Here is a 56,277-nt window from a genome sequence, read left to right on the forward strand (position 1 = left end):
GCTCAATTTGAAGGCATTTCCCATTTCCTTGAGAGTGGTTATCAAGGCTTCTAATTTCTGATTGCCAGAAAGCAGTTCCTTGATATTACGGACCAGATCTTCTATTTCCTGTTCTCTCTGTTTGTAGGCATCGGTTCTGATAAAAATGTCGAAGCTGTTGCTGACTAGTTCTTCCGGCTTGAAAACAAACTGACTGACATACTCCTCATTGAAGCTCATGATGGTTTTGAGCGACTCTACTCCCCTGACTTCTGGTTGCCTGTTCTCTGGATTCTCTTTTCTGAGTTTGAACGGCATGAGTTCTCTCAGCGGGTTTTGATCCTCCTTCGCACCGAGCAGCATCGCCCTTGCAATCGTGCTTTTGCCAGTTCCATTGGGCGCAAATTTGATATTTAATTTCTGCTTTTCCAAAGAAATGACAGCCGAATCTAGGTTGTTGCAGTTTTTAATCTCTATTTGAATTGAGCTCATGCTTCCAGCATTTCTCGCTTTTCGCGGTTCAATTCTTCTTTGTTGTCTGTTTCAGCTGTATTTAATTCAACTGGCAGAGGCACCCGGAATAAATCCAGCCTCCCCTTAAACGCCTTCTGGCTCATTGCGCCGTACAGCATTCCAGATTAGTCAGGGCGCGCTGGTAGCGGGACCTGTGCCTCTTGACCATTTCTTCGACAGCACAATTTTATCATCCTCAGAAGTGACAATTTAAGTCGAATGGCGTTTATTTCCTATTTGCTCTTGCCTTTCCTAAGATTCAGAAGTTCCGTATTCAAAAACTTTGACTCTTGGTGTCACCCAACCCCTCAAAAAAAGTACAGTTTCGCGAAAGGCGAAAGCTGTTCCCGATTTGTTGTTTAGGATGGATTGTTACGGTTCTGCTGCTTTAAGGAGTTGAAGATGGATCTTGACGGCCAATGTCGGGAATGACTCCAGTGAGGAAAGGTAGCCGCCGATCACTATTTGGGCAGGTGTAGTTTGGCGGCGGCTTTTTGCAATGGGATATCAGCGGTCCACAAGGTACAGCCCGTGAGCTGGGCTGCGGCGAGTAAGTTCATGTCGACCCACCCTAACCCCATTCCATAGAGTTTATGGGTTTCAAGAAGGTGCAAGACTTCATGATGTTCCGGAATCTGCGTTTCGGGAAGAGCTTGGAGTAAGGCGAGTATTTCTTCTCGGTTTTTGATTTCCCCGCAAGCCAATTCACCGATGATCCATGGATGAATGAGTACTCGTGTGTCCTGGAGCAATGATTCTAGGCGAGGGTTCCCGGTCCGAAGGTGATTGACCCAGATTGAGGTGTCAACCAGCGTCATCGTTTTGGAGTAGAGCGTCGTCTCGCGGGCAACTTGAGATGTTTTTCTGATCCTCCGAGTTGCGCTAGCCGCAGTGCCGCGTTTTTCGAAATCAAGGCTTCAAGGCCTAACCGTACTAACGAGGTTTTTTCTGAAACCCCTGTGAGTTGCGCGGCTTTTTCGAGAAGATCGTCATCAATGTTTAATGTCGTCCTCATATGTATGAATATGCATCAAATATACATATGTGTCAATGTCTTGTGCTCAGCATTTCCTCAACTCGTCAATACAAGTACAGTTTCGTGAAGCCAGAGAGAGTCATCCCAATCGTATCCATACGAGTGCGCTGTCGTACTCCTTAGCCAAGTAATTTTTTGTACGGCGAAACTTTCTTTAGGCATTGCGGATGGAGTGGGAAGGTTAGATTCAACGTCTTGTGATTCTTTCCTTTCTAGAAAGAAACGGGCAGTGATTTTCAGAAACTGACTACGTCAAATTGCCTTGCGCGTCTTTTAGCGCAATCATCAAGTCCAATGGGTCAGTGGAGGATGATTGAAAGCCAAACTGTTCATAGAATTGTTTCGCGTCTTCCGAGAGAGCATGAACGACGAGCGCGCGGATTCCAGCAATGTCTGCCGCTTGTAGTGTGCGCTTGACCGCATCAGCCAGAAGATCCCCGCCAAGCCCTTTCTTTTGCCAGTCCAGATGAACAGCCAGGCGTCCCACAATCATGACGGGGATAGGGTCCGGCATGTTGCGGCGGATTCGTCCCGGGGCCTGTCTGCAAGCCACTGCACCAGTGGCCAAGGAGTAAAAGGCGATCACATGGTTCTGGTGGCTGACCACGTAGGTTCGAGATGCACCTGAAGTCTCATTTTTCATGGCCCGATGCCTCAGCCATTGATTGAGTGTATCGTTTCCACAATCAAAACTATCAAGAATGTGATAATTATTCAGGGCTTCGGGCGGGCGTGGCGTTAAGGGCCGGGCTGTATCGGGTTTTATTTTTCCCAAAGCGGCTTCCGGCGTAGCAAGGCTTTCAGTTTAGGATTTGGTTTTGTTGGGGCGTCAAGCGCCCTGATAAATGCCTGATACGCTTTTTCGTCAAGGTCAAACAGTCGTCGATCAAGAAGCATGTTCTCGGCTTCGCGGCACGCTGCATCGAGCACAAACTCTGTGACTGTCTTGTCAGTAATGGCGCATGCACGATCGATTAATGAGCGCGCATGGGGTTTGACCCGAAGATTGATATTCTTTGCGTAAGTTTTGGGCCGTGTTTTGATTGATTGATTGTTCATGAACGCTCCCTGCCTGTACATTGATTATCGGGCAATGTGCGCACAATGTCAATACGATAGTTCCAGAAGGACTTGCCCTGCGTATGGATACGGCATAAGTGCGGAGGAGATGTTGGCTTTCTGAAAGGGGGAAAGTCTTGCCGATCTGCATCCGGCTTGTTGTGGGTCCGGGACCTTTTTGCACCCGTCTGTAATAAAACACTGGCCTCTGAAGCATGTGCTTCAGAGGCCGAATTGGTGGAGGTGGCGGGAATCGAACCCGCGTCCGAAGACATTTAGCGCAACGGCCCTACGTGTGTAGTCGATGATTTGGTATTCGCATTCGCCCACGCCCACCAACCGGCTTAGAACGTCTGCTAGCCCAGAAAGTTCTTATCCGCCGCCGCTGAGCACCGGCCTTGGACCAGCCTGCAAAGTGACGTCTCTTCCCAGCCCGCAGGCAAAGATGAGAGAGACGTCGCGGTCAATTAAGCCGCGAGAGCCAATGGTTCGTTGGCACTTAATGGTTTCCCGAAGGTTTAACGAGACTCCGAGAGCTCGACACGCTCCGTTGACCTCCTGATCCCCGTCGAAGCCAGTCACCCCCTTTGTGCGATGGCCGCTCCACAATCCTCCCGACGCATTCATCTATGCCCGCGCAGTGTTCGTGGTGCGGTTCGGCCGTTCCTGACGTTGGGTTTCACCATGGTTGGCAAATGGATTAGGTTCTCTTTACTATAGCGCACTCATCTTGCTTTAGCGAATGTGGATTTGGACATATTCGCTGTCATCCCAGTGTAACCATGATGTTTGTCTAATCAAGACGAGGAGCGCAGATATGGCCTGGCTTTATTTGTTCGTCGCGGGATTGTTTGAAATCGTGTGGGCCGTGAGTCTGAAGTTTACGGATGGGTTTACGCGATTGTGGCCGAGTGTCGGGACGGTGGTTGCGATGGGGATCAGTATGGTGTGCATTTCGTTTGCGTTGCGGAGTATCCCGATGGGCACGGCGTATGCGGTCTGGACGGGCATTGGAGCGGCGGGAACGGCTCTTCTGGGGATTCTCTATTTTGGAGAAGCTGGAGGGGCGGTGCGCATCGGCTGTATCGTCCTGATCGTGATAGGGATTGCGGGGTTAAAATTGACTACCACTGCATGACAAACCCCTTAAAGGGGGATGGGAGGCGAGGGAAGTTGCCTAAAATGCCCAGCCGACAAACGTGTAACGCTGGCCTTTGGTGACTTCTTTGACTTCATGCGGATACATGAAGTTTGAGGGAAACACCATGATATCTCCCGCCTTCAGCGGAACCTCATGTGTGTCGGAAAAGTAAAACGCTCCCCCTTCGTAATCGTCGTTCAACGCTCCCAGTATGGTTAAGATTGGGATACCTTTGCGTTGGCCATCGAAGATGGAGTGAATATGATCATAATGTTTTCTCATCATCGTCCCGGTGCGATAACGGTTGAATCGAATCGGGGTGAACGTTTTGATAAATCCTCGTATCCGTTCATCTTTTTGGTCGGCATATTTGAGCATGTATTCTTGAACGGCACGCATGATATACGGGGCGATGCCATCTTGTAGTTCTTGGGTCGTGCTGAGAACGTCAAGTTCTTTCTCGGGCTCACTGCCATAATCATCGACATTGTAGTTGTACCACGAATGTTGCCGCCATTCCTGTGGCGCAATTTCTTTGATGATGGCCTCGCACACATGTGGAGGAATCACGTTTGTCGTGTAGATAAAGTCGCTGACTTTTTCTCTCGTTTCAGCCACGGTCTTTTCCCTGGTTAGGCTGACCTAGCGTCTGAGTTCCTGTCGAGTGAGTTCATCCCGATATACGATCAAATAGAAAACTGAAAGACCGGTTGTGAGCCAACGGCTTCGGCAAGAATGCCTTTTTCTTTCAGCTTGTCGATGATCTGCCGGCTTCGCTCATCAAAATCTTCTGGCCCTGAGAACGTCAGTGTGGCGTCAGGCAAGAGGCTTTCTCGTTCCTTCGACATGTAAATGGTGATGACAGGTGTCGGATTGACGAGGGTTTGGATCGCTTGCGCCACGGCTCCGGCAGGAAGGGAAAAGGGGTTGGTGGTCGACAACACGATGAGTCCCGTGTCCGTGAGAAGCCTGGCGACTTCGCCATAGCGGCGGACGGCTTCATTGGGGTTGGTTTCCCCAATGTCGGCGTCCAACCCGCGACGAAGGTTTGCCGCATCGAGCAAGTAGGCATGCCGACCTTCGGCGACCAGGACCGATTCGAGTTTCCGGGCCAAAAAGGCCTTTGAGGTGACGTCGGGACCCGTAAACAGGACCACGGCGGCTCTATGGCCAAAGTGTTGCGCGCGTTCTTCTGGGCCGATGTCTCCTTTGACCCATGCTGAATCTCGCTCTCGGGCTTCGGTACGGAGTCCTTCCTGTTCGTCCCGCACCATTTCTGTGATGATTCCCCCGCCGGATACATCGTATTCGTCCACCAATACAAAACGTCCGGTGTCCTCGAATGACGTATAGGCGTCAAAGGCGAGCGGGGCTTTGGTGCGAAGGGTCAGGTCGGCCACTTCATTCCGTTGTACGGAAGTCGAGGTTTGCCGATCATCCAGATCATTGGCGTTGACGATGCGGTGAATCGTCACGATTTCGCAGGGGACTTCCCTGGTGGCGAGCCGTAAGATATAGGTTCGGTGCATTTCGAGGGGGCGTCGGCCAAGCCAGAAGACGTTCGCTCGAAAGCTGGTTGAGACGAAGGGCCCTTCCCCTTCATGAGCGGCGATTTGTCCCCGTTCGACGAAAATTTGCTCATCCAGCGTAATGCCGATCGATTGTCCGGACGAGGCGTGAATCGGCGGCGGATCGATGTTAAACGCTTCGATGGTCTGGATAGCGGCTGATTTGTTCGAAGGTGCAAACACCAAGCGGTCGCCGATCTTGAGTCGTCCGGCGGTGATTCGTCCGACGAGAATCCGGCGCGCATCGAACTTATAGACATCTTGGATCGGTAAGCGCAGCGGCTTTTCAGTTTCCGTGGTCTCGAGGGTGAAGTGCGAGAGCGAGTCCAAGACCGTCGGGCCGGTATACCACGAGGTTTCCGATGCGTTCGTTGTGATGTTGATGCCCTGTTTCGCGCTTGCCGGGATCACGTATTGAGGGGTGACGTTTAATTGAGCGAGGAATTCTCGATACTCTTTTTCGATGCCCCGAAACACATCCTCGCGATAGCCGACCAGGTCCATCTTATTCACGACCACGGTCACCTGTTTCACGCCGAGCATCGAGAGTAACAGCCCATGTCGTTTGGATTGATCTCTCACCCCTTCCAGGGCGTCGATGATCAACAAGGCCGCTTCGGCCCGGGCGGCCCCGGACACCATATTTTTGAGGAATTCCTTATGCCCCGGCGCGTCGATGATGATGTATTGCCGGTCACCCCACGTAAAAAAGGTTCGAGCCGTGTCGATGGTGATGCCTTGTTGTTGTTCTTCTAGGAACGCATCAAAGAGAAACGCGTACTCGAATTCTTTACCTTGCTGTTTGCAAATGGCTTGGATTTTTTCAATTTTCCCGACCGGGAGCGTGCCGGTATCGGCATACAGCCGTCCGAGCAGCGTGGATTTGCCGTGATCCACGTGTCCGACGATCACGATGTTCATGGTTTCTTTGACCGGGGTATCGCGTGAACGGTCGGAAGATTTGGCAGTAGATGAGGCGTGGGTCGCGTCGTTCATCGTCACATGTATCCTTCTTTTCGCAACTGTTCCATCCCGCGGCCTTCGTCTTGCGCCCGACCGGCGCGTTCGGCGACTTTGCTGTTCCGAAGTTCGATGATGACCTCGTCCACCGTTTTCGAGGTGGATTTCATCGGGAAGGTACAGGGTTCGCATCCCAGACTGCGGTAACGCTGCCCTGTGCCTTGATCCAGGTATAGATTGTCAAGGAACGGAATGTTTTCAAGTTTGATATATTCCCAAATATTGATTTCGGTCCAGTCCAAGAGGGGATGAATCCGAATATGAGTGCCGGGCGGGAAGGAGATTTTATATTGATCCCACAGCTCCGGCGGCTGATCGCGAAAATCCCATTCATTGTTCTTATCGCGTGGGGAGAAGTATCGTTCTTTGGCCCGTGTGCTATCTTCGTCCGAACGGACGCCCAGGATAATCCCGGTATACCCCTTTTCTTCGAGTAGGAGTCTCAAGCCTTCCGTCTTCAATGCGGTGCAGCATTCCACGCGTCCTTTCGTATGATTCATCCCTTGGGCCAGGGCTTTTTTATTTTGGCCCACAACAAGGTTGAGCCGCCATTCACGCGCGAGCCGGTCTCGGTATTCGATCATTTCCGGTATTTTAAAACTCGTGTCCACATGGAGCAGTGGAAACGGGACATGGCCGAAAAACGCTTTTCGCGCGAGCCACAAGAGGACTGTCGAGTCTTTTCCCATGGACCAGAGCATGCCAAGGTTGTCGAAGTTTTTATAGGCTTCTCGCAGGATAAACACGCTTTGATCTTCGAGTTGTCTGAGATGGTTCATGCTGTCACCGTTTGTGTTGGAAACTCAATGGATGTGGTATCGGGGGGCAAGGGAGTTGCGAGCGCGTTCAACTTTTTCCAGGCGAGCCCTGATTCCAGCGCCTTCTCGGCGAGCGGGGTCGCTTGGGCAAGAGAGGCCGCCTTGCCGGCGGCATAGAGTAAAAGCGCCGCATTGAGAATGACCCATGTTCGATAGTCCCCTTTAACGGTATTTTGCAAGAATCGAACGACGAGATCGGCTTCGCGTTCAGGTATCGAGTCTCCAGCGGGCAAAGCCGAATGCCCCATGGACTGAAAGGCTCCGAATGACAATCCGATATCCTGAGGCCGAATCATCAGTCTTGTGATGTGGTTATTCCTGAGTTCGCGTGCTGGCGTGGCTGTGGAGACTGACAGCTCTGGTAGTCCTTCGACACCTTGGAGAATCATGACTCGAGAGGTTCCGATCATATGCAGAGCTTCAACCATCTTGTCTAAATAGGGTGGATGCGCGATGCCGATGACTTGCGAAGAAGTCCGTCCGGGGTTCAACATTCTGGCGACTTGATGCGCCAGGTTTTGCACGCCGAATTCGTGCCGAAGGTCGAGCAACGCCGCCAAAGGAGGATGATAGGCTTCAAGGTCCACGTATCCGAATTGATGCTGTTGTAGCAGATGGAGTGGCGCATCCGTTGGAATCGCCAAATGTCTCAGGATGTCGGATACCGTCGATGAGGCCGCGCGGTTACTGGATCCATGGAGGAGGATGGTTGCCCCAGCGGCCGACGCAAGCAGCGCCGCTGCGACGATCGCATGAGAGGTATCATGTTTTTCTCCATAAATCGGCAGGTCTACGGTTTCGTGAGGAGACGGCACGGCAAGAGGCTCAACGTATTCCCTGGCCGCGACCGTAAATGACGCGAGTTCGGCGATGGATTCTGTCTTGATGCGCATCGCCATTAAAAAAGCTCCGACTTGTCCTGGGGTCGACTCCGACTCAATGATCGCACGCATCGCGGTCTTGGCTTCATCCCACGTTAAATCCTTTGCGCGCTTGGTCCCTTTTCCTATTTTGGCGATAAACGATTGCATGTCAGTAAGGCTTCGTTAAGGGTTTCAGGTTTCAGGAGTTATGGTTCAAACTGTATACTGAGAATTTGGAGTTTGAAACTATCCGTCATGTTTTCGGCGGATGCAATCCGCATTCTGTCTTGGCAAAATTTTTCCAGCGTCCGGAACGAGGGTCTTCTCCAGGCATGACTGGGGCTGTGCAATGGGTGCAGCCTATGCTGGGGTAGTTCTGTTCATGGAGTCTGTTGTACGGGACATCGTTCGCATGAATGTATGTCCAGACCTGCTCCCATGACCAGGCCGCAAGCGGGTTAACTTTCACGAGGTGAAATGTCTCATCCCATTCCAGGAGCCCTGCGTTCGCTCGAGTTGGCGACTGCTCGCGACGGATTCCTGTGATCCATGCAGCGTACTGACTGAGTATTCGCCCCAATGGTTCAATTTTCCGATGATGGCAACACTGATCGGGTTGTTTCGTCCATAACGCTTCCCCGTATGTCGCCGATTGTTCATCGGGTGTGAGCAACGATTTCATCTGGATGACCTGTTCGGGTTTTAGCTGATAGCGCTCGACGATGCGATCGCGGACTTCAAGAGTTTCAGGAAATAAAAAGTCCGTGTCGAGGTAAAACAGCGTCGCGTCTGGGTGATGTCGGAACATCATGTCGGCCAACACGACGTCTTCGGCGCCAAAGCTACAAGCAAGAATAATCTTCGGCGAATATTCGTTGAAGGCGTACGCCAAGATTTCTTCGGGTGTGCGTCCCTCAAACTCTTCATTGAGGCGAGTGAACGATTCCGCATCTGGTGGAGTTTCAGTTGAATGAGGCATGCGGTCCGTTACGCCTCCACTTTTTCCACCAACACTTTATAGTGTTGCGCTGTGCTATCAAATGCCTCTTCGGCCAAGACTTTGTGTCCATCATTTCGAAGACTCATTGGCACGTTCTTGATGGGGTCGCCGGCGTCCAGCCACACTTCCAGTTTTTCACCTTCATCCATCATTTCGAGCTTCAGCTTGGTTTTCACATAATTCATGGGACAGGCCACACCGCGCAAGTCGTACACAGTCGCCTCGGACGCTGACGCCTCGACTGGATTCTCCTCTGGCTGCGTGGCGCTCGAGGCCTGCTCGGTTCCCATTTCGACCGGGGCGAGCTTAAGGTCTTGCCCGATTTCATCAGTCGCAAGGCGGCAGGCGCCCACGAAATCCCGGGCGAAGGCCAGTTTGTTCTGAAGAAATTCAGTGGACGCGTCTTTTGACCCTATGTCGTCCATTTGGGCGGTAAGATTGCGATAGGCTTCAGGAAGCAAACCCTTGGCGGCGACGAGTTGATCGAATTCCGCCAACGTATCGGCGTCGGTGTTCGGGTCGGTTCCTTCGGTGACAAGAATGGCTTTGGCTCCTGCAATCACGGCCCGATAGGCCTTATTGATCGCGATGCCATATTGATGTTTTTCCGACAAAATTCTCGCATGGTAGAGCTCTTGTTCGGCTTCGAGTATTCGATTGTCGATCATTTCCAGGGCGCCGCCGGCGCATTCTCCAGGCCCTAAATCTTCGACGGAGAACTCTTGATCGGCTTCCCAGTCGATATAATACTCCGGGCTTTCTTCATAGGCAGGCAGCAACGTGTGCGGGATCAGTTCTTCCTTTAACTTGAGTTTGCCGACTCGGGTGATGAAGGCGTGCAGGCTTTCGCCGTCCTTCCGTTCTTGACGATAAAAGTCCAAGATGTGCTGGATGGCCGCTGGCACGTTCTTCGCCGGAACTTTGACGATTAATTGTCCGATTTTGGCGGTGCCGTTCACTTGTCCGCCAAGATGCAGTTCGTACACGGGCGCGATGTGGTCTCCAATGCGTTTTCCAACTCCATGGAGTCCGATGGTCGCGATATGATGCTGGGCGCAAGAGTTGTGGCATCCACTGATTTTGATATCGACGCCTTCGAGATCTTTCGGTGTTTTCCCTGCCGGAAAGACTTCAGCCAGCGCACGGGCAAGGCCCTTTGATGAGGTAATGCCCAACCCACATGTGTCGGTGCCGGGGCATGCGACGATGTCTTCCACGTCTTCGGCTCCCGGCGCATGGAGGTTGTGTTCTGTCAGCGACTGGTAGAGCTCATGGATACGAAGCTCGGGAATCCATCGAATAATCATGTTTTGATTGATCGTGGTGCGAATATTTCCGTTGGCATACGTCTCTGCAAAATCAGCCAGTGTGTACATTTGTTCGGTGGTCATATCTCCCCAAGGCAATTTAATGACAGCCGCCAGGAATCCGGATTGCCGTTGGGTGATCACATTGGTCTTTTTCCAGAGATCAAAATCCGACGAAGCGCCATTCGATCCGTTGGCGCCTTGACCTGTGTGGTGGCCGTTTGATGATGCTCCATTGCCATTTTTGGTCGGCATGATGAGAGGCGCTTCATCCTGGTACGGCAAGATGGTGAGCGTTGATGTCGTCCCTCCTGACTTCAGGAGGAGGTCGTAGGCTTCCCGCCACTGCCGCTTGAATTCATCGAATCCGAGCTTGTCAATCACGAATTTCATGCGCGCTTTGCTTCGATTTTTGCGATTGCCGAGATTGTCGAATACCTTGATGCAGGCTTCGATTGACGGGATCAATTCCTCCATGGGAACAAATTCGCGCAGTAGTTTGGCCATCCGAGGCGTCGATCCGAGCCCGCCTCCGACGACCATTCGAAACCCGATCGTGCCTTCGGCATTGCGGGTGGCGAGTAGTCCAACATCATGAATGGGGGTTAAGGCGCAGTCCGATTGGCAGCCGGAAAACGCGATTTTAAACTTGCGTGGAAGACTCTGCGTCAACGGATTCCGCAGTAAATGTTGAGCGACCGTATTGGCATACGGCGTGACATCAAACACTTCTCCCGGGCAAATGCCGGCTAATGCGCAAGCCGTGACATTGCGGACTGTATTCGCGCAGGCTTCGCGGGTCGTAAGGCCGACTTCCGCCAGCTTTCTCATGATGGTGACGACTTGCGGCAGCGGAACAAAGTGCAATTGAATGTCTTGTCGCGTCGTGACATGCCCCACGCCCGTCGCGTACGTGTCGGCAAGCTCGGCGACGCGGCGAAGCTGGTTTGCCGTCAGGCCGCCAAAGGGAATTTTGATCCGGACCATCTGTACGTCCGCTTGACGTTGGCCGTAGATTCCAAACTGCAGCCGGAAAGGTTTAAACACCTCGACGGGTGTTTCGCCATTTTGAAGCCGGGTCACTTCATCTTCGAACGTCTCGATTTCTTCGAGAATTTCCTGAGGAATCGGCATCGTCTGTATTGCAGGTCGGGTCGCTGGTGCAGAACTCATCGTAAACCTCCGGGGACTGGATATAGCTCTAGGCTATGCGTATATCGTGGGTTAGGCAAGCTGTTGAATGTCATGAGCATGTTCCGAATGTTTAGCTGAAAATGGATCAAATGTGGTACATCAACGCCCGTTTATCTTCAAGGTCTTGGTATTGATCGACTAAACTTTGTAACGAGATCGAGCGAAGAATTGCAAGTTCAGCATGATGCAATCGATCGAAGATGTCCGATAAAAGCTCTTCGTGCGCATTTTTCGGATGGCCATTGATTGAACCATTGAGAGTTTGGCGGGTCGTCCCATTCATGGCCTTCACGATTTCCGCTAAAGAAATCTCGCCTGGCTCCTTACTAAGGATGTACCCGCCTTGAGCTCCACGCTGGCTAGTCACGAGTCCCGCCTGTTTGAGTCCGCTGAGCACATGTTCGATAAAGCGGGCCGGGATGGCCTGGCTCTGCGCGATAGACTTGGCCTGAACCGGTGAAGTGCTGTGTCGAAGTCCCAGTTCCACGGTAGTCATCACGGCATATCGTACTTTTTGAGAAAATTGTGACATTTACTAAAATTTATTATTCATACTATTCCGATCGGAATTAAGTTTAATTGTATGATGTGATACAGAGAGCTGTCAATGGCCATGGTCAGAATGGGGCTGTTGAAAAAAGCCGCCAGCGGCGTTCTCGCCATGTTGCCGTGCTCACGTAATGCCAGTACGCTCCGCGCGTCAACATGCCTGTGGCCTTGCTGCTTGGCTCGCATTGCTCATGATCATTGCCAATGGCCCCTTCCCTCGCATGATGAAGTGTTCAACAGGACTGAAACACGGAAGATGAGCCAAGACTTTTTTGAACCGCCCCGACCCTGCTGGATTACAACGTTTTTCTGGCAGAATATGGCTCTTGATAACTTCATTATTCAACACACCCAGAATAGAAAAAATTGAAGCTAAATCCCCACTATGACTTGGCCGATAACGAAACGAGAGGACGTGAGAGCTCTTATGTTGCAATAAAACCCAATTTCAGAGGTGAACATGTTAGAGGAAGAGAAAATCGTTCAGGCAACCATCGAGGGGCAGGACATGATACTGAAGAAGCGAGGAAAAGAGATTTTTTTTCGGCCAGCCAATACATACGGAGAATGGCAACCCGGAATCCCACAAGGAACTGTGTGGTCCGATGTGCAAGCAATGTTTGAGGATGCGTCGTATTAATACAAACGATCCAACCTAATAATTTCTACCTCTACTTTCCCTTCGTCATTGCAAATTCCTTATTCTCATAGGGGATGTTCTGCGCTTTTGCCAAACCCATGTTTGGCATGTTCACGTGTATCTTTCCGTGTGCGAAATTGAATGTCCCCTTTTGTCGTGCCTTTATCTCGTCTTAAAGCCTGTGGTATCTCTCCATGGACTGGAGATCTAGCCGATCTGGAAGGGAGGCACCTGTCATGAACGATAGCGAAAAGCATGTGTTGGTGTTGGCGACGGCGCTCGCGCACCAGGAAAACGAGATCCAATACCTCAAAGCCTTGCTGCTGGAGAAAACAGGGATGAAGTTTGAAGAGTTTCAGCGGGAGCAGAATGCGTTTTGGGAAAAAAGCAAGCACTATCGTATCTATGAAACGCTCAAAAATTTACAAGCCCTGCAAGCCGACATGGCAAAAATCCCGGAAGATATGGACCTTGATAAATACATGGATCACCTGCGTTGGCCCAGTGATCCACCAGACGAGAAGCCTTAGAGCAATTACTGAATGGGATTGATGGCGAGATAGTCGCAGATAAAGGCGAACACGAGCTCGTCCAAGTGTTTCACGATCGTATCGAATTTCCCCACGGTCAAGACCCCTTGTTCCCACGTGATCGCATGGCCGCCTTGTGAGTCATGAGCCGTTGCCACATGTTGGTGAACTTCCAAATCAATACGGCACGCGAAACGATTGCGTTCCAGGGGTAATGCCGCAAGGTTCACGTAGAGATAGGGTTCTCCAGGAAGCTTGGCCGCCTCTTTTTCTTTCAGGATTCGGATGCCAGCCGTTCGGAGTTGGGCTTCGACCCGAAACCGTATATCTCGCCGAGTGACTGTCCCCTTTAATTCTGACCCTAGGTCTTCTACGACGACGTAAATGCCTTTCATCCCTTTTAACGATTTTCGTCTGATCATGATGCGTTAGGTCTCTCCTCTTCTCGTAAGCCTGCATTTCCCCATGTGTATCTCTGGTCGGTTCGGTTGAGTCTGCAACGTTATCACAATTGGGGTGTTTCTTTCCGCACTGAATCTTATGGGACTTGGGCTGTGGCCCCAAAGATAATCAACCACATCTGTTGAGGAAACTGATAGTCTTCACCGCGACGAAACGACTCCAGAAAGTTTCTCATGATGCGATTATTCTGACAATTATTCGATGCCTTTTCATCGAGGACGCATTGGTTGACGTAGTTGCTCAACACTTCTGGCTCGCTGACCCTGATGGTGTGGGAGAAATGGAATTTCTTGACTTCATGACGGATGTTCAGATTCTCAAGCGTTCTTGTGATGTTTTCCGCGGTAATATATGGCAGACGACTATGAGGATAAAACTGTTGGTTATAGAGATGAAAGAGGCGGTGATACCATGCGTCGGCGGATGCCAGGTAGATCAGCGCACGGCCGTTGTCCGGGTTCAGAAGAGCGAAGAGCTTTTCTGCAATGTCTTGAAGGGCTTCACGTGGCATGCAGTACAGCGATTGAAGGCACCAGATCAGATGGTAGCCCTGCGGTGGACAATCTGATCGCTCGAGCGCTTCGAACGTCGTGTGATAGGCCGTTCGCGGTGTGAATGGAGAGACGAGTGCTTTTTGTAATTCATTCAAGCTATGGGTAGACGGGTCAAGATAATCATATTCGATGTGATGACTCGGCGAAAGGTGCGCGCTCAGCATCGAAGGAAACTTTCCGGTTCCGCAGCCGACATCAAGCAGTTCAACCGGAGAGTGGTCACGAGAGAGGAGTTCAGAAAAATTGAAGGCCTCGATGAGTTCAGTGTAATCACGGTTCGCAACTCGAAACCAGAGGTCTTTGTTGAACCGGTCCTGTTGATAGTACTCCGTGGAAAGTCTCTCATTGGAATGCCATGTGTTTGCATCATCCATGCAGAAATCCTAACTCTGCCAACGCCGGAACCAGAATTTTTTTGTCATCCGGCAGATAAACCGTCGTGCCATGAAATTCTCGACGAACGGGATAGTGCTTGCGAAGATTGTCGAAGAGCCTGGTTCTTTCTTCTCGTGGCGCAGATGCGACGGTCTTCATACGTTGATAGTCCGCTTCCACATCATACACTTTCGTGACAATCGACTTGAGCACTTCTTCATCAGACCGTGACGAAGGACTTACGGTGAATGAAGGCACGGTCGGTGACGGCAAAGATTGTGAGGGATTCCATCCTGGAGCTATGTCAAAGTGCTTGCAAAGTGCGGAATAAATCATAGAGGTTCCGGCTGCTTTGCCGTCGAGCGAATGACCAGCAATATGGGGAGTGCCGATTGAGACTGCTTCGAAAAGCTCCCAACTGATATGGGGTTCATGCTCCCACACGTCGAGCACGGTGGGGCCGATACGTGCTTGTTGAATGGCCTCGAGCAACGCCTGTGTGTCGACGACTTCGCCCCGCGAGGCATTGATAAAAATCGTTGAGGGTTTGACATAGGTGAGTGAGCGCCGGTTGATGAGGTGAAAGGTCGGGAATGGCCCGTCAACAGTGATTGGGACGTGCAGGGTGACGACATCACAGCCGAGAACTTCTTCAAGCGGGCGGTGTTCAATCTCTCCAGATTGAGCCAGAAACGGGTCGTTCAACAACGGTTTCATGCCCAAGGCTTCGCTCTTGCGTTTAACGAGTTTTCCAATGTGGCCGACGCCGACAATGCCGATCGTTTTACCGGAAAGCTTCCAGTGTTGTTGATGCGCCAAGGTGAGAAGCGCGGCGATGACGTACTCGGCGACCGAGTTCGCGTTAGAGCCTGGCGAGGAGGCGAAGCCAAGCTTTCTCGCATTGAGGTAGTCAAAGTCTACGTGATCGACCCCGGCTGAAGCCGAGCCGACAAATTTAACCGCTGTGTCATCTAACAAGGCACCATTGATTTTCGTGATCGAACGAACGAGCAAGGCGTCGGTCTTTTGTAAATCTTCGGATCGGATGTCCCGTCCGGGAAGCATCGTCAGCGTTCCCAATGGTGAAAAGGCCTCCTGGACGTATGGGATGCTTTCTCCGGCGACGATGTTGAGCGATGGGTTCATCGTATAAAAGCGATGGGTATTTGAGAAGCGACGGTCTTTATGATATGTCAAATCCTACGGAGTGGCCAATCCGACGATAGGCCCCGCATTGTAGCAGCTCGTTTTCATAATTTCTTATCAAGGAGCTTTCGATGAAAAAAAGGACCCCGGCATCACGTCCGCAAGCGAAAAAGGCTACCACAAAGGCGAAAACCGCTAAACCTTCCTCTCAGCCTACAAAGACCGCCGAGGTCGCCAAGCCTCAAGCCAAATCAGTGGCCACATCGGTCTTAAAGGTTGGCCAGAAAGCTCCGGCCTTTTCCTTGCTGAATGACAAGGGAGAAAAGGTCACCTTGACGGTTCTGAAGGGGAAAAAAGTTGTCCTCTATTTCTATCCCAAAGACGACACATCGGGATGCACAAAAGAAGCCTGTGCTTTTCGAGACGGCATTTCAGCCCTGACGCGCGCCGGAGCCGTTGTGTTGGGTGTGAGTCCTGATTCCGTGGAATCGCATGTGAAGTTTTCCAAGAAGTATGATCTAAACTTTCGGCTGTTGAGCGATGTAGAGAAAACGATGCTGACGAAGTACGGGGTCTGGAAAGAGAAGTCCATGTATGGACGAAAATACATGGGGGTCGAACGGACGACGTTTATCATCGATGCTCAGGGAAAGATTGCCGCGATTTTCCCCAAAGTGAAAGTCGACCAGCATTACGAGGAAGTTCTGACTACCCTCCAGGGTTTGTCCTAGTCATGCGGCGTGGGGTGCTTCGACTGATGTTTCGGCCGTGGTTCGAGACGGGGGTCAGGTTGTAGACTGTACTGTATCCGAAGGGGAAAGGCTGTGAAAGGCCGTCCACCGGTTACGTCCTCCGGATTTAGAGGCATACAACGCCTTGTCGGCAGCACGGATCATCTCATGGAAGTGCTGAAAGCCTTTTCCTTTTTCGAGAGTGGCAATTCCTAATGAGACGGTCACGATCAGAGATTGGTCGGGCCCAACGTCATGCGTCGTCCGACGAAATTCATTCAGGATTCGTTCGCAGACCATTGCACCCATTGAGGTATTCACTCCCGGCATGATGATGAAGAACTCTTCTCCTCCGTAACGCCCCACAAAGTCCGTGTTTCGTGTTTGACTTTTCAGGGTTTTCCCCACGGCCATGAGGATCGAGTCACCTGTTTGATGACCATACGTATCGTTGAGTTTTTTGAAGTTGTCCAGGTCCACGAATAAAAAACTCAAGGAAGTCGCGTTCGTTATGGCCGATTGAAATGTTGCCTCAATTACGTCATCTAAGAAAGACCGGTTGTATGCGCCCGTCAACGAATCTAATCGACTTGTTTCCTCCAGGTTTTGATACCGGGATTCCAGCATGATGGTATGGTATTGGAGGTTCTCGACCTGTTGAATCGCCTGCATATTTCGGACTAACAAGGTTTCTTTAGCCGTTTCGAGAAGCAACTCGGCGGTTTGCTCATCATGAATGTGGCAGTCAAACAGTTTTTCGGACTCGGCAATCGCGTCCTCGAGCTTTTCAAGGATTCCAGTAAACGCTTCCGCGGTCATGCCCAACCACTCATTCGCTTGATTCGCAACTTTCATCACCCGTTCTTTCTTGGCTTTCGTCAGATACAGTTCTGCGATCAATCCAGAAAGTGTGACGCACCGCGAGAATTCTAGGCGGTCATCGGTTTGAGCCAAACGGTCTGGCGCGTCGCTTGTGCTGACAGCCATCTGCAATCGTTCAGGGAAGTTCCACCTAGATAGGAGCCAACATCCGACCGAACCATGAGAGGCTCCGATCGATTGTTGTTCGTGTGAGACGACACGTGAATGCCAGGCTTGGTCGAGCGTGGAATCAGCATACAACTGTGGATAGGCTCGATCTAATGCCAGCATGCCGATGTCCTGGATCAAGGTAGCCATGAACAATTCCTCGAGACAGATGAGCGCACAAGATTCGCCGATAGCACGAGAAATCGACGCTGAAATCATCGCACGTTTCCAGAACAGCGGATAATCAAGCCCCGCAGTTTTTTCTGAACGAAATGATTTGACTAACGAGAACGAGAGAGCCAACGCGAGGATACCATTCAATCCGATGGTTAACGTAGCTTGGTCTAATGTCGCAATCTTTCGTTGATTGGCGTACATCGGTGAATTGGCCACACGCAAAATTTTCAAGGAAAGCGCGGGGTCTTTTTGAAGAATCTTGACGACATCCTGAATCTCCGTATCTGGTACGTTCGCCAGTTCAATGAGTTCAGAGGCGACCTGCGGGGGAGAGGGTAGTGTCGAACAACGACTCAGCTTGTTTTCGAGTTCCGGTGTCATGCCAATCATAGGATGTATTGAGCGGCTTGGGGCCCAGGTGTTGTTCGCCGCAGCCGTAGGAAATCGAGAACCCCATAGAGGCTCTCCTTCTTCCTTCGGTTGTTCCCGATAAAAAGTTAAAGAGGTCGGGTTTTCACGCCTGTTGTCAGAGCGCTTTCTGAGTCATGGCGGGAAACACCCAGGAACTGAAAGGTTTCGCTAGTTGAGGAGGATATCGGTCGTCTGCCGGTGTGTTGGTGATTGCATGCGATCAAGGTCGAGTCGAACGAACCCCAATCCCGCGACACAGAGCTCAAAATTCGTGGAGAGGGTTTGGAAGAGGGCCGGGGAGTCTTTATCTTCGGGTTTTTGATGCGAGGCCACAATGCTGTACGAGCGTTTTCCTGCTTTGACATAGTCGACGAGAAAGTCTTTGTGATGAATGAGACCGGAACATTTCATGCGGGCAAGGTATTCGGGATAGAGCCCGGCCATAAACAGTGTGAGATCACCGATATGGCGATGAACATCTCGTTCCTTGTCCACATCAGAATCTTGCGTGTGCAATTCGGCTTCGTAGAGGAGCTCCACGACTGTTTCCACGGATTGTCCTTCCTGATTTTTGATCTGGGTCAGATGGTCAACATGCGCAAACTCAACCAGCAGGTTGGAGACGTACCCCGTCACTTGGAAGTCTGGCCACCCTAATGCTTCAGTAAAGGTTCGTTCGGTGAGCGCTCCGAAGAGCTGACGAAGGGAATGCTGTTCGGGGACGACGGTTTCCATGACGGGCCTCCCTCTTACACGAATGACGGCAAGAAGATCATTGCCATGATCGATTCCATCTGTACCTTCTTCATCGGTAGAAGGTTGAAGACTCTTAAGATTTAATGTACCTCTTTCTCCTCAGAAGTATCCAGGACGAGCGTAACGGGTCCGTCATTTTCTAGAGAGACCACCATCGTCGCACCGAATATACCGGTCTCGACATGAAGGTTCAGGGAACGGAGATGCTGGATGAACGATTCGTACAGCATGCGGGCTTCATCCGGAGAGGCCGCGGATTCAAAACTGGGGCGACGTCCGCGACGGGTATTGGCTAACAGGGTGAATTGGGAAATGACTAACACCGATCCGTTCACGTCCTGTAGCGATTGATTCATCCTTCCCGCTGCGTCGGAGAAAATCCGCAGGCATTGGATTTTCTCCGCAAGAGAATGAGCAAGAAGCATAGTGTCTCCCCGTGCGATGCCCAGAAGGATGACGAGCCCCTGTTCTATGTTCCCAACGAGTTCGCCCTGCACCTCGACTGAAGCCCGTCGGACACGTTGAAGGACGGCTTTCATGTCATGTCGATCCACATGGTTTCTCCCTTATCCTCGACGCAATTTTTTTCTGAGTATGCTCAAGATGTCGTCGAGTTCTTTGGAGTGGAGCAGCCGGTGAACGCCGAAGTACGCCGCCACACTCGCCATGATGCCGAGAGTGAGGACCCCTACTTTTGAGGTAAACATGTCTGGGTGCCGCCACAAGTCGTTCTGAGCCACCCACATGCAGATGAGGGACAGTGGGATGAGTGCCACGATGGTTCGTCCTATCGATTGAGCCAGGCGTGGCCAATGGAGCCCTCCGATACGGCGGTTGAGGATGATTATGAGAATCGTGGCATTGACCATTGAAGCGCAGGCGGTGGCTAATGCGAGGCCGACATATTCAAGCGTCTGCATGAGAATCAGGGCTAGCGCCATGTTAGCGCACATGCCTGCCACGGCCGCCATTGCCGGAGTTTTGGTGTCTTGAAGAGAATAAAAGGCCGTAGCCAGGATTCGATAGCTGGCAAATGACCAAAGACCGATGGAAAACGCCATGAGAGCGTTCGCGGTTCCGGTCGTGTCCTCGGAGGTAAAGGCCCCATGTTCGAAAAAAATGTGGATGATCGGCTCCCCTAGGAGTATCAAGCCAAGCATGGCTGGTAAGATGATGAATAGAATCATACGAATCCCAAAATTGACGGTGTCCCGCAGATCGTCGATGGCACCGCTTGCCGCTTGTCTGGAAAGCGTCGGGAGGATCGCGGTCGCCAAGGCTACCCCAAAGATCCCGAGGGGAAATTGAATCAATCGCATCCCATAAAACAGGTACGTGGGGCCTCCTTCGAAGTAGGAGGATAAAATCGTACTCACGGTTAAATTGACCTGTGTGACGGAGAGACCGAGCAGTGTGGGCAGGATCAATCGCCCCATTTGTTTGACCCCGGGGTGTCCTGGCTGGAATCGCCAGGATGGAAGAAGCCCGCGTCGTTGAATGGCGGGTAATTGCATGGCGAATTGAGCCAGGCCGCCGGCCACGATGCCGATGCCAACGGCCAGGATCGGTTGCTCGAAGAACGGGGTTACGAACAAGGCGAACGCGATCACGACGATGTTGAAAAAAACGGGAGCCAGTGCGGGCACCGCGAAGGCTTTCAAAGAATTGAGAATTCCCATGGCCAATGCGGCTAGACTCACGAAGAGCAGGTAGGGAAACATCACTTGTGTCAGTAATGTCGCTCGGGCGAGTTGGGCGGCTTCTTCATGGAACCCTGGAGCCAAAAGCCAGACAAGGCTGGGGGCGGCGATGATCCCGATTATGGTGACGACCGTCACGATCGTCAGGAGCGTCGTAAAAGCCGCACTGGCGAGTTCCCAGGTCTCGTGTTTAGACCGAAGGGTGTGATATTCCGTAAAGACTGGGATGAAGGCCGAAGACATCGAGCCTTCTGCGAAGAGTTCTCTCAGGAGATTGGGAATTCGGTACGCGACATAAAACGCATCGGCGGCTGCGCTGGCTCCGAAGAGCTGAGCCAGTACGACATCCCGAATAAAGCCAAGTATCCGACTGCTAAAGGTTGCCGCTCCGATTAATCCAGCAGCACTAGTGATGGAATGGGTGTCGACCTGGCGAGGAGCGTTATCCGGTTGGGTCTGGGGCTCAGACATTCGTCGAAATTCTACCTCAAGTCTTCGCCGGAATCTACGTACGCGAATTGACACCCCATCATCGTTGATTTAGCATCCAGTCCTTTTGTCGAATATTGTCGATAAGCCATGACGACTTCATTAAATAGCCGGCGTTCTCCTTCTCGTGTGTGGTATTTCAGTACGGCCTTCATGACCGGTGCGGTTGTGATGGCCCTTGAAATCCTTGGCAGTCGCTTGTTGGCGCCCGTCTTTGGCAGCTCGCTGTACGTGTGGGGCGCGCTCATTGGTGTCGTCCTGGCGGCGATGAGCAGTGGCTATGCGGCTGGAGGGTGGTTGGCCGATCGTCGATCGCCCATGGTGGTCCTGACTTTCCTTCTTTTGGCATCGGGGGCCTGGACACTTCTTCTGGCCTGGGCAGGGCAGCCCGTTGTGTTTACCGTTTCACAGTGGCTTCAAGATCCTCGATGGGGGCCTTGTCTTGCCGCGGGCGTGCTATTAGCTGTTCCCGCCTTTTGCTTAAGCGGCGTTCTTCCCGCCCTGTTGCGACTGGCTATCGCTGATATGGGACATCTCGGTCGGCACACCGGCAGCATGATTGCTGTCTCGACGATCGGGAGTCTGTTCGGAACCTGGGGCACGTCCTTTTATTTGCTGACGTGGCTTGGCAGCATCACGCTGGTTGCGTACTTAGGGATGCTTCAGCTCATTTTGGGAATCCTTTGGAGCTGGTGGGCATGGGGATGGCAACATGGCCGTATGGCACTTTTGCTTATTCTATCCAGTGCATTGACCTGGAATGGTTTTCACCCCATTTCGGTCGTACCCCCGGCTCTATACCAGGCGGACAGCCCGTACCAACAGGTCAGGGTGCGGGATAATGACCTCTTTCGGTTCCTGATCCTGAATAATACCTTCCATGCTGTGATGTGGAGAGTCGCGCCCACATACTTAGCGCTGCCGTATAGTCAAGTCATGATGGGGCATCTTCCTCTGGTCGATCGGCCTAAGCGGGGATTAATTCTTGGACATGGCGGGGGATCGTTGGCGAAGTGGCTGGCGCAGGCATGGCCGGATTTGGAGTTGGATGTGGTCGAGATGGATCCTTCAGTCGTCATGGCGGCTGAGAAGTTTTTTGAGTATCAACCGCCGGCCAATCATCATGTGTTCGTGCAAGATGCCAGGACTTTCTTAAACTCGACACCCGTGCAATACGACATTATTTGGGTAGATGTCTTTGCTCGGCATCTGATTCCCTTCCATGTCGTCACTCAGGAATTCTTCTCGGAGCTTCGAGCTCATTTGACGGCGGACGGCGTCGTCGCGATCAATCTGGCCTCCTCCGATTCGCCAACGGATGTGCGCCGGGCTGAAGCTGTTCTGATGACTATGAAGACCGCTTTCCCTGAGGTCGAAACCTATAGTGTGGCCGGACCGACGTGGCTGACCACGAGTTCCGGCTCCGTGAATCTGATCTTTTTTGCTGGCGCTCCTGTGACCCGTATGAGAGACGATTCATTCGAAGATTCCTTGGTTTCCTTCGTAAACCAGAATCGACTGCCCCCAGAAACCCTCACGTTTTTCCAATCGACTCGCCCTGTCCGACTTCAACGAGGCATCACGTTAACCGATGATTATTCACCCATGGATATCCTGCAGGGACAGGGATAATGAGAGGGCCCGATCGATAAAGATCATGGGCATTTGAGCCGACACGACTCAGAGAGTCTGTTCTCTATATAGTATAATCATACTAACGTCTACATGTTTCAGTCTTAACTCTTAATCGTCCGGGAGTTGCAATACGATGTGGCCACGCATTCTGCCGTTTGCCGTGTACATGGGATTTATCGCCGTCAGCTCCTTAATGGCATTGCTGTTGCCGGTGGAGGGGTACGCGCAGGATCTAGAGCTATGGACGTATCCCGTGAAGATCCTGATTGTGGGAGGACTGTTGATTTTTTTCTGGTCGCATTTCGACGAATTGAAAAGTCCCATGGTGATGAGTTGGGGGGAAGGCCTCTCCGTCGTGGGTATCGGATTACTCGTGTATGTTTTGTGGGTACGCATGGATTGGTCGTGGGCCATGCAAGGGGAGATGACGGGATACGATCCGTTCCAACATGGAGCTGGGCTCGGCATGGTTTTAGCCGGGATTCGACTGTTTGGAGCATCGGTGGTGGTTCCGGTCATGGAAGAATTGTTCTGGCGGTCATTTCTGATCCGTTGGGTCATCGATAATCGTTTTCATATCGTGCCACTCGGAACCTTCACCATCGGGTCGTTTGCGGCGACGGTTGTTTTATTTGGGTTGGAACATAACCTTTGGTTGGCGGGCATGATGGCTGGGGCGTTGTACAATGCCTTGCTCTACCACACCAAGCGCCTTTGGCCATGCGTCCTTGCACATGGTCTGACGAACTTTGTGCTAGGTCTGCATGTTTTGGTGACCGAGGAGTGGCAGTGGTGGTAGAAAGAACGTGGAGAAAGACCGTTCAGCCTTTCTCCCGCTCTCGCATTACGATGCAGAGGATGTTGCGATTTCTTCCTGGGTAGGCCAAAACTTGTACCGGATTTGCGGTAATTGCGCTCCGTCAAAATTCGGGATGTCATACAAGCAGCGGTCAATGAGCACGATCTCCTCTTTCGTAAACTCAAAAACTTTTCTGGATTTCCAGAAAGCATCAAGCGTGAAATAATCCCCAACCTTCGGCTTTTCAGCCAGGGCGTCCTGCATTTTCTTGAAACCTTCCGTGTCCGTGCCTGGTATCCGACCATTATTGCGATCGACACACCATTTTAGAATTTCAGCGACGCCATACATGCTGAGATCAATTTTTTTCTTTCCATTATTCCACATAAGGTCCTCCCTCTCAAGGTAAAGGTCATTCTATAGCATATTTTTTAGTCGGTCTCCAAGGGAGTAGGTCTAACGATATTGTAAGGGCCTATGCTTTCAGTCTATGCAGGTAAAATTTTATAGGTCTTGCGGGCAGTTATGGTTTTACAAGACCTAGGAAACTTCGTATACTGGCGTCTGAATCGTGTGTTGAAGATTTTGTTGTTTTTGGCTACTTCGACTTTCTCTTTAGTTTCTCAGCAGGAAGGATTGTTTGGTTTGTGAGATCTCCTCTCAGCAAAAACCGATCAGCCATTGATTATGCGATTTTCACTCCTCGTCCTGACGTGTCTGCTCTGTACTCTTGGGTGTCCTAAACAAGAAAATTATCTTCCTCCAGATTTGGTCTACCTGTATAAGACCTACCCGGTCGGAAAAAACCCGACATCGATTAAGGCTGGGGATTTCAATGGCGATGGATTTGCCGATCTGATTACGAGCAATATCCGCGGGAATTCCTTGTCGATTCTGATGGGGAATGGTGACGGGAGTTTTCAAAGTCACAGAAGAGTTCAGGCGTGTCAGGAGCCAAGAAACCTGGTCGTCGCCGATTTCAATCTTGACAAGTATGAAGACTTGGCCGTGGCTTGTTCGGGGAGCGGACAGGTCCTGATTTTTATCGGGCAAGGCAATGGGAATTTTACACGGGGAGCGCAATATCCCGTGCATCGAACGCCGGTGGACCTCGCGCAAGGAGATTACAACGAAGATATGCTGCCCGATCTGGTCGTGGCCTTACGCAATGACAAGATACAAGTTCTCTTGGGTATGGGAAATGGAAAATTTCGACTCGGTGCTCTGTATGAATATGGCGATACTCCGACCTCGGTAAGTGCAGCCGACTTTAATGGCGATGGGCATTTGGATTTGGCGGTGACGAATGGTGGGCCGATGAGTCATGCCGTATCCATCTGGAAAGGCAATGGCGATGGCACGTTTGAATCGCCGATCGATTATCGCACTGGCAAGCGTCCGTTGGGGGTCTCTTTTGCCGATTTTGATAGTGATCATATTCTTGATTTACTCGTGATCAATGGTGAGATGAACACGATTACCGTGTTCCTGGGAAATGGCGATGGTACATTTCAAGAGGGAAAAGATTCTGGTGGTGATGCCGGTCCCAACTACGGACTAGCCTATGATTTTGATGGCGACAAACATTCCGATGTCGCGGTCGTGAATATTCAATCAGGCAGCATGTCTTTACTGTTCGGAAAGGGTGACGGCACCTTTCGCTATCCGCCAAGACATTATCCCACCCCACACGGGCCGTTCGCGTTGACCTCTTTGGTCGTCGCAGCGGGACGAGACGAGCAGCCGGGCTTAGCCATCGCCAATAATGCAGCAAGTAGCGTATCAATCTTTCTCCATCATGGGCTGAAATCCCGGGGACATCTGACGACGGCGAAACAATCATGAGAGGACGGGACGATACGCCCCCGACAATTGACAGCTCTCAGGCCCTTCGTTACATTGACCGTATTCAATCTAACCTTAAACAACTCCTGTATTACTAACACGAAATCATACGTCGAAAAGGAGCCTGTGCGAACCTTCGTTTGGTGGTTTGGAATGGGTTCTCTCACGACCCTATCAGTGCTATTGGTACAGGGTGGAGTGCGAGACCTTGTCTACGGATCCCCATCTTCTACAACCATGGAAGGAATACTTTCCATGGGATTGACCATTTTAGGAGGAGGGCTCCTAGCAGGGTGTATTGCCGTGATCTTGAATCGCTTGCGATAGGGGAATGTTGAAAAAAGCCGCCTGCGGCGTTCTCGCCCTCCCGCCGCTTGAACCCCACCATGTGGTGAGCGAGAATGATTTCAGCGTAAGGACTAACACAAGAAGCAAGCCAGCGGGTGGCCGATTCGCGAGAGTTCCGTGCTCACGTCGAGAGCGCATCCCTGATAGACTTCCGTACGCAAGGGTACACTCTTTGCGAAGTACGACGATAACTCCTCGGTGAATCCTTGAATCGGCTCGAGCCAGTACGCTCTGCGCGCAAAAATGGCTGCGGCCTTGCCGAACGAACTTTTTTGACCATTCCCCGGCGTTTATAATGTTGGTCTCGTATGGGATGTTTATGGGTTATGGGAGAGAATCTTTCAACAGTTGCGATAGGGGAAAGAATAGAGTCAATGTGGATTTGCTGAGCGGGGTTGACGAACGCTACCTTTCCTGATGTAGGCTGAACATACACGATGTCCACATCGAAACGAAGGCCTTCACACATACGGAATTATGACCTGTCTCAAATGCCAAGGAACGATGTTAGTCGAACGGCACTATGCCACACTCGCTCAGCGTATTCATGCCCGCTGCATCAATTGTGGCTTCTGGTTCGATTTAGCTGACGTTCTTCGCTTCTTCAAAAAAGTCTTGGAAAGCGGGTATCGCGGATCGAAAGTTCGCGAAACGTTATAATACCGGATTTCCTGACGATTCTGTTTTCCCGGAAATATCCCCCTACCTTATTTACTCATGTTGGTACCGCTGGACGGATACGTGGAATACGAGCTGAAATCAAGCGATGAAGAGAGGCTCAAACGCAAGAAACCACCGGCAAGCAACCTGAGTCACGCCGTGAGCAAGAAAGAGCGAATGTGGTGATGGGATGATCGAGTGGGAGGCGCAGGAAGACGTTGCGATCAGCTTCGATCCGCTTAGAATGTATTTGGATTCGCCATAGTCAGAAATTCTTGAAAAACCTGAAGGACATGGCGACATTGTGCGCACCTGCGAGTTAAGGGAGTGTTGAAAGAAATCAGGGGAAATCTGAAGGAGTTGGAATGTCAGGCACGTGAAATCCAGAAGTAGAGGCATTGTCCCTATAAATCTGGGCTCTGGTAATACTTAATTGGGTGGCCAAAAGGCCCAATCAATTTTCCCTTCTATAATTGGTTTCAGGAATAGTTCAATTCGACGATTATGCTGACGTCCTTCTTTAGATTCATTTGAGAAAAGCGGAAAATCCTCCCCACGTCCTTCAACACGGAGTCGAGTATTATCCACTCCGTGACTGTTCAAGAAATCTGCAACAGCATTTGCCTGATGTTGAGAGAGGATTCTATTGTAATTCTCGGTGCCAGTGTTATCCGTGTGCACAATGATGTGAATGACGGTCTTATCGAATTTGCTAATAACCGATAACACTTTAGTTAAGCTTGATTGATAGTTCGCATGGATATTGGCGTTATATATATCGAAAAACTCCTGACTAGGTAGTGTAAGGTGAAGCGTGTGATCGTTAAGGAACTGGACGACAATTGAACGACTTTGAAGCCCCTCGGAGAGTTCTCGTTGCATTTCCTGTCGTTGTTGATTCATGTAATCCTTGACTCTATCACTTGCCAATGCAGTTGATGGGTCAATTTGAACTGGGGCATCATATCGACGATTATCTCTATCTCTGACCCGACTCGGACCAGATCCCTCAGAGGAACCAATGGTTGTGCCATTGTTGTGATGCTTGTAATCTTTGTCTATTCCGGCACAGCGAGCTAAGGCTATCACGATCAGAGGGATTATGCTTATAAGCCTTAGTGAATTGTTAAAGAATCTTGTTTTCATAGATGCCCTGGAAAAACCAAAATTTACGAAGTATTGGATTTCCCTGTTATTTGCTGGACGACAAGAGTTTCCATCTTAAGAGGAAATACTCAGGAGAGTAAAGAGGTCTTGTTGAACCCCATTTGTAGGCTGCACTTTGATCTTCCCATGGAATATCGGACACCGAGTTAAGAATTATATACTAATTCGCAACGAGGTGGTGAATGAAGCGATTACGCAGGTTTCACAGTCGAGAATTCAAGCAAGAAGCTGTGGCCTTGGTGGTGGAGCATGGCTACAGTTGTGCGGCCGCGGGGCGGAGTTTAGGCGTGAGTGGCGCATTGATTGGGCGGTGGAAGGATGAACTGGCCACTCACAAAGCGGATGCCTTTCCAGGACAAGGGAAACGCACCGCTGAGCAACAACGGATCTATGAGCTGGAAGTTGAGAACCGGCGCCTTCGGATGGAGCGCGACATCTTAAAAAAAGCCACGGCCTTCTTTGCCACGGAACCCACATGAGGTATCGATTCATCGAGAAACAGAAGAAGGCCTGGCCCGTCACCCTCATGTGCGGGGTTCTGAATGTCTCTCGCCGTGGCTATGATGACTGGGCCACACGTGGCCAGAGTCCGCGGGAGCACTCGACCCATCAACTCGATCGACGGATACGCGAAATCTTTACTGAGCACCGCCAACGGTATGGCGCGCCACGGATTACGAAGACGTTACACCATGAGGGCCTCACGTGTAGCGAGAATCGCGTGGCCCGACGAATGCACGCCCTGGGGCTCAAAGCGCTTCAGGCAAAGAAATTTAAAGCGACAACCGACTCGAAGCACTCCAACCCAGTCGCCCCCGATCTGCTGGAACAGGACTTTCGGGCTGAGGCCCCAAATCAGCAATGGACCAGTGATATCACCTATGTGTGGACGCACGAGGGGTGGCTCTATCTTGCAGTCGTGATGGATTTGTATGCACGAGCGATTGTGGGGTGGTCGATGAACCGCCGAATGACGCAACAACTGGTGTGTGATGCCCTACGCATGGCGTTGTTCCGTCGTGGCTTTCCCAAGGGCACCATTCTCCACTCAGACCGTGGAAGCCAGTATTGCTCAACACGATATCAACAATTGATTACGACCAGTCAGTTGCGTTGTAGCATGGGACGACGGGCGACTTGTTATGATAACGCCGTCACAGAAAGTTTTTTCCATACCCTGAAAGTCGAACTGATTCATCGAGTGCCGTACCCGACGCGACAGACGGCGAAGGTCAGTATTTTTGAGTACATTGAAACGTATGACAATCGCCGGAGAAGGCATTCAGCTATCGGACCTCAGATCCCGGTTGTCTTTGAACAGGCAGCTTAACGCAGTGTCCAATGTTATGGGGGAAGATCACTTGTCTTCTAGCTAAGATGGCATGTGGAATTAGATCAGAAAGCATCGTTAATTATCATTAAGTAGCTGTAAGACTGGAAAAAGATTCTTTATTCGATTTGTTGCCCAGCTTCTCATTTGGGCTGGTTTTCCCCAGATTTAGTGGCCGGGGTTAGTCAGGTTTTGGCTAGATGCTTAAGAGACTCACGAATGATGAGTTCGAGGTTGGCGGATTCCTCCAGTCTTTCGCGGCTCTGTTGGATGGCTTTTTGGACTTCGTTGGGGCGGTACCCGAGGTTAAGTAATGCCGACTCGGCATCGGCTTGCACGCTCTCTTGAAGAAGCGTAGGTCCGGTCGGCTGCGCGTCGCCGGCGATCAGTTTTCCCACTTTGTCTTTGAGTTCCAGTACGATACGGCTAGCGGATTTTTTGCCGATTCCCGGAGTGGATGAGAGTCGAACGACATCGTTGGCTTGTATCGCGGCATGTATTTCGTCGACCGTGAGCGTTGATAAGGCGCTGAGTGCTAATTTGGGTCCTATGCCGCTGATGCCCGTCAGTAAGACAAAAGTGTCTTTTTCGGCCGTGGTGAGAAATCCAAACAATTGAATGGTGTCGTTTCTGATGTGAGTCGAAACATTGAGTGTCAGACGTTCTTCAAGAGTCGGGAGGGCGAAGTAGGTACTCAGTGCGATGTCGATTTCATACCCCACACCTTGAACATCCAGGATGATCGTGGACGTGGTTTTAGCAATCAGACGACCGGTGAGCCGTGCAATCATGATTGGATAAGTATTTCAAAGGATTCGTCGAGCAGAAGACCGAAGCTTTAGCCTACCGCGATAAGTGTGGAAATTCATCGAGAACAGAAATGTCGGACAATATTCGGAATGCGACGGGAAATATGGAATGCGGAATGCCTCAATCGAATCATCCGACGGGTGCCAGTTTTTCCATGATCTCATCGGAGATATCGAAGTTCGCGTGAACCTTTTGGACATCATCATGATCGTCCATGATTTCAACAAGCTTTAAGGCTTGCTCTGCGGCTTTTTCATCGAGTTGAATGTGACTTTGGGGTAAGAACGTCACTTCGGCAAAAGTCGAGGGCACATTGGCTTCTGTTAAAGCAGCTTTCACGGCTTCAAAGTCGGTGGGAGAGGTGATGACTTCAAAGGATGATGAGCCTTGTTTGACATCCTCGGCACCGGCTTCCAGTGCGAGGTTGAACAGCCGATCTTCTTCCACTTTGTCCTGCTCAACGATCAGCAGGCCTTTTTTTTCAAATTGCCAGGCGACGGCGCCAGCTTCGGCCATGTTCCCGTTATTCTTGGTAAACATGCTGCGGATTTCCGCCACTGTACGGTTCCGGTTATCGGTCATAACCTCCAGTAAGATCGCTGTTCCTCCAGGCCCGTACCCCTCAAGCATAAATTCTTCCACTTCCATGCCAGGCAATTCGCCCGTTCCTCGCTGAATCGCACGCTTCACCGTATCGGCCGGCATATTGACTTCTTTGGCTCTGGCGATAGCCTGACGAAGCGCGGGATTCCCATCGGGGTCGCCGCCACTGCGAGCGGCGATCGATATTTCACGAATGACGCGGGTGAAGATCTTCCCACGTTTGGCGTCTTGTCCAGCTTTATGTCTTTTGATCGTCGACCAGTGACTATGCCCGCCCATGTCAGAATGTCCTTATTCGGTACGCTCAGAGAGATTGATGAAGAATGTTCGAGGGTGCCTAATTTCCGAGCAAATGGGATAGAACTAGGGGAAAACTTGTATCACAGGCAGAAAGAAGGAGTCAATGTGAATATTACGTGTTTATGCTTATGCAAAAATGGTGGAAGGAAGCGCGGTGAAAATTTTTTCGCCATTAAAAGCAGCGACGCGCGTGATAGAAAAGGTGCCTCTTCTTTGCCACGCAATACCCATTCATCTATGTAAAAAATCCCTCAGTTGGCGACTTCCTTCAACAGTGCGTCAGCAGCCAATTTCCCGAGGGCATTGGAAGCCAGGGGGCTGTCTCCGGTTAAAAGCTTACGGTCCTGATGAACCGCACCACTCATGTTGTCGTTCATCACTTCAACGCCAAGTTTTTGAAGACTCTCGGCCAACAGCCAGCGCAGGTGTCCTGGGATGTATCCAATTTCGATATTAGCGCCCTCATCGAGCACGTCAGGGAACACGCAAATTTTGTAGCCCCTGAATAGGTAATGCTCTTTGCTTTCACCGACCCCGGCCGCTAACAGGCAAGCCGGGCCATGGCACAATGTGATGATATGCTTATCATGGTCCATCGCCCATTTGAGGGTTGTCTTCATCTCCCGGCTATCCGGAATGCCGCCGGTCAGGGCGCCATGGCCGCCGGGCACAAGCACAGCGATGTATGGGGAATCCTCGCCAAGGTCTTGCTCGATAACAGTGGAAAGCCGTTTGGGCTCTTTGAATTGCGGGAGATATTTTTCATACGTTGACTGAACTGCGTGATCTTCGCGAGGCATCGCCCACATCTCAAACTTAACCGGATTACCAGACACGGTTGCCACATCGATTTCAAAGCCAGCTTTATCAATATGAAGCATCGGCACGAGCGTTTCAACCGGGTGGTTTCCGGTCGAGAACATCTTGCCATTCTTCATAAGCAAATAGCGCTCATCAGTGCCGATCATGAGCACTTTCCATTTCTTGCCCGAATAACGATTAGGATAATCTGCACCATCGTAGTCGGTCTTTGGGGCTGTATATTGCGACAAGGAATAGGGCGACGGGAAAAAAGCGTTGTGTTCCGTCTTATCAGGAGCGGGTTCTCTGCTTAAGTCGGGTTTTTTCGTGCTCATTTTTTCTCCTTGGTGCGCAGTCGCTTTTTATTATTTCATTCCTAAAATAACAGATTCGGGAGAAGCAAACGTCATGTTACCCTTTTTCCACTTTCCTCAATAACGGTTTATGTGTGGACAGCCCGGAGGGTACGCAGGTTTTTGAATCGATGCAACCAGGTCAAGTGCAGTCATGTGTCCGGCCTCTTGATGCGGTACGCATGACCGCGGACCTTGATGAATTTCGCCAAGGTTGGGTCCTACTCATCACGAGTGGGGATAACAGAAGATAAAGATATCCTCTTTTTTGATATACATTGATTGAAACGCCGTCTCCGACTGAATCGCTTGTCTTGTCCCGGCGACGGGGCTTTCCCTGCACTGTTCGTCATTGTCTTTGGGAAACAACGCCAGATCACCAGGCACAGCAATACTCGCGGGATGCGGAGTGAAATATTGCCGTGTCCGTTGATTCGAGTGAAAGGAACTGCTATAGGCGATTGCATCTGGGGTGTTTTCCCCAACCTTTTCTGAAGGGATAGTTGTTAAACTAGGGATAATTGCAATCTTACGGGACTTGCTGCTAGGAAACAGCCATGCGCGTGATTTTTATGGGAACTCCGGAATTTGCTGTGCCGACCTTAGCGGCGCTCCTCGATTCCGAGTACCCAGTTGTGGGAGTGGTGACCCAGCCAGATCGTCCGCGCGGCCGCGGGAAATCCGTGACGGCTTCGCCGGTTAAGGAACTGGCCCTGGCTCATCAGATTCCTCTTCTTCAGCCAGAAAAAATGAAGCAGCCTGAGTTCTTGTCGGCTCTTGAAGCGTGGCATGCCGATCTTATCGTGGTTGCCGCGTTTGGGCGAATCTTGCCCAAAGCTATCCTTGATCTGCCTCCACGCGGGTGTGTGAACGTGCATTCGTCGTTGTTGCCGAAGTATCGGGGAGCGGGACCCATTCAGTGGGCTATAATCAACGGTGAAACGGAGACAGGGATTACGACCATGTTAATGGATGAAGGCATGGATACCGGACCGATTTTGCTACAGGAAAAAGTGTCGATTAGGGAAGAGGACACTGCCAAAGAACTATCCGACCGATTGGCTCATGTCGGCGGACAGCTACTCGTCAGGACCTTACGGCTCTGGGAAGCAAAAGATATCGTTCCTCTGACGCAAGAGCATTCAGGAGCCACAATGGCGCCGATGCTCCGGAAGGAAGATGGAGTGATTTCCTGGGCCCAATCAGCCGAGACCATAGGCAATAGGATTCGAGGTCTCTCTCCATGGCCGGGGGCCTTTACGTTCTGTCGACAAGACCGTTTGATGATCTGGAAGGCGAGGCCCTATGAAGGTCAAACGGACTCTCTATCCAGTGGCGCGAGTCCTGGAACGATTGTCAAACTGGATAAACAGGGAATTTTTGTCCAGACGGGAGACGGAATATTGCACATTACCGAACTACAGATGGCGAATCGCAAGCGAATGACCGTTGGTCAGTTTTTGGCTGGATATTCGCTTGAGTGCGGGATGCAGTTGAGAAGTGAGCCGATGTAACAGCAGGAAGGGATTGGATCATGACGGAACATGAGCAAGCTGCCTTGGATTTTATTCATCTCAAGCTCAAAGAGTTGGAGCAGATTCATGCCAAGGCCTTGAATGCGTTGAATGCGGTGCAGGGACGTGATCAGGTGCACAACTGGAAGAGGGAAGCGATAGAAGCCTTGCGAGGAAAATTGAGCCCGGCACATGAACAGCAATTGACCAAGGATTGGATTGAGACCTCGTATATTGTCGGGGATTTATTCGATGAACTCTCGGATGATGTGGATATGTGCCGGCGTCATCTTAAAAAACTTATCAAAGAAATCGAGACGAATGGATTGCCAGACCCCGCGAGCCCGTCATAGTTCCGGGCGCATCCAATGGTTTGGGTTTCGCCGCACGCTCGATGTTCTTTCCTATCGCTAGAGCTTGATGAGATTTCCCCATCCCCGTAAACGTTTCGGCCAACATTTCCTCATCGATCACAATATCGTCAACAAAATCCTCATTCGCGCAGAGGTCCATCCCCACGAACATGTGTTGGAAATAGGCCCGGGTCGTGGGGCGTTGACGAAAAGACTGTGCCAGGTCGCTTCTCGGGTCTTGGCTATTGAAATCGACGTGGAGTTGTTTGCGTATCTTCAAACTGAGTTACAAGGATTCGAAAATGTAGAGGTGGTTCTGGGGGACGCCTTGGATTTTTCCTACACGAATCTTTCTCACAATATGGTGGTCGTGGCCAATTTGCCATATAACATTTCGACACCCTTGCTCTTCAAATTATTCGAAGCCCGAGCTTTGATAGACCGTATGATTCTGATGGTTCAACTTGAGGTGGCGAGACGAATAGTCGCGAACGCGGGAACACGGGAATATGGCGTGTTGTCGGTGCTATCTCAATACTTCGCTGATGTTGAGCTGGCGTTTAAAGTCCCGAGGACGTGTTTTTCTCCAAGGCCGGACGTGGAATCGGCAATCATCGAATTACGTCCCAAATCTTCGGAACAAATTGGTATCGAACAAGAATGTGAGGCATTCGTACGGGTCGTGAAGGCGGCCTTCAGTCACCGTCGAAAGACCTTATTCAATGCGATGCGGGATGCGGGTTTTCACGCGCATGTGCTTCAATCCGGGTTTGAGATGGCGACCATCGATGGCCGCTGTCGCGCGGAAACCTTGAACGTGAAGGATTTTCAGCGGTTGACGCAGGCCCTTCACCCGTCGTCCTAGATAGAGTCCGATGATGCATCGATTGTCCAGCGCGATGATCTCAAACACTTGTATTTCAAAGGGGATAGTATGCCTCATGACCTATGGTTTGTTTGCTAAAGAGAAACACCTATGTTAGGATTTCTCTTATGAGTATCTTCCCTAGTACGGCCCGGTCCGGAAAGAAAGGCCGGAAGTCGGAAAATTCTCCTTTAACTTCACAAGTTATAGGAATTTGTCTTATAACTTTCGGGGTCCTCTTATTCCTGAGCGTGGTCTCCTTTCATCCGCACGATCCGGTCTTGTTCGATCAGCCGGATATCTTCAGTAGTTCCACTGAGCCAGGGGGGCTGCATAATTGGGTCGGAAAAGTTGGGTCGACGTTAGGATTCGGGTTGCTCAGTGGCATCGGAGCCGCCGCGTATTTCGCTCCGCTTTTGGTGGTGATCTTCGGTACCTATGTCTGGGCTCGGGAGTCCATGGAGCTCAAAATCCAACATGCCGTAGGCGCTCTGCTGGCTATTCTTTCTCTCAGCGCGATCTCCCAATTCCAATTTTTTGCGATTCCCACGATTCATGAACAGGATGTCGGGTCGGGGATGGCTGGCGGATATAGCGGGTATTGGCTGGCCTGGATTCTGGAACAGAATTTTGCTTCCCTGGGCAGTCATATCCTCCTGGCCGCGTCCTTTATCGTCTCGCTCGTGCTGCTCTCTCCTTCTTTGATCCCAGGGACTGCGCGCCGGCTGTTTCAATGGAGCGGCGCAGCGAAAGAAGTTGTGCAGTCTCAGATAGCTCGTCACGTTGAGGCGCGGCAGTACAAGTCGATCAAGCCCAATAAGCCGGTCAAAATCAATCGTTCCATGCCTCTCCGCGGAGGTATTGGAGGGTTGCTCGGCTTCCGTGGTTCCGATAAATCATCTGCGGACGGATCGGAGCAGTCTTCCGAAGTGATTACAATAGAAGCCCATAAAGAAGATGAGCCAGAGTCTCCGGCCGCCGCTTCAAGTGAGTCCCCTCCTGTTTATGGATCGGTCTCCAAAACCTACCGTCCGCCTTCTCCCTCCCGGCTCTTAGTCGACGCCCCTGCGCGGTCTTCGCGTCAGACCGATCAAGTGCTGGAATCCCAATCCCAAGTCCTCACGAAGACACTCGAGGATTTTGGCATTGAAGGAAAGGTGACAGAGGTCCATCCAGGTCCGGTCATTACGATGTATGAATTTGCCCCTGGTCCGGGAATCAAGGTTTCCCGAATCGTCAATTTGGCCGATGATTTGGCGATGGCGTTGAAGGCGCTGAAGGTTCGAGTTGTTGCCCCGTTGCCCGGTAAATCCACCGTGGGGATTGAAGTCCCCAATCCGATCAGGGAGACCGTCTCTTTGAAGGATATGCTGACCAGTTCCGTCTTTCTGCGATCTCAAGCGAAACTCGCGCTGGCGCTAGGCAAAGATATTTACGGGCATCCCGTCGTCTCAGATCTCCGGACCATGCCGCATTTGCTGGTGGCCGGAGCCACGGGGGCCGGGAAGAGTGTGGGCCTCAATTGCATGCTGCTGAATATTTTGTTCACGGCGCACCCTGATGAGGTCAAATTGTTGTTGATCGACCCCAAAGTCTTAGAGCTCCAAGTCTATGATGGCATTCCTCACCTGATTCGTCCGGTGATCACGGATCCCAAGTCTGCCGCCCGAGGCTTAACCTGGGTCGTTCATGAAATGGAACGCCGGTACCGTTTGTTGGCTGAACATGGGGTGAGAAGTATCGATGCCTTTAATCGCAAGGCGTCGGAAGAACAACGGCAGGCTCGGTCCTTCAAGCCTTCCAAGAAAACCGCGAAAGACGCTGAGTCTACTATTGAAGGATCGAACACGGAGGATGCGCCGACTCCCCTGACGCCGCTTCCTTATATCGTAGTGGTCATCGATGAATTTGCAGACCTCATGATGGTGGCCCCAAAAGAGGTCGAAGACCGTATCGCGCGTTTAGCGCAAATGGCCAGAGCCTCCGGCATTCATTTGATCTTGGCGACTCAACGGCCTTCCGTTGACGTCGTGACCGGTCTTATCAAAGCCAATTTCCCGGTTCGAATCGCGTATCAGGTTTCTTCAAAAATCGATTCGCGGACCATTTTGGACACCAATGGAGCCGAAACGCTATTGGGGAAAGGTGATATGCTGTACATGGCTTCCGGTTCCGGACGGGTCACTCGATTGCACGGCCCATTCGTTTCGGATGATGAAGTGCGAGAAGTGGTAGAATGGGTGAAGCAGCAAGCTGCTCCTGTTTATGAAGACGAGGAGTTTTTCTCGACTCAGGAAACATCTCAAGAGGAAGACGCGCGGGATGAAACCTATGAACGTGCCAGGGAGTTGGTCATGGAAACCGGACAGGCGTCGGCTTCATTCATACAACGGCGACTGCGAGTGGGGTACCCAAGAGCGGCGCGCATGATCGAACAGATGGAAAGCGAGGGATTGGTCAGCGCGCCAGGAAGAGATGGACGGCGTGAGGTCCTGACGCGCCAGGCTTTGATGGGAGAAACAGGATGACCCGCATTATTGTTGTCCTGATTCTCAGCCTGCTGGTCGTGGGCCCTTCTCACGGTTTGGCGTCATTAACCGACGAAGTTAACGCGCTCGTGAAAAAGGTCGATGCACATTACCTGGAAACCCAGGACTTGGAAGCGGAATTTTCCCAGGAAACCCAAATCGAGGGTTTTGACAGTCGCCTGTCCTCCTCCGGCAGGGTGATTATCAAAAAGCCGGGATTGCTTCGATGGGATTATCGCCAGCCCAACGAGGAGCAGATCCTGGTTGAGGGGGATCAAGTCATGTGGTACGTGCCTCAGCATCATCAGGTCGTCAAAGGCAATCTCACACAGATGGCGGCCTCAAGAGCTCCCCTGACATTACTGCAAGGAGTGGGAAAGCTTGGCGAGCAATTTACGGTGGCAGCCGATTCAGAGAAAAAACGGGGAGATGGCGGTCTCCCCATTGTGGTGCTGACGCCGAAAGCCGAGGATCGGGCGACTTCGACCGTCACGCGAATCGAGCTGACGATCCATCCGAAGTCCTACCTGATTCGTCAGATCATGTTGTATGAAAAATCGGGGAATGTCTCGACTCTGCGGTTTTCAGAATTTCGCGTCAATCAGGGGATTGACGCAGAGGCTTTGCGATTAAACATGCCCGATGATGTGGTTGTTGTTGACGCGCCCATCATGTAACAGACTCAAGTTTTGAACGCCGGCCCTGTGCGGGGGGAGATCATGGATGATGGCTGAACGAGTCTTGATAGTTGATGACGATCGAGGTGTCCGGGAAGCGTTGGCGGAGTACCTCCAAACACTCGAGTATTCCGTGGTGACGGCCGATGATGGGCAAGATGCGCTGAACAAGTACCGGGAGGGTGAAGTTGATATTATTCTCGCGGATTTGATCATGCCCAATATGGACGGGATGGAACTGTTAAAGCGGATTCGGGAAGTGAATGACGACCTGATATTTTTGATGATTACAGGACACCCGTCAATTAGTACCGCAGTCGGATCAATCAGTCTTGGTGCTGATGACTATGTCACCAAGCCCTTTCATTTGGAAGAAGTGAAAGCCCGGGTGACCAAGGCGGTGGAAAAGCGGAAATTGAAAAGTCGATTGAAAACCTCACAAGGGCTTGTGTGGGGCCTGATGCTCTCCATTCCATTATGGCTTCTCCTCGGCATTATCCTGGTTATTCTCCTGAAAGGATAATGACTCGCCGGTTTTGTATGATTAGACAGCCTTGGCGTTGGTTCTTGTGATTTTCCATGAGACAGTTGTCGCGGTGGCTCCAGTTGGGTATGGTCGGGCTGATTGGCTTTGTCTGGCCCGTCATGGCCTCGGCCTTTTCTGGGGATATCAAGAACGATCCCAGTCAATTGGTGGAAAAGTATTTGTCACTGGATAAGCGAGGCGCACGGCTCGAGGTGAGCTCGCATGATGTGCTCACTCCGTTCGTCAGTTGGAATGAAGAGCCTGCCTGGGGAAGAATTGTGGTAATTTCCGACTTCCGTGTGATAGAGGATGTCACACAATGGGAGGTGTTGAGCAGTTCCGAAGTGCTGATTCCTGTGACGTTTACGGTGATTGGGACCGTGTATTGGGAAACCGCCACATTTTTGCCGGAATCGCAGATTTATCTCGAATTTTTTCACGTCAAAGCTATTCATGAACGATGGCGAATCGTCGCGCCGCAGCTTCCGCCTCATGTCGGAAAGAGCCGGTTGGTGAACTTTATTCGCCTGGCGCAATCGCAGGAAGTCGACGAGCGTCGAAAGAAGCGCCTTCAATCTCTGCAGGCGCAGGTGAAGCAGGCACAATGATGACATTACAAGGGGGGCAGGACGCCAAGGTCGAGCTTGTGCTGTTTGACCTTGATGGCACATTAATCGACTCGAAGGTGGATATCGCAAATTCGGTGAATTACACACTGAGAGATTTGGCGTTGCCGCAACGGTCTCTTGAGGAAATCTTCAGTTTCGTTGGCGATGGGGTGAAGCGGCTCTTGCGGCTGTCGGTCGGCGAGGACAATCTTGAGTTGTATGAACGGGCGCTTCGGATTTTTCGCGAACACTACCTCACGCATTGTCTCGATACGACAACGTTCTACCCGGAGATGGGAGAAATCCTTTCGCATCTCAACGGCCAAGGCCAATGTGCGATTGTGACGAACAAGACGATGGAGTATACGATGGAAATCGTCAAGGGTCTTGGTGCCATCGAAAGCTTTTCCGCGATTGAGAGCCCTCGAAATAGTTCAGACCTCAAGCCTGATCCTGGTATGCTGTTGCGCGTCTTGGAAAAGCTGGCCATTTCACCAGAACGGACCATAATGGTCGGCGACAGTACGAATGACGTGAGAGCCGCTCAGGCGATTGGAGTCAAGGTCTGCGCCGTCGGGTATGGTTACGGAAACCCGGAAAAAGTGAAGGCGTTGAAGCCAGATTTTTACTGCGAACAACCGACTGATTTGCGTCATTTGCTGGTCGGGTCCTGAAAACCTCCTCTCGAAATCCCTTCCGGTTCAGCGCAGGAAAGCCGGTAGCTTGCTCTGTATAAGATGAAATCGCCGGGTGAGGCCCAAAAGGGTTTCACTCGTATCGCCAGAAAGACAACACCCCCGATTGTCTCGCCGTCCTGTTTTGAGTATGATGAGCCAGATTTTGCAGTCCATTTCGTCTACAAAAACTAATCTCATATGATGGGGGAATCGTGGTACAGCCGGTCGTGACGTGTTTAGACATGGAAGGGGTTGTGGCCCCTGAGATCTGGTTGGCAGTCGCCGACCATTTTCAAGTTGAAGAACTGAAAATGACGACGCGTGATATTCCTGACTATGATGAATTGATGCAAAAACGGCTGTTGATCCTGAGAAAGCACGGGATTACTCTTCCAAAAATCCAAGCGATCATAGCCGGTCTTTCTCCATTAGAGGGGGCATCACGTTTTCTTTCATGGTTACGGGAACGCTGTCAGGTCATTATTCTTTCTGATACCTATTATGAGTTTGTCGCTTCACTGATGAAACAACTCCAGTATCCGACGATTTTTTGCCATTCGTTGGAGGTGGACAAAGATGGGTTTATCAGTCAGTATCATCTTCGGATGGCCGATCAGAAACGCCACGCGGTCTTAGCATTGAAGAAAATTGGTTTTCGGGTCATCGCCGCAGGCGACTCATACAACGATATTTCCATGTTGAAAGAAGCTGACGCAGGGATATTGTTCTGTCCACCGGAGAGCATCGTCGGAGAGTACCCGCAGTTTCCGGTCACTCGAACCTACGAAGAGTTTCAGGAGCATTTGGCCCGTGCTGGCGGGTTTGCCTGATAACGTTCCCTCAAGGTCTTTGATACGTTATACTCTTCGACAAGGGTGATAGGGGTAAGTCTGTCTCTTGACGTTTTATGAAATGGAATGACCGCGTGCGATGCAAGTCACCCTGTTGAATATGTCACCCTAACCCTTGTCCTTAGACTGCCTTTTGGGAGCATTTCTGAAAAATGACCGGCGCGTGACCTTATAGCCGTTTCAAATAATTTCCATATGGTTCAACGTCGTACCGCGCGGAGTTTGTCGTCTGTATTGATTGGAACGTATGTGGATTCGCTATAATCCTCAATGTTTGCGTATTGTCTGATCCCCTCATTTTTCCATCTATTATCAACAACTGAAGAGCCTATGATGAATGGGTAGAAGTCTAGTCTTACGCGGCGATGTCCTCGCCGGGTTCGTTTAGAAAGGAGTATGCGAATGAGATCGTCCCTGGCAAGATTGTTCTGTTGGCTTATCCTGATGACGATGAGTCTCGGTATGTTGTCTGGCTGTCTCGGAAACAGGAACTGGCAATATCCGCCCTCCTCAACCGATGCGTATCTCGATGTCAAAGCCCAAAAGGCGTTGCCCGCGAAAGCGGTGGTGTTGCCGTTTGAAGATTTACGCGGAAAAGATATGAAGGAAGAATATTGGAAAGCCGCGATTCCTCTCGTCCGTTATGGTTCGACAAAATATGACCGTCCGGAAGAGGCTGCGAACCCTGAGCAAGTTGATGTGGTGAACTTCGATCCGTCCAATGATTTTGCGAGCGCCACAGCCGCAGAACTACAAGAGGCTGGAATATTTTCCTCAGTCGCGTTTGCAAAAAATGGCGAGACTTCTGGAGCGGATCTTGTCTTTCGTGGAAAATTACGATCAACCGAGTGGGAACGACAAATCGATACGTATTATTTAGGACCTCTGGGGGTGATATTTTGGTTTTTAGGTATCCCGATGGGAGAAACTGAAACGGCGGTTGAGTTAGATTTGAAGCTCACCCCAGCCTCTGATCCATCCAGAGTATTATGGAGCATGGCGATGGAATATGAAGGCGAAAAACATGATAGCCCTTATTACAACCTCGAAGATGCGGTTCAGAGCTATCCGGGGGCACTTCAGGAGGCCTTGCGACCGGCAATTCTTGACCTGGTTCAACTTGCGGATGAGGATCCGGAGCGATTGGCCCCCTGAAAAATTGCCCAAATCCATTACCACCCTTCACGCATGAATAATTTAATGGTTCTCAATATAGGTAAATATATCTATTCTCGAGGGCAAGTGATTTGGCAGGGAAGAGGTTCGTTGAATGGCATAGACGGTAGCTGATGCCATTCTTCCTGGCTAGCAAAGTCAGCCTTTAGGAATTGAGGAAAACAACCGATAAACTCAAGGAAGGCCTATGCAGAGCGTTCTTGAGAGAGAATGGCTGCCTGTTTAGTATCAGGGCGACCGCTTCAATGGTGTATTAGGCCTTAAGTCAAAGTACAGGGTGGGGTAATGTCTCAGGAAATAGTAGTCTTGGTCACTGCTGGATCTGAGGACGAGGCAAGAAACATTGCGAAAATAATCGTTCAAAAAGGACTCGTGGCTTGTGTAAACATCATTCCGAAGATTCAGTCAGTTTTTACTTGGGATGGTGCGGTGACAGAGGAGCAGGAGTCTTTGCTGATTGCCAAGACAACGATGAAGGCGTTTGAAAAGCTGGAATCAGCTATTAAGACCCTTCATAGCTATAGTGTTCCGGAAATCATTGCCCTTCCGATTCATGCGGGGTCTCTTGAGTATTTGTCTTGGGTGCGAGAGACGGTCAATACAAAAGAGGCCTAAGGGGCTTCAGTCATTTAGGGCCTTGGGTGACTAGAAATTTAATGCATAAATTGCTAGTGTAGCGGTCGCTTGCAAAATCAAGTGTAGTTCAGAGATCGGCTCGACACAAAAGGGAAACGATGAAAGGTTCTGAAGAGAGTTATTCCATCATTGTTTTTCGTGGGGCACGTTCAAACCCCATACGCTTGAAATTAGGCAAGGCCACCGTTCGTTATTCGCTCATCGCGGGGCTCTGCCTGCTTGTTCTGCAGAGTGGAATTCTGGCGCATTATGTGTACCAACGAAGTCAATTGTCAGAATTAGCCGGGCTTCGTCAGGAGCTTGCGACATCGCGCGAGCGGACGAGTGTGTTTGGGACAGAAGTCGAGGGGATGAAAAAACGTATGGTCTCATTGGAGCATCTCAATCGAAAGCTTCAAACCATGTTTGGCCTGGATCCAGATGAAATCGAAGGTGTTCCGAACTCGGTCCCAGGTCAAGGTGGCGAAGAATTTCCCTATGAAGACAGTATTCTTTCCGCTGAAGGAAGGGCGCAGGTTGGCGAAGTGAAAGCCGTTACCGGAACAAAAAAGATACATGCGTCAACCATGCACGAGAAGATTCGAGAGATAGAAATGGGTCTTCGTTGGATAGATGCCCAGTCTCAAGTCGAAAAAAAGATCCTTGATACGTTGCTCAACACGGCCAATCTTCGAGCTGAACGTTGGGCAGCAACTCCGTCCATCTGGCCCGTCAAGGGTCCGATCACCTCAAAGTTTGGGCCTCGAGTATCGCCATTTACAGGGAAAAAAGCTTTACATGCCGGTATAGATATCGGCTCTCCTCGTGGAACAGAGGTGCGCGCGCCTTCTTCTGGCAAGGTCGTTATTGCTGCTTACGATGCCAGAATGGGCAAGTTCATTCGAATTGACCATGGCTTTGGGATTGAGACGACCTATGGCCACCTTTCCAAAATGCAGGTGAAGTATGGTCAGAAGGTCAAACGTGGGGATCTCATTGGTCTAGTTGGCAGTACCGGAAAATTTTCTACAGGGCCACACTTACACTATCAAGTTGCGGTAAATGATCGTGTCGTAGACCCTGTCCAGTATATCCTTGACTAATCTGTTTGAGCGCACGTCGCGCAATCCTTCCTTAAACTTCCACAGTTATTACTCCCCACGTGTTCTCAGGCATGCGATCTTGTCGTGTGGCCGTTCGGTTTCAATTTCCAAAAATTTTTACAAACTTACTCAACGACATCCCCAAAAGACCTAATGAACTCAATGCCGCGGTAGGCCTTCTTTTATCCATGGTGGGTCTTCTTTTGAGTTGAACAAGCAGGCGCTTCAGGTTTATGATTAGCGATTATCACGGAATAAAAAGTCTAAGATTGACAATCATTTGACAATATTTTGAGTCCTTTGTTAGGTTCTTATTCTTTATGAGGGAATATACCTATCTGTTCATTTAATTTTGAATTGATGAAGAATGAATTCCACACCTTCACATCATTTAGAAGAGGGAGGATGCTGATATGAGCCTCGATTACGTTAAGTTTACACCAGGGTTTGATCGATGGATGCCCAAAGAGTATCGCGATATGGTGGACCATGGTCCTTTCGGCAAGAAAACGACTGTGTCTCAGGTCGGAACCTTTAAAGAGATTCTCGAAGAACATCCAATGTGTGCCGGTTGTGCGATGACATTGTTTATTCGTTTGGCCATGATCGCTTTCCCGAACCCTGAGGATACCATCACGGTGGGGACCGCTGGTTGTGGACGTCTGGCCATTTCGCAAGCCGCTATCCCATTCGTGTATGGGAATTATGGCGATCAAAATGGCGTCGCCAGTGGGTTAACTCGAGGGCTCAAGTTACGGTTCGGTGATAAGCCGAAGGATGTGGTGGTAATGGCCGGTGATGGAGGAATGGCTGATATTGGGTTTGCGCAAACGTTGCACTCCTGGTTCCGCAAAGAAAAGTTTACGACGATTATGTTGGACAATGAAGTGTACGGAAATACTGGTGGTCAAGAGAGTGGGATGACGAATAAAAGCCAGGTGCTGAAGATGGCTCCACTCGGGAAGAAATTTGAAAAAATGGATATGCTGGGTATGGCCAAGGTGGCGGGTTGTGCGTACGTGGCCACCGTCGTTCCAAACAATCCAAGACGAGTTGAAAGTGTGATTAAAAAAGCCGTGTTGGTTGCTAGAGAAATCGGCCCTTCCTACATTCAGGCCTATACATCCTGCAACATTGAATATGCTATTCCAACTGATAAGGTAATGGAAGACGCAAAGGAAGTTGAAAATGACCGGTATAAATTTACCGAATACATCACGGACGAAGCGAAGGAGTATCTAGGCCAATTATACGGGTATAAAGAGTACTTACCGAAGCCTGCAAAGGCAGTGGCGAAGAGTTAAGAGGGTTTTGATAAATTTGAGGATGCGAAGAGCAAATGGGCAATACGTTTCTGGAATATAAGTTGATCTTTCATTAGGAGGCAAAATCATGGCTATTCGATACAACATTCGTATGGCTGGTGTCGGAGGACAGGGTGTGGTCACTGCCTCTCACATATTCAGTACGGCCGTTATCAACGCAGGGGGAGAAAGCACGATCGTTCCCTTCTATGGTTCTGAGAAACGTATGGCGCCAGTCGAGAGTTATGTCCGCGTTTCAGACGAGCCTATCTATGAAATCGGAGAAATTACTTTTCCACACATTATTATGATCTTCCACCCTCAGGTGATCACGCATGGAAAGAGCTATACCAATCCCTTCTATTTTGGGTTGAAGAAAAATGGGGTTGCCTTGATCAATCACGACACTCCGATGAAATTGGAACCTGACCAGGCTCGTGAGCTTAAAGAACTCAACGCCAAAATATATTACATTCCTGCGACTACATTATCGCTTGATGTCGCGGGTATAGACTTGGCTACAAATATGGCGATGTGTGGAGCGATTGGAGCAATTACCGGTTTGAGTAACATGGAAGCATTAGAGCAGGCTGTAAAGGATCGCTTTTTGGGTAAGGGATTTGTCGTTTCAGGAGGTACTGCCGCTTTGGACAGTGTCGTTGAAAGAAAGTTTAAGAAAAAACAAGAACTTATCGAAAAAAACCTGGCTGTTGTCAAGGCAGCGTGGGACTATGCTGTTGATCATGGATGGGAAGCGAAAAAAACTGAGGCCTCTACAGCTGCCATGGCTTAAACATTTATCTAAGAAGAATACGAGGATTCAATGTATTTAATAGCTCATATTGATACTGAGATCTGTGCTGCCACCAGTTGTAAATTATGTACTCAATATTGCCCTGAAGCCAATACGATTCTCTACAACACAGAGGCTGGCAAGGATAAAGGGTTTAAATATGGCGCCGCGTATGTTGCCGTCGATCGTTGCAAAGGATGCGCTCAATGCGTTTGGGTCTGTGATAATATGGCCAAGCATAATGCCATTAAAATGGAAATGATTGATCAAGTTGGCGAGGCAGCATTGACTGAAAATGTGACGTATGTTGAAAAAAATACTGTAGCCAAATTAGCGAATCCGGTTCGAGGTTGAGATGTGAGCAAGGTGAAAGAAGCTTTTGGACTAATCTAAACTTCATGGGGTGTTCAATTGGAAGCGACTCAAGATCAAGAAGAAAGAATTGTCGAACCGGGACCGGCTGGATTTCATCCACCTTCTGCGGCTGAGTTAGGCGTACTTCCTCCGAAGCCGGGGTACGGACTGAGGTTTGGAAATGTGGTTCAGGAAGAGATCGCTATGGAAGAAATGGCGAGAGCCATGCTCACGAGGAAAAATGCAACGATTTTTCCAGGCCCACTTGTCCTTTGGAACTGGAATGATCATGCGGCTGACAAGGCAAAAGCCGTATTGGAATTGGCCGCACAGCTGCCCGATGTCATGATTATACCGATGCCGGACTATCGTCCCAAATATCCTAAAATTGAGCCGGAAGAAGTCATTAACCCCAATCATCCTAATCTTACTATCTGGGGAAACAAGATCGAAGCCTGTATCTTTATTGGTGTCCATTGTCATTACGCGAATTTGACGCTGAAAATGATTCGAGCGGGGACGAATTGTTGGACATCCGCTATTTGTGCCGAACAGGGGCACGAAGACGCGATGTTCACGGTTCGTGATTCTGATGCAGCCAAAATTCGAAGGGTTACTCAAGTGTTCAAGCGTGTTCGGGAAGAAATGGGTATTAAGCTTCCAGAAAATGGAGAGAATGTTCGTTTCACTGGCCTGCAATCTCAGGTGCATAATGGGAAAAGTCATACAAATCCATTAGAAATCCCGCTTGGAGAATCAGGTGGAGCCAGCGCGGCTGCTTTCGGTCACCGACCGGAAGACATGCAGCGTGAAGGGTAGGTTGACTGGGGTTCGGATTGCCACGAAGCGCCCCAGGAAAAATTTTCATTTTACTTTCATGACTCTTGATTGAGCCATCAACACATACAATATAAAGGGGTGAAGCCATGAGTGAAGCATTGGAGTCAGACGTCAAAACGAATCCACAAGGCGATCCCATTACGGCCGCACCACCGCCTCCTTCATCACAAGCAGGGAAAAAGGACCCGCATGCTGAAGCGAAAAGACAGAAAGTTGTGACTCCGGAATATATGTTTTTTGAGGCTCCGCGGGAGCGGGAGTTCATTACAGGGAGTGAGGCTGCCAAAGAAGCCGTCCGTCGTTCGAACGTCGATCTATCCATTGCCTACCCGATCACACCTCAGAGTGAGACGATGCAGCTCATCGGAGTGCTCTACGGCGAAGGCTATGTCAAGGAATACTACCGTGGTGAAGAAGAATATGGTGTGATGTCGGCCATTGCGGGTGGATCAAGGGCTGGTGTCCGATGTTTTACCGCCACGGCTGGCCCCGGAACGCTCCGAGGGATTGAACCTATTGCATCGTGGCCTGGTCATCGGCTTCCGGCTGTCGCCATGTTTACCTGTCGGGTTGTCAATGCCCCGTTGGCCATTCAACCAGACAATATTGAAATTGCCTATTTGTTACATTGTGGAATGATCGTCTTCCATGCTGAAAATCAACAAGATCTCTTCGACTATATTATGAAGGGATTCATCATCAGCGAAAAGAACGATGTGACGCTCCCTGTCGGGGTCTGCTGCGATGGATTTTTTGTCACGCATGCTCGTGGCTACTGTTCAATGCAGGATAGAGGATTGAAGCTGCCAGAACGTGATGCGTGGCGCGGCGCGGTACCGGTGTTAGATGCCGAAAATCCTCCTGCCCGTCTCTCACGGGATGCTCCGGTTCAGAAGTCTAATTTTATGGCATACAATATTCATGCAGTCTGGCAGCAAGAAGTCTGGGCTGCCGTCGAACGTTCTCGTAAATATATTGATCTATACATGGATGGATTGATCGAGACTCAAAATGTTGAGAATGCAGATGTTCTGCTTATTGCTTCAGGAAGTGCTGCCGCTCAATGCCGTGAAGCCGTTCGTGAATGTACGGCGAAAGGCATTCAAGCTGGCTTGATTAAGATCAAGTCTCTACGCCCCTTCCCGACTGCTGAATTGCGAAAGCTCTGCGCCAATGCGAAGCTCATCGTGGTGCCAGAGTTTAATTTTGTCGGCTGGTTGGCCAAGGATATCGCGACAGCGATTTATGGTTATTCAAACGCCAAAATTGTCGGTGGTCCTCACGTGTATGGTGGAATGTCGATGCCAGTTGAAATGATTGTTGATGAAGTCATCTGTGGGCTTACAGGAAAGAAGTCCAATACCGTTCCGTCTTCTGCAATCATGGGTAAGGTTGATCAGGAGGCTGTCACGCATTTCATGCAAAATATTTAAACATCACATATTGTTTATTGAACAGATTTCACACCATTCGGAACACCAAAAGCCCGTCTCTTAAATGAGACGGGCTTTTTTGTGTTCATCTTCGTACGCAAAGGCTTTTTATCGTGCTTGAGGCTCCATCATCGCGATTCAAATATCATCCGGCAAGGCTGATGCGGAATCTCTATGACTGGGTGATTCATTGGGCCAGGACACCCCACGCCAGAGTCGCGTTGTTTCTTATCGCCTTCGCAGAGTCATCTTTTTTCCCTATTCCTCCAGATGTGCTTCTCATCGCCATGGGAGTAGGAAGCCCTGCTCACTCTCTGATGTTCGCCGCGATCTGCCTGATTGGGTCGGTTATGGGGGGAATGCTTGGGTATGCGATAGGGATGGGAATATGGGCGTCTATTTCAGGTTTGTTTTTTTCGTATATCCCGGGCTTTACTCCTGAAGTGTTCGAAAAAGTTTCAACCCTCTACCGGGATAATGCCTTTTGGGCCGTTTTTGCGGCTGGTTTTTCCCCGATTCCTTATAAGGTGTTTACGATTGCGGCAGGGGCAACGCAAATCAATTTCCTGACCTTCGTCGTGGCCTCACTCTTTAGTCGGGGACTTCGATTTTTTTTAATCGGAGGTGCATTAAAACTCTTTGGCCCATCAGTGAAACAGATACTGGAAAAATATTTCGATCTCTTCTCTATCGTATTTTTGGTACTCTTGATTGGGGGATTTATGCTAGTCAAGATTCTACTCTAACTGCTATACCTGCCACGGAAAAGGAGCGAACCATGACAAGAGTATGGACGTGCGGTTTTCAGCTTTCTCCAATATAGTAAAGACTGAACCTGTATATATGGTCTATCATCGTATGAAAATTTTTAATTCTCTGACAGGAAAAAAAGAAGAATTTACACCGCTTGAAGGCAACCATGTCCGGATGTATGTCTGTGGGGTTACGGTCTATGACGAGTGTCATCTAGGACATGCGCGAAGTGCTGTCGTCTTTGATTTGCTGTACCGGTATTTACGGTATATTGGGTACTTTGTCACGTACGTGAGAAACTTTACAGATGTAGATGACAAGATTCTCAAAAAGGCCAAGGATGAAGGAGTCGATTGGAAGCAAGTGGTCAGGAAGTATATCGATGCGTACTATCGGGACATGAACCGATTACGGATCTCGACTCCGGAGGTAGAGCCACGAGCGACTGAGCACATGCAAGAGATTATCGAGATGATTGCCCGGTTGATCGAGAAGGGGTACGCCTATCAAGTGGATTCAGACGTCTATTATGAAGTCAGCAAATATGACGAATATGGAAGGCTTTCGGGTCGCAAAAAAGAGGAAATGTTAGCAGGGGCCAGAGTAGAAGTGGACGAGCGAAAAAGGGACCCCATGGATTTTGCCTTATGGAAAGCGGCCAAACCAGGAGAACCCGGGTGGGAGAGCCCGTGGGGACCGGGAAGACCTGGGTGGCATATTGAATGTTCTGCCATGTCGCTGAAGCATCTGGGAAATACCTTCGATATCCATGGAGGAGGAAAGGATCTGGTTTTTCCACACCATGAGAATGAGATTGCGCAATCCTGTGCGGATACCGGCCAAGAGTTCGCCAACTATTGGGTGCATAATGGGTTCGTCACGATTGATCAAGAAAAAATGTCGAAGTCTCTGGGGAATTTCTTCACGATTCGGGAAATATTTGAAAAGTTACCTTGGAGAAAAGAAGAAGAGAGTGACGGAAAAAGAGATGAAGTTACATCAGAAGTGATGAGATATTTCTTGCTTTCGACACATTATCGCAGCGATCTAAATTTTTCGGACGAAGCGCTGTATGAATCCAAATCGGCATTGGATAACGTCTATCGGCTATTCGAAAAGTTAAAAGAACCTGGACAAGAGACCAGCCGTGAGAGGGACCAAACTCTAGAAGAATTGTTAGCCGAGTCAAAAAAGAAATTTGTCATGGCAATGGACAATGATTTAAACACTCCAAGGGCATTAGCTGAGTTTCAGGGGCTTCGGGGTGGTGTTAATAAATTGTTGTCAAAGGGGCTGTCTGATCAGGCAAGAAAAAAAGTTTTAGGAGTGTTTAGAGATCTTGGGAAGCCATTAGGATTGTTCCAACTGTCAGTAAACGACTGGAAATGGGGGCATAGAACTTTTGAAGGAAAAATTTCTTTAGACGCGACTGCAAGTATTTCTGCTTGCTCGACAAGTAGTGATGAGTGGATCGAACAGCAAATCAAAACACGACTTGACTCAAAAAAAAGGAAAGACTTTGCCACGGCCGACAAAATTCGCCAAGACTTGGCGGAACAGGGCATCATCCTCGAAGATCGACCGGACGGGACAACTCGCTGGAAGCGATGACGGACAAGAGGTCGTCTATGGTCTCCACACGTTACGGGAATTATTGCGGGCGGGGACCCGTTCGTTATTACGGCTCTATGTCATACGGGAGGATGCGCAATATTCAGAAATTGTGCGGGAGGCCAGGTCCCGTGCGGTTCCGATTGTCGTTGAATCTCGTGAACGACTGAATCGGCTCGTCCCACAAGAAAATCATCAAGGGATCGTAGGATTTGTTGCAGCGAAGTCATATGTCGATGAGGATGACTTGCTGGAGCAAGTGACGCAGTCCAAAGTTCCTCCGTTGGTTTTGATCTTAGATTATATCCAAGACCCTCAAAATCTTGGAGCCATTCTCAGGACCGCTGATGCGGCGGGTATCCAAGGGGTTTTTATTCCCAAGCATCGTTCGGTCGGTCTCACAGCCGGTGTGGCCCGTGCATCCTCTGGGGCGATTGAATATGTCCATGTTGCTCGAGCAGGGAACACCAACCGGCTCTTGGAAAAACTTCAATCGGCCAATGTTATGACTTGTGCTCTTGACCCTGGGGCCTCGGAACTGTACAGCGAAATTGATCTTAGGGGGCCGACAGCGCTCGTGTTTGGTGCGGAGGGAAAGGGGCTCCGGCCAGGGGTCGTGAAGAAGTGCGATCAACGTGTCCGGATACCCATGATGGGACACATCGAATCGCTGAACCTGTCGGCGAGCGTGGCTATCGTCTTATTTGAAGCGTTACGACAGAGGCGAGAGGCTGGAGGAGTAACGGAAAAACCTACTTGACCTGGATCAGACCTTCTTGGATGGCGGCATTCAATAGTTGAGCCGCATTCGACACACGAACTTTCTTCATCATATTGGCCCGGTGGGCCTCCACGGTCTTGACGCTGATTTTGAGCCGTTGTGCAATTTCTTTATTCTTAAGCCCAGACCAAATTAGCTGCAATATCTCTTGTTCTCGATCTGTTAAAGCTTCCGGGCGTTTCCGTTTCACAGGCGGCAGTTCACGTTTTTTCACTGGTCAAGAACCTAATTTAGCGACGGGAAAGGTAGAACATGACATAATGAATACCGTTAAACTAAGTAGGGGATCGTAGCAGGCCACTTTCTGAAAGTAAACACATGATTCTACGTAAATTCGACTATTCCGGTCCTGCACAAGGAAGCCGATGACGTTGTCGTGTATGCAATTCGCCGTGGTCTTTTTTTTCGGTTTGCTGTTCGGGAGTTTCCTAACCGTCTGTGTCTACCGTATCCCACGGGAGCTCTCCATCGTTTTTCCTCGTTCGGCTTGTCTGCACTGCGAGCAGACTATTCCGTGGTATGACAATATTCCCGTATTGAGTTTTCTGCTTTTGCGAGGACGTTGCCGGCAGTGTCAAGCCCCTATTCTCCCACGCTACCCTCTGATTGAACTATCGAATGCCCTTGGCTATATGGCCATCTTGTGGCGATTTGGATGGACATGGGAGTCGCTGATCTATGCCATATTCTTCTCGGCGCTGCTGGTCATTACTTGGATAGATTGGGATCATCAAATCATTCCAGACGTCATTTCGTTACCGGGAATTCTCTTAGGAGTTTTGGCCGCTTCGACCGTCCTTCCTACTGGGCTTTTGAATTCGATTGTGGGTATTCTGGTGGGAGGAGGCGTCCTGTTGTTCATGGCATGGTTGAGTCCTTACCTCTTTGGCAAAGAGGGGCTGGGAGGGGGAGACATCAAGCTTCTTGCGATGGTCGGGGCTTTTCTCGGATGGCAAGCCGCTCTCACTACACTCATGTTCGCATCGATTGTCGGGTCGATTCTCGGCATTATTCTCTTGTCCTGTAAGATCGTCAAAAGAGGTCAATACATTCCATTTGGTCCCTATTTGGCGTTAGGAGCGATCATTTCCCTGTTTTGGGGGCCAGCGTTAACCGACTGGTATTTCGGACGATTTCTATGACGGGAGATAGACTATTCAACTCGGGCGAAAGAGATGGCTACAGTCTTATAGAACTGGTGATCGTCCTGGGAATCTTGGGGATCGTTTTGTTGTTCGGACAGACTTGGCTGATGTCTCAGATCCCGAAATGGCGACTGAATGGAGCCGTGAGACAAGTCGTCTCCGATTTCATGGCCGCTAAGACACAGGCGGTTACGCAGGGCAATAAACATGGAATCAGGTTTCTCGATGACTACAGGTATTCCATCTTGGATGACGACAATAATGATGGAAAACCAGATCCGAATGAGCGTCTCATCGTTCGGGACATCCGCACGGATTATGATGGTGTCATGATCGCCTCCACGAATCATCCGATATTTCATCCACGCGGAACGGCTTCGAATCTGGCGACGATCACCCTGTCAAATACCGCAGGCTCAAAGGTCGTAACTGTGGGGATCACCGGACGGGTTAGTGTGAAATCATGAGCCAAGATTTTTTCGCCATGGCTGAACGACTTACGAATCAATCAAGGCTCAAGAAGACTGACGGAAGCAGCCTGTTAGAAGTGCTCGTGGCCTTAGTCTTAGTTTCGGTCGTGCTGTTAGGAATCTCAGGGTTTTCGACAGTCTCCATCAAGGGAACGGCATTCAGCCAAAAAATGACGAGGGCGGCCACGATTGCCCAGGATGCACTCGAAGAAGTACGCCGAATCGGGTATCGCTCGTCAGTATCTGGTGTGACCACCGACCGTGAACCCTATGGCTCAATCGTTGGCGCGCCTGCGTTTGAACGTGTGGTCGTCATCGAAGCGAATACCCCAAGCCAAGGCGTGCAAAAGACAACCGTGACCGTCCGGTGGGATGCCGGTGCGCATTCCCTCTCCTTGACGACGCTCGTGGCGGAATAACCACATGAAGACAATAAATGAGCAAGGATTTACATTAGTCGAGGTCATGGTGGCTTTGGCTTTGAGCGTACTCACTGTTGGAGCCACGTACACCATCTATGCTCGTCAGGTGCAGAGCCAAATCGTGCGAGATGAGCAACTCGACATGCAGCAGCATGCGCGGGTAGCAATGGATTTGCTCACTCGGGAGGTGCACATGGCGGGTTACGACCCACGGCATGTGAACCGGGATCAACTCCTCACGAATGATTTTGATGGAATCGTCTATGATCCTTCAATGCTTGTCGTGAGAGCGGACCTCAATGGAAATGGCGTACCAACAGATACGAATGAGTTTATCCAGTTTTCACATGATCCGCGCACGATGACGTTGAGACGAAACACCGGAGGAGGACGTCAGCTGCTTGCAGAGCATATTCAAGGATTTGCCGTACAATATTTCAATCGTCATGGTCAGGAAACGACAGTTTCATAGGAGATCCGGCAAATTGAAGTAACGATTACCGCACGAACTCCCCATCCCGACCCGGGATATCCATTGAACGCCGGATATCGCACCTTAACCTTGCGGTCGCGTGTGACTCCTCAAAACCTGGGACTGTAGATTATGAACGGCCAGCGTAATCATCAGTCCTCATGCGACATGGTTCCCAATCCTCTCAACACTGTGCAGGGGATGGCTTTGGTTTCGGCCTTAGTGTTGATGGCCATTTTGAGCGTGATGGGTGCCACGGTCTTAACGGCCACATCGACAGAAGTGGCAATCAGCGGTCATTATCGACGCGGGGTCGAAGCTTTTTATCTTGCAGAAGCGGGAAGCGCAGAAGGACGAGCGCGACTACGGGGAGACGCGAGCAGCAATCCACAGCTCATCACCGACCCCTCCCATGTCTATGACCCTCGGTGGACTGCGTATATTCTTACCTCATCAGATTGGAAGGCTTCAGAGGACAAGGCATTTGATGACAGGCAGACCAATTATTTTCCTCTTCGCGGGAATCCGACGAATATAAGGATTATTCCAAATAGCTTCCAGATGTCATTGCCCTACTGGGTCAAGATCGAGCATAAGACAGAATATGATGCTGAACGCGAAGGACATCGGCCAAACACGCCGCATTATTTTGATGGCGACGGAAGCACGGAAAAACATACCCAAGCGAACCCCGGCCTTGTCATCTTCTATGGATATCCATCAGCAGACACCGATCATCCAACAGAATTTACGAGCACTGGTCTTGCTCATGATTCTTTTCCAGTTGAACGCATTACCTCTTCTGCAAGCATGGTTGGCGGGGCTGTGACTATTGTGGTCGAGGCCATTCGTCCCCCAGCGCCTCGAGTACTCGGGGCGCTCTATGCATGGAATCGTGTTTCGTTGACAGGACCGCTGAACTCGGTCAGCGGGATTGATCGTTGTGGAAAGAGTCCTTCTCAACCGCCGGTCTATACAAACAAGTTCCCCACCACAGGCCAAGCCTCGTTCTCTGGTGTCCCGTCTTCTCCTCAACAGGGCCCATTGGAGGTTTCGTTAGTCCAAGCGATAGAGTTATTCAAGCATGGCGCCCTGCAAATTACGACACAACAATATGGAGTGCAGTGGGGTGAGGAGACCTCACCGATGACAGTCTATGTTAATGCCGATGGTACGGCAGGCGGCCTCGTGTTGAGCCGTGTGACGGGTTATGGGAATCTGTTCATTAGGGGAGATGTGACGCTCGAGGGGCCCGTGAACTGGAAAGGCCTCATCATCAGTTCAGGGACAATCACTATGAATGGAACGACAGGGCCTATCAACATCACCGGTGGGGTTTACGTCCGTGAGTTGATGGATGTCGCTGGGTCAATATCATTAGAGTACGATAGTTGCGCGATCAAGACAGCCATCCTCAGTAGGCCGCTGATTGTCACGCAGTGGAAGCAATTACTCTAAGGGGCCTGTTGAAAAAATCCGGACCTCGACTGAGGCCCGGCTTTTTTCTCGTTTCGATTGTCGGCTAATCTGCCGAAAGCCTATTGGAGACTCCCTATGATCGTATTCAACGTCGCGCTGGGACGCATCCCGGCTTTCACTTTATCCGGACAGGGATGATAGTAACCGCCGATATCAACCGACTTGCCTTTAACGGTTTTCATCTCCTCCAGGATCTTGTCAATATTGCTCTCGAGTTCTTTCGCGATAGGAGCAAATTTCGCCTTGAGATCTGGATCATCAGTTTGATTGGCTAATTCTTGCGCCCAATATAACGCTTCCCACGCATGGGTTCCAGCGTTATCCAACTCTCCAAGCGCTCGACCCGGAGCTTTTCGATTATCCATAAGCTTTCCGGTTGCTCGATCAAGAGTCTCGGCGAGAATCTGTGCTTTTTTGTTGTTCTTATGCCGGCTGAGATGGGAAAAGGACTCAGCGAGTGCCAAGAATTCACCAAGAGAATCCCATCGGAGATGGCCTTCTTTGACGAACTGTTGCACATGTTTCGGGGCGGACCCGCCGGCTCCAGTCTCAAACAATCCTCCTCCATTAATGAGGGGTACGATGGAGAGCATTTTTGCACTGGTGCCTAATTCCAGGATCGGGAACAGGTCGGTGAGGTAATCCCGGAGCACGTTGCCGGTCGCGGCAATCGTATCTTTGCCTTCTTTTGCGCGCTTCAATGAATATTCCATCGCCTCGACAGGCGCCATGACCTGAATGTCGAGTCCCGTCGTATCGTGATCCTTGAGATAGCGGTTGAGTTTCTCGATCAATTGAGCATCATGTGCCCGGTCTTTGTTCAACCAAAACACGACAGGCGTTGAGGATAGCCTGGCTCGATTCACAGCCAGCTTTACCCAGTCTTGAATCGGAATATCCTTGACTGTGCAGCTACGGAAGATATCGCCGGTTTCCACTTCGATTGAATGCAGGACATTTCCGGCACCATCAATGACTCGAATGCTCCCATTGCCCGGAGCCTCGAAGGTCTTGTCATGTGATCCATATTCCTGAGCTTTTTGGGCCATCAATCCGACATTCGGGACACTGCCCATCGTCGAAGGGTTAAATTCTCCGTTCTCACGGCAGAAATCAACGACAGCCTGATAAATCCCCGCGTAGCTTCGATCGGGAATCAAAGCTTTCGTATCATGTTCTTTACCATCGGGCCCCCACATCTTCCCGCCAACCCTGAGCGCAGCGGCCAT

General features: G+C 50.4%; 62 protein-coding genes and 1 other RNA gene (2 of these 63 only partly in view). 36 read left to right on the plus strand and 27 right to left on the minus strand.

The window, feature by feature from the left end; genetic code table 11:
- The 6 genes from MRJ96_07170 to ssrA form a co-directional block, all read right to left on the minus strand.
- Nucleotides 1–471 carry the start of a hypothetical protein gene (locus tag MRJ96_07170; protein ID MDR4501212.1) on the minus strand. Its footprint begins 666 nt before the window's first position, so 471 of the gene's 1,137 nt are visible here — the first part of the coding sequence; the start codon lies at nt 469–471; its stop codon lies off the left edge, out of view.
- A 482-nt stretch (nt 472–953) separates the two neighbouring features.
- Nucleotides 954–1,310, minus strand: a complete 357-nt coding sequence (locus MRJ96_07175; GenBank protein ID MDR4501213.1) for a type II toxin-antitoxin system VapC family toxin — start codon at nt 1,308–1,310, stop codon at nt 954–956.
- On the minus strand, nt 1,307–1,507 hold the full coding sequence (locus MRJ96_07180; protein MDR4501214.1) for a type II toxin-antitoxin system VapB family antitoxin: 201 nt from the start codon (nt 1,505–1,507) through the stop codon (nt 1,307–1,309). The genes MRJ96_07175 and MRJ96_07180 overlap by 4 nt, the downstream gene beginning before the upstream one ends.
- A gap of 268 nt (nt 1,508–1,775) precedes the next feature.
- Nucleotides 1,776–2,303 (minus strand): GNAT family N-acetyltransferase, encoded by a 528-nt coding sequence (locus MRJ96_07185; protein ID MDR4501215.1) that lies wholly within the window; start codon nt 2,301–2,303, stop codon nt 1,776–1,778.
- Entirely contained in the window at nt 2,291–2,587 is a 297-nt protein-coding gene (locus MRJ96_07190) for a DUF1778 domain-containing protein (protein MDR4501216.1), read from the minus strand. Before MRJ96_07190 ends, MRJ96_07185 begins: the two co-directional genes overlap by 13 nt.
- 235 nt (nt 2,588–2,822) lie before the next feature.
- Nucleotides 2,823–3,173: a transfer-messenger RNA gene (gene ssrA / locus MRJ96_07195) on the minus strand.
- 231 nt (nt 3,174–3,404) lie between these two features.
- Between ssrA and sugE the strand changes: the two genes are divergently transcribed.
- Nucleotides 3,405–3,725 carry a quaternary ammonium compound efflux SMR transporter SugE gene (gene sugE, locus MRJ96_07200; GenBank protein MDR4501217.1) on the plus strand — a complete coding sequence of 107 codons (321 nt, stop codon included), beginning with the start codon at nt 3,405–3,407 and terminating at the stop codon, nt 3,723–3,725.
- 39 nt (nt 3,726–3,764) lie between these two features.
- Here sugE and MRJ96_07205 read toward each other — a convergent pair whose 3' ends face one another.
- The 7 genes from MRJ96_07205 to MRJ96_07235 form a co-directional block, all read right to left on the minus strand.
- A complete protein-coding gene (locus MRJ96_07205) occupies nt 3,765–4,346 on the minus strand; it encodes a 2OG-Fe(II) oxygenase (GenBank protein MDR4501218.1) in 582 nt (193 codons plus the stop codon).
- A 68-nt stretch (nt 4,347–4,414) separates the two neighbouring features.
- A complete protein-coding gene (locus MRJ96_07210; protein ID MDR4501219.1) occupies nt 4,415–6,292 on the minus strand; it encodes a GTP-binding protein in 1,878 nt (625 codons plus the stop codon).
- A gap of 2 nt (nt 6,293–6,294) precedes the next feature.
- On the minus strand, nt 6,295–7,095 hold the full coding sequence (locus tag MRJ96_07215; GenBank protein MDR4501220.1) for a sulfate adenylyltransferase subunit 2: 801 nt from the start codon (nt 7,093–7,095) through the stop codon (nt 6,295–6,297).
- A complete protein-coding gene (locus MRJ96_07220) occupies nt 7,092–8,165 on the minus strand; it encodes a hypothetical protein (GenBank protein MDR4501221.1) in 1,074 nt (357 codons plus the stop codon). Before MRJ96_07220 ends, MRJ96_07215 begins: the two co-directional genes overlap by 4 nt.
- An 85-nt stretch (nt 8,166–8,250) precedes the next feature.
- Entirely contained in the window at nt 8,251–8,976 is a 726-nt protein-coding gene (locus MRJ96_07225; protein MDR4501222.1) for a phosphoadenylyl-sulfate reductase, read from the minus strand.
- Between the two features lie 8 nt (nt 8,977–8,984).
- Nucleotides 8,985–11,477: a sulfurtransferase TusA family protein gene (locus MRJ96_07230; GenBank protein MDR4501223.1), complete on the minus strand. Its 2,493-nt coding sequence runs from the start codon at nt 11,475–11,477 to the stop codon at nt 8,985–8,987.
- Nucleotides 11,478–11,583: 106 nt separating this feature from the next.
- Nucleotides 11,584–11,994 carry an Rrf2 family transcriptional regulator gene (locus MRJ96_07235; protein ID MDR4501224.1) on the minus strand — a complete coding sequence of 137 codons (411 nt, stop codon included), beginning with the start codon at nt 11,992–11,994 and terminating at the stop codon, nt 11,584–11,586.
- Nucleotides 11,995–12,507: 513 nt separating this feature from the next.
- Here MRJ96_07235 and MRJ96_07240 point away from each other — a divergent pair.
- Nucleotides 12,508–12,687, plus strand: coding sequence for a hypothetical protein (locus tag MRJ96_07240; protein MDR4501225.1), 180 nt, complete (start codon nt 12,508–12,510; stop codon nt 12,685–12,687).
- A gap of 236 nt (nt 12,688–12,923) precedes the next feature.
- Nucleotides 12,924–13,217, plus strand: coding sequence for a hypothetical protein (locus MRJ96_07245; GenBank protein MDR4501226.1), 294 nt, complete (start codon nt 12,924–12,926; stop codon nt 13,215–13,217).
- A 5-nt stretch (nt 13,218–13,222) separates the two neighbouring features.
- Here MRJ96_07245 and MRJ96_07250 read toward each other — a convergent pair whose 3' ends face one another.
- The 3 genes from MRJ96_07250 to MRJ96_07260 form a co-directional block, all read right to left on the minus strand.
- The gene (locus MRJ96_07250) at nt 13,223–13,639 is read right to left on the minus strand and encodes a hypothetical protein (protein ID MDR4501227.1); all 417 of its coding nucleotides are present in this window, start codon (nt 13,637–13,639) and stop codon (nt 13,223–13,225) included.
- A 116-nt stretch (nt 13,640–13,755) separates the two neighbouring features.
- The gene (locus MRJ96_07255) at nt 13,756–14,607 is read right to left on the minus strand and encodes a class I SAM-dependent methyltransferase (protein MDR4501228.1); all 852 of its coding nucleotides are present in this window, start codon (nt 14,605–14,607) and stop codon (nt 13,756–13,758) included.
- A complete protein-coding gene (locus tag MRJ96_07260; protein ID MDR4501229.1) occupies nt 14,600–15,754 on the minus strand; it encodes a 4-phosphoerythronate dehydrogenase in 1,155 nt (384 codons plus the stop codon). Before MRJ96_07260 ends, MRJ96_07255 begins: the two co-directional genes overlap by 8 nt.
- A gap of 131 nt (nt 15,755–15,885) precedes the next feature.
- On the opposite strand from MRJ96_07260, the gene bcp reads away from it, so the two are divergent.
- Complete coding sequence (gene bcp / locus MRJ96_07265) at nt 15,886–16,485, plus strand: thioredoxin-dependent thiol peroxidase (GenBank protein ID MDR4501230.1); 600 nt, start codon at nt 15,886–15,888, stop codon at nt 16,483–16,485.
- A 54-nt stretch (nt 16,486–16,539) separates the two neighbouring features.
- Here bcp and MRJ96_07270 read toward each other — a convergent pair whose 3' ends face one another.
- The 4 genes from MRJ96_07270 to murJ form a co-directional block, all read right to left on the minus strand.
- Nucleotides 16,540–18,072, minus strand: coding sequence for a GGDEF domain-containing protein (locus MRJ96_07270; protein MDR4501231.1), 1,533 nt, complete (start codon nt 18,070–18,072; stop codon nt 16,540–16,542).
- A gap of 198 nt (nt 18,073–18,270) precedes the next feature.
- Complete coding sequence (locus MRJ96_07275; protein MDR4501232.1) at nt 18,271–18,837, minus strand: hypothetical protein; 567 nt, start codon at nt 18,835–18,837, stop codon at nt 18,271–18,273.
- A gap of 101 nt (nt 18,838–18,938) precedes the next feature.
- Nucleotides 18,939–19,397, minus strand: coding sequence for a D-aminoacyl-tRNA deacylase (dtd, locus tag MRJ96_07280; GenBank protein MDR4501233.1), 459 nt, complete (start codon nt 19,395–19,397; stop codon nt 18,939–18,941).
- A 27-nt stretch (nt 19,398–19,424) separates the two neighbouring features.
- Nucleotides 19,425–21,029 (minus strand): murein biosynthesis integral membrane protein MurJ, encoded by a 1,605-nt coding sequence (gene murJ / locus MRJ96_07285; protein ID MDR4501234.1) that lies wholly within the window; start codon nt 21,027–21,029, stop codon nt 19,425–19,427.
- Between the two features lie 108 nt (nt 21,030–21,137).
- On the opposite strand from murJ, the gene MRJ96_07290 reads away from it, so the two are divergent.
- Together MRJ96_07290 and MRJ96_07295 are read left to right on the plus strand one after the other, a co-directional pair.
- Nucleotides 21,138–22,679, plus strand: a complete 1,542-nt coding sequence (locus MRJ96_07290) for a fused MFS/spermidine synthase (GenBank protein ID MDR4501235.1) — start codon at nt 21,138–21,140, stop codon at nt 22,677–22,679.
- 136 nt (nt 22,680–22,815) lie between these two features.
- Entirely contained in the window at nt 22,816–23,481 is a 666-nt protein-coding gene (locus MRJ96_07295; protein ID MDR4501236.1) for a CAAX prenyl protease-related protein, read from the plus strand.
- Between the two features lie 45 nt (nt 23,482–23,526).
- Here the strand turns inward: MRJ96_07295 and MRJ96_07300 are convergent, their stop codons facing one another.
- Nucleotides 23,527–23,868: a hypothetical protein gene (locus MRJ96_07300; GenBank protein ID MDR4501237.1), complete on the minus strand. Its 342-nt coding sequence runs from the start codon at nt 23,866–23,868 to the stop codon at nt 23,527–23,529.
- A 300-nt stretch (nt 23,869–24,168) separates the two neighbouring features.
- Here MRJ96_07300 and MRJ96_07305 point away from each other — a divergent pair, with 300 nt between their 5' ends.
- The 3 genes from MRJ96_07305 (at nt 24,169) to MRJ96_07315 (ending at nt 26,334) form a co-directional block, all read left to right on the plus strand.
- Nucleotides 24,169–25,326 (plus strand): VCBS repeat-containing protein, encoded by a 1,158-nt coding sequence (locus MRJ96_07305; protein MDR4501238.1) that lies wholly within the window; start codon nt 24,169–24,171, stop codon nt 25,324–25,326.
- Between the two features lie 126 nt (nt 25,327–25,452).
- Nucleotides 25,453–25,653 carry a hypothetical protein gene (locus MRJ96_07310; GenBank protein ID MDR4501239.1) on the plus strand — a complete coding sequence of 67 codons (201 nt, stop codon included), beginning with the start codon at nt 25,453–25,455 and terminating at the stop codon, nt 25,651–25,653.
- A gap of 498 nt (nt 25,654–26,151) precedes the next feature.
- Entirely contained in the window at nt 26,152–26,334 is a 183-nt protein-coding gene (locus MRJ96_07315; protein MDR4501240.1) for a hypothetical protein, read from the plus strand.
- Between the two features lie 429 nt (nt 26,335–26,763).
- Here MRJ96_07315 and MRJ96_07320 read toward each other — a convergent pair whose 3' ends face one another.
- Nucleotides 26,764–27,237: an OmpA family protein gene (locus MRJ96_07320; protein ID MDR4501241.1), complete on the minus strand. Its 474-nt coding sequence runs from the start codon at nt 27,235–27,237 to the stop codon at nt 26,764–26,766.
- 446 nt (nt 27,238–27,683) lie between these two features.
- Between MRJ96_07320 and MRJ96_07325 the strand changes: the two genes are divergently transcribed.
- Together MRJ96_07325 and MRJ96_07330 are read left to right on the plus strand one after the other, a co-directional pair.
- Entirely contained in the window at nt 27,684–27,980 is a 297-nt protein-coding gene (locus MRJ96_07325) for a transposase (protein ID MDR4501242.1), read from the plus strand.
- On the plus strand, nt 27,977–28,831 hold the full coding sequence (locus tag MRJ96_07330; protein MDR4501243.1) for an IS3 family transposase: 855 nt from the start codon (nt 27,977–27,979) through the stop codon (nt 28,829–28,831). The genes MRJ96_07325 and MRJ96_07330 overlap by 4 nt, the downstream gene beginning before the upstream one ends.
- A gap of 185 nt (nt 28,832–29,016) precedes the next feature.
- Here the strand turns inward: MRJ96_07330 and ruvA are convergent, their stop codons facing one another.
- From ruvA to hchA, 3 genes are all read right to left on the minus strand, one after another.
- Nucleotides 29,017–29,622 (minus strand): Holliday junction branch migration protein RuvA, encoded by a 606-nt coding sequence (gene ruvA, locus MRJ96_07335; protein MDR4501244.1) that lies wholly within the window; start codon nt 29,620–29,622, stop codon nt 29,017–29,019.
- Between the two features lie 148 nt (nt 29,623–29,770).
- Nucleotides 29,771–30,523: a YebC/PmpR family DNA-binding transcriptional regulator gene (locus MRJ96_07340; protein ID MDR4501245.1), complete on the minus strand. Its 753-nt coding sequence runs from the start codon at nt 30,521–30,523 to the stop codon at nt 29,771–29,773.
- 272 nt (nt 30,524–30,795) lie between these two features.
- Nucleotides 30,796–31,680: a protein deglycase HchA gene (gene hchA / locus MRJ96_07345; protein MDR4501246.1), complete on the minus strand. Its 885-nt coding sequence runs from the start codon at nt 31,678–31,680 to the stop codon at nt 30,796–30,798.
- Nucleotides 31,681–32,255: 575 nt separating this feature from the next.
- Here hchA and fmt point away from each other — a divergent pair.
- From fmt to rlmB, 20 genes are all read left to right on the plus strand, one after another.
- Nucleotides 32,256–33,212, plus strand: a complete 957-nt coding sequence (gene fmt, locus MRJ96_07350) for a methionyl-tRNA formyltransferase (GenBank protein MDR4501247.1) — start codon at nt 32,256–32,258, stop codon at nt 33,210–33,212.
- Nucleotides 33,213–33,232: 20 nt separating this feature from the next.
- On the plus strand, nt 33,233–33,565 hold the full coding sequence (locus MRJ96_07355; protein MDR4501248.1) for a hypothetical protein: 333 nt from the start codon (nt 33,233–33,235) through the stop codon (nt 33,563–33,565).
- 67 nt (nt 33,566–33,632) lie between these two features.
- Nucleotides 33,633–34,430: a 16S rRNA (adenine(1518)-N(6)/adenine(1519)-N(6))-dimethyltransferase RsmA gene (gene rsmA, locus MRJ96_07360; protein MDR4501249.1), complete on the plus strand. Its 798-nt coding sequence runs from the start codon at nt 33,633–33,635 to the stop codon at nt 34,428–34,430.
- Nucleotides 34,431–34,558: 128 nt separating this feature from the next.
- On the plus strand, nt 34,559–36,958 hold the full coding sequence (locus tag MRJ96_07365; protein MDR4501250.1) for a DNA translocase FtsK 4TM domain-containing protein: 2,400 nt from the start codon (nt 34,559–34,561) through the stop codon (nt 36,956–36,958).
- Nucleotides 36,955–37,635, plus strand: coding sequence for an outer membrane lipoprotein carrier protein LolA (locus tag MRJ96_07370; GenBank protein MDR4501251.1), 681 nt, complete (start codon nt 36,955–36,957; stop codon nt 37,633–37,635). The genes MRJ96_07365 and MRJ96_07370 overlap by 4 nt, the downstream gene beginning before the upstream one ends.
- Before the next feature lie 46 nt (nt 37,636–37,681).
- Nucleotides 37,682–38,158, plus strand: coding sequence for a response regulator (locus MRJ96_07375; protein ID MDR4501252.1), 477 nt, complete (start codon nt 37,682–37,684; stop codon nt 38,156–38,158).
- 56 nt (nt 38,159–38,214) lie between these two features.
- Nucleotides 38,215–38,769, plus strand: coding sequence for a hypothetical protein (locus MRJ96_07380; protein MDR4501253.1), 555 nt, complete (start codon nt 38,215–38,217; stop codon nt 38,767–38,769).
- Nucleotides 38,766–39,443 carry an HAD-IA family hydrolase gene (locus MRJ96_07385; protein MDR4501254.1) on the plus strand — a complete coding sequence of 226 codons (678 nt, stop codon included), beginning with the start codon at nt 38,766–38,768 and terminating at the stop codon, nt 39,441–39,443. The genes MRJ96_07380 and MRJ96_07385 overlap by 4 nt, the downstream gene beginning before the upstream one ends.
- Nucleotides 39,444–39,658: 215 nt before the next feature.
- Nucleotides 39,659–40,276 carry a bifunctional phosphoserine phosphatase/homoserine phosphotransferase ThrH gene (gene thrH / locus MRJ96_07390; protein MDR4501255.1) on the plus strand — a complete coding sequence of 206 codons (618 nt, stop codon included), beginning with the start codon at nt 39,659–39,661 and terminating at the stop codon, nt 40,274–40,276.
- A gap of 423 nt (nt 40,277–40,699) precedes the next feature.
- Nucleotides 40,700–41,452, plus strand: coding sequence for a hypothetical protein (locus tag MRJ96_07395; GenBank protein MDR4501256.1), 753 nt, complete (start codon nt 40,700–40,702; stop codon nt 41,450–41,452).
- A 306-nt stretch (nt 41,453–41,758) separates the two neighbouring features.
- Nucleotides 41,759–42,088: a divalent-cation tolerance protein CutA gene (locus MRJ96_07400; GenBank protein ID MDR4501257.1), complete on the plus strand. Its 330-nt coding sequence runs from the start codon at nt 41,759–41,761 to the stop codon at nt 42,086–42,088.
- 119 nt (nt 42,089–42,207) lie between these two features.
- Nucleotides 42,208–43,191 carry a M23 family metallopeptidase gene (locus MRJ96_07405; GenBank protein ID MDR4501258.1) on the plus strand — a complete coding sequence of 328 codons (984 nt, stop codon included), beginning with the start codon at nt 42,208–42,210 and terminating at the stop codon, nt 43,189–43,191.
- Between the two features lie 413 nt (nt 43,192–43,604).
- Nucleotides 43,605–44,495 carry a thiamine pyrophosphate-dependent enzyme gene (locus MRJ96_07410; GenBank protein ID MDR4501259.1) on the plus strand — a complete coding sequence of 297 codons (891 nt, stop codon included), beginning with the start codon at nt 43,605–43,607 and terminating at the stop codon, nt 44,493–44,495.
- 88 nt (nt 44,496–44,583) lie between these two features.
- A complete protein-coding gene (locus tag MRJ96_07415) occupies nt 44,584–45,288 on the plus strand; it encodes a 2-oxoacid:acceptor oxidoreductase family protein (protein ID MDR4501260.1) in 705 nt (234 codons plus the stop codon).
- Between the two features lie 30 nt (nt 45,289–45,318).
- Complete coding sequence (locus MRJ96_07420) at nt 45,319–45,642, plus strand: pyruvate ferredoxin oxidoreductase (protein MDR4501261.1); 324 nt, start codon at nt 45,319–45,321, stop codon at nt 45,640–45,642.
- Nucleotides 45,643–45,699: 57 nt separating this feature from the next.
- Complete coding sequence (locus MRJ96_07425) at nt 45,700–46,461, plus strand: 2-oxoglutarate:ferredoxin oxidoreductase (protein ID MDR4501262.1); 762 nt, start codon at nt 45,700–45,702, stop codon at nt 46,459–46,461.
- Nucleotides 46,462–46,568: 107 nt separating this feature from the next.
- Complete coding sequence (locus MRJ96_07430; GenBank protein ID MDR4501263.1) at nt 46,569–47,915, plus strand: ferredoxin oxidoreductase; 1,347 nt, start codon at nt 46,569–46,571, stop codon at nt 47,913–47,915.
- A gap of 113 nt (nt 47,916–48,028) precedes the next feature.
- A complete protein-coding gene (locus MRJ96_07435; protein MDR4501264.1) occupies nt 48,029–48,661 on the plus strand; it encodes a DedA family protein in 633 nt (210 codons plus the stop codon).
- A gap of 112 nt (nt 48,662–48,773) precedes the next feature.
- Nucleotides 48,774–50,279 (plus strand): cysteine--tRNA ligase, encoded by a 1,506-nt coding sequence (gene cysS / locus MRJ96_07440; protein MDR4501265.1) that lies wholly within the window; start codon nt 48,774–48,776, stop codon nt 50,277–50,279.
- On the plus strand, nt 50,188–51,039 hold the full coding sequence (gene rlmB / locus MRJ96_07445; protein MDR4501266.1) for a 23S rRNA (guanosine(2251)-2'-O)-methyltransferase RlmB: 852 nt from the start codon (nt 50,188–50,190) through the stop codon (nt 51,037–51,039). Before cysS ends, rlmB begins: the two co-directional genes overlap by 92 nt.
- On the opposite strand, the gene MRJ96_07450 is transcribed toward rlmB, so the two are convergent.
- Entirely contained in the window at nt 51,032–51,274 is a 243-nt protein-coding gene (locus MRJ96_07450; protein ID MDR4501267.1) for a response regulator transcription factor, read from the minus strand. The genes rlmB and MRJ96_07450 overlap by 8 nt on opposite strands.
- A gap of 151 nt (nt 51,275–51,425) precedes the next feature.
- Between MRJ96_07450 and MRJ96_07455 the strand changes: the two genes are divergently transcribed.
- From MRJ96_07455 to MRJ96_07475, 5 genes are all read left to right on the plus strand, one after another.
- Complete coding sequence (locus tag MRJ96_07455; GenBank protein MDR4501268.1) at nt 51,426–52,202, plus strand: A24 family peptidase; 777 nt, start codon at nt 51,426–51,428, stop codon at nt 52,200–52,202.
- Nucleotides 52,199–52,672 (plus strand): GspH/FimT family pseudopilin, encoded by a 474-nt coding sequence (locus MRJ96_07460; GenBank protein ID MDR4501269.1) that lies wholly within the window; start codon nt 52,199–52,201, stop codon nt 52,670–52,672. The genes MRJ96_07455 and MRJ96_07460 overlap by 4 nt, the downstream gene beginning before the upstream one ends.
- Nucleotides 52,669–53,094 (plus strand): prepilin-type N-terminal cleavage/methylation domain-containing protein, encoded by a 426-nt coding sequence (locus tag MRJ96_07465; protein MDR4501270.1) that lies wholly within the window; start codon nt 52,669–52,671, stop codon nt 53,092–53,094. The genes MRJ96_07460 and MRJ96_07465 overlap by 4 nt, the downstream gene beginning before the upstream one ends.
- A 4-nt stretch (nt 53,095–53,098) precedes the next feature.
- Nucleotides 53,099–53,569 carry a prepilin-type N-terminal cleavage/methylation domain-containing protein gene (locus MRJ96_07470; GenBank protein ID MDR4501271.1) on the plus strand — a complete coding sequence of 157 codons (471 nt, stop codon included), beginning with the start codon at nt 53,099–53,101 and terminating at the stop codon, nt 53,567–53,569.
- A gap of 132 nt (nt 53,570–53,701) precedes the next feature.
- Nucleotides 53,702–55,027: a pilus assembly PilX N-terminal domain-containing protein gene (locus MRJ96_07475; GenBank protein MDR4501272.1), complete on the plus strand. Its 1,326-nt coding sequence runs from the start codon at nt 53,702–53,704 to the stop codon at nt 55,025–55,027.
- Nucleotides 55,028–55,107: 80 nt separating this feature from the next.
- Here the strand turns inward: MRJ96_07475 and MRJ96_07480 are convergent, their stop codons facing one another.
- On the minus strand, nt 55,108–56,277 hold the 3' portion of the coding sequence (locus MRJ96_07480; protein ID MDR4501273.1) for an NADP-dependent isocitrate dehydrogenase. It continues 1,068 nt past the right edge of the window; 1,170 of the gene's 2,238 nt are visible here — the last part of the coding sequence; its start codon lies off the right edge, out of view; the stop codon is at nt 55,108–55,110.

The sequence above is a fragment of the Nitrospirales bacterium genome, assembly GCA_031315865.1.
GTDB lineage: Bacteria > Nitrospirota > Nitrospiria > Nitrospirales > UBA8639 > JAGQKC01.

Bases quoted from the DNA above. Each gene is read 5' to 3' on its own strand.
- MRJ96_07175 (MDR4501213.1), bottom strand. From the start codon at position 1,310: ATGACGCTGGTTGACACCTCAATCTGGGTCAATCACCTTCGGACCGGG.
- MRJ96_07180 (MDR4501214.1), bottom strand. From the start codon at position 1,507: ATGAGGACGACATTAAACATTGATGACGATCTTCTCGAAAAAGCCGCG.
- MRJ96_07190 (MDR4501216.1), bottom strand. From the start codon at position 2,587: ATGAACAATCAATCAATCAAAACACGGCCCAAAACTTACGCAAAGAAT.
- sugE (MDR4501217.1), top strand. From the start codon at position 3,405: ATGGCCTGGCTTTATTTGTTCGTCGCGGGATTGTTTGAAATCGTGTGG.
- MRJ96_07210 (MDR4501219.1), bottom strand. From the start codon at position 6,292: ATGAACGACGCGACCCACGCCTCATCTACTGCCAAATCTTCCGACCGT.
- MRJ96_07215 (MDR4501220.1), bottom strand. From the start codon at position 7,095: ATGAACCATCTCAGACAACTCGAAGATCAAAGCGTGTTTATCCTGCGA.
- MRJ96_07220 (MDR4501221.1), bottom strand. From the start codon at position 8,165: ATGCAATCGTTTATCGCCAAAATAGGAAAAGGGACCAAGCGCGCAAAG.
- MRJ96_07225 (MDR4501222.1), bottom strand. From the start codon at position 8,976: ATGCCTCATTCAACTGAAACTCCACCAGATGCGGAATCGTTCACTCGC.
- MRJ96_07230 (MDR4501223.1), bottom strand. From the start codon at position 11,477: ATGAGTTCTGCACCAGCGACCCGACCTGCAATACAGACGATGCCGATT.
- MRJ96_07235 (MDR4501224.1), bottom strand. From the start codon at position 11,994: ATGACTACCGTGGAACTGGGACTTCGACACAGCACTTCACCGGTTCAG.
- MRJ96_07240 (MDR4501225.1), top strand. From the start codon at position 12,508: ATGTTAGAGGAAGAGAAAATCGTTCAGGCAACCATCGAGGGGCAGGAC.
- MRJ96_07245 (MDR4501226.1), top strand. From the start codon at position 12,924: ATGAACGATAGCGAAAAGCATGTGTTGGTGTTGGCGACGGCGCTCGCG.
- MRJ96_07250 (MDR4501227.1), bottom strand. From the start codon at position 13,639: ATGATCAGACGAAAATCGTTAAAAGGGATGAAAGGCATTTACGTCGTC.
- MRJ96_07255 (MDR4501228.1), bottom strand. From the start codon at position 14,607: ATGGATGATGCAAACACATGGCATTCCAATGAGAGACTTTCCACGGAG.
- MRJ96_07260 (MDR4501229.1), bottom strand. From the start codon at position 15,754: ATGAACCCATCGCTCAACATCGTCGCCGGAGAAAGCATCCCATACGTC.
- bcp (MDR4501230.1), top strand. From the start codon at position 15,886: ATGAAAAAAAGGACCCCGGCATCACGTCCGCAAGCGAAAAAGGCTACC.
- MRJ96_07270 (MDR4501231.1), bottom strand. From the start codon at position 18,072: ATGACACCGGAACTCGAAAACAAGCTGAGTCGTTGTTCGACACTACCC.
- MRJ96_07275 (MDR4501232.1), bottom strand. From the start codon at position 18,837: ATGGAAACCGTCGTCCCCGAACAGCATTCCCTTCGTCAGCTCTTCGGA.
- dtd (MDR4501233.1), bottom strand. From the start codon at position 19,397: ATGAAAGCCGTCCTTCAACGTGTCCGACGGGCTTCAGTCGAGGTGCAG.
- murJ (MDR4501234.1), bottom strand. From the start codon at position 21,029: ATGTCTGAGCCCCAGACCCAACCGGATAACGCTCCTCGCCAGGTCGAC.
- MRJ96_07290 (MDR4501235.1), top strand. From the start codon at position 21,138: ATGACGACTTCATTAAATAGCCGGCGTTCTCCTTCTCGTGTGTGGTAT.
- MRJ96_07295 (MDR4501236.1), top strand. From the start codon at position 22,816: ATGTGGCCACGCATTCTGCCGTTTGCCGTGTACATGGGATTTATCGCC.
- MRJ96_07300 (MDR4501237.1), bottom strand. From the start codon at position 23,868: ATGTGGAATAATGGAAAGAAAAAAATTGATCTCAGCATGTATGGCGTC.
- MRJ96_07305 (MDR4501238.1), top strand. From the start codon at position 24,169: ATGCGATTTTCACTCCTCGTCCTGACGTGTCTGCTCTGTACTCTTGGG.
- MRJ96_07315 (MDR4501240.1), top strand. From the start codon at position 26,152: ATGACCTGTCTCAAATGCCAAGGAACGATGTTAGTCGAACGGCACTAT.
- MRJ96_07320 (MDR4501241.1), bottom strand. From the start codon at position 27,237: ATGAATCAACAACGACAGGAAATGCAACGAGAACTCTCCGAGGGGCTT.
- MRJ96_07325 (MDR4501242.1), top strand. From the start codon at position 27,684: ATGAAGCGATTACGCAGGTTTCACAGTCGAGAATTCAAGCAAGAAGCT.
- MRJ96_07330 (MDR4501243.1), top strand. From the start codon at position 27,977: ATGAGGTATCGATTCATCGAGAAACAGAAGAAGGCCTGGCCCGTCACC.
- ruvA (MDR4501244.1), bottom strand. From the start codon at position 29,622: ATGATTGCACGGCTCACCGGTCGTCTGATTGCTAAAACCACGTCCACG.
- MRJ96_07340 (MDR4501245.1), bottom strand. From the start codon at position 30,523: ATGGGCGGGCATAGTCACTGGTCGACGATCAAAAGACATAAAGCTGGA.
- hchA (MDR4501246.1), bottom strand. From the start codon at position 31,680: ATGAGCACGAAAAAACCCGACTTAAGCAGAGAACCCGCTCCTGATAAG.
- fmt (MDR4501247.1), top strand. From the start codon at position 32,256: ATGCGCGTGATTTTTATGGGAACTCCGGAATTTGCTGTGCCGACCTTA.
- MRJ96_07355 (MDR4501248.1), top strand. From the start codon at position 33,233: ATGACGGAACATGAGCAAGCTGCCTTGGATTTTATTCATCTCAAGCTC.
- rsmA (MDR4501249.1), top strand. From the start codon at position 33,633: ATGAGATTTCCCCATCCCCGTAAACGTTTCGGCCAACATTTCCTCATC.
- MRJ96_07365 (MDR4501250.1), top strand. From the start codon at position 34,559: ATGAGTATCTTCCCTAGTACGGCCCGGTCCGGAAAGAAAGGCCGGAAG.
- MRJ96_07370 (MDR4501251.1), top strand. From the start codon at position 36,955: ATGACCCGCATTATTGTTGTCCTGATTCTCAGCCTGCTGGTCGTGGGC.
- MRJ96_07375 (MDR4501252.1), top strand. From the start codon at position 37,682: ATGATGGCTGAACGAGTCTTGATAGTTGATGACGATCGAGGTGTCCGG.
- MRJ96_07380 (MDR4501253.1), top strand. From the start codon at position 38,215: ATGAGACAGTTGTCGCGGTGGCTCCAGTTGGGTATGGTCGGGCTGATT.
- MRJ96_07385 (MDR4501254.1), top strand. From the start codon at position 38,766: ATGATGACATTACAAGGGGGGCAGGACGCCAAGGTCGAGCTTGTGCTG.
- MRJ96_07395 (MDR4501256.1), top strand. From the start codon at position 40,700: ATGAGATCGTCCCTGGCAAGATTGTTCTGTTGGCTTATCCTGATGACG.
- MRJ96_07400 (MDR4501257.1), top strand. From the start codon at position 41,759: ATGTCTCAGGAAATAGTAGTCTTGGTCACTGCTGGATCTGAGGACGAG.
- MRJ96_07405 (MDR4501258.1), top strand. From the start codon at position 42,208: ATGAAAGGTTCTGAAGAGAGTTATTCCATCATTGTTTTTCGTGGGGCA.
- MRJ96_07410 (MDR4501259.1), top strand. From the start codon at position 43,605: ATGAGCCTCGATTACGTTAAGTTTACACCAGGGTTTGATCGATGGATG.
- MRJ96_07415 (MDR4501260.1), top strand. From the start codon at position 44,584: ATGGCTATTCGATACAACATTCGTATGGCTGGTGTCGGAGGACAGGGT.
- MRJ96_07420 (MDR4501261.1), top strand. From the start codon at position 45,319: ATGTATTTAATAGCTCATATTGATACTGAGATCTGTGCTGCCACCAGT.
- MRJ96_07430 (MDR4501263.1), top strand. From the start codon at position 46,569: ATGAGTGAAGCATTGGAGTCAGACGTCAAAACGAATCCACAAGGCGAT.
- cysS (MDR4501265.1), top strand. From the start codon at position 48,774: ATGAAAATTTTTAATTCTCTGACAGGAAAAAAAGAAGAATTTACACCG.
- MRJ96_07455 (MDR4501268.1), top strand. From the start codon at position 51,426: ATGACGTTGTCGTGTATGCAATTCGCCGTGGTCTTTTTTTTCGGTTTG.
- MRJ96_07460 (MDR4501269.1), top strand. From the start codon at position 52,199: ATGACGGGAGATAGACTATTCAACTCGGGCGAAAGAGATGGCTACAGT.
- MRJ96_07465 (MDR4501270.1), top strand. From the start codon at position 52,669: ATGAGCCAAGATTTTTTCGCCATGGCTGAACGACTTACGAATCAATCA.
- MRJ96_07470 (MDR4501271.1), top strand. From the start codon at position 53,099: ATGAAGACAATAAATGAGCAAGGATTTACATTAGTCGAGGTCATGGTG.
- MRJ96_07475 (MDR4501272.1), top strand. From the start codon at position 53,702: ATGAACGGCCAGCGTAATCATCAGTCCTCATGCGACATGGTTCCCAAT.